Source organism: Acidobacteriota bacterium, from assembly GCA_030949985.1.
Lineage (GTDB): Bacteria > Acidobacteriota > Polarisedimenticolia > J045 > J045 > JALTMS01.
In genome coordinates, this window is the sequence record JAUZRX010000026.1 from 1 (window position 1) to 57,671 (window position 57,671).

The 57,671-nt window shown below is 69.5% G+C and carries 44 protein-coding genes and 1 pseudogene (1 of these 45 running past the window's edge); 16 read left to right on the forward strand and 29 right to left on the reverse strand.

The features are described 5' to 3' along the window. The 3 genes from Q9Q40_07895 to Q9Q40_07905 form a co-directional block, all read right to left on the reverse strand. On the reverse strand, nt 1–3,134 hold a 3,134-nt coding region (locus Q9Q40_07895; protein ID MDQ7007140.1), incomplete at its 3' end, for a hypothetical protein. Beyond that, nucleotides 3,131–7,339: a DUF6531 domain-containing protein gene (locus tag Q9Q40_07900; protein MDQ7007141.1), complete on the reverse strand. Its 4,209-nt coding sequence runs from the start codon at nt 7,337–7,339 to the stop codon at nt 3,131–3,133. The genes Q9Q40_07900 and Q9Q40_07895, both read right to left, overlap by 4 nt. Further along, nucleotides 7,221–7,985, reverse strand: coding sequence for a hypothetical protein (locus Q9Q40_07905; GenBank protein ID MDQ7007142.1), 765 nt, complete (start codon nt 7,983–7,985; stop codon nt 7,221–7,223). The genes Q9Q40_07900 and Q9Q40_07905 overlap by 119 nt, the downstream gene beginning before the upstream one ends. Before the next feature lie 881 nt (nt 7,986–8,866). Here Q9Q40_07905 and ppk1 point away from each other — a divergent pair. The 6 genes from ppk1 (at nt 8,867) to Q9Q40_07935 (ending at nt 18,405) form a co-directional block, all read left to right on the forward strand. Continuing rightward, the gene (gene ppk1, locus Q9Q40_07910) at nt 8,867–11,203 is read left to right on the forward strand and encodes a polyphosphate kinase 1 (protein MDQ7007143.1); all 2,337 of its coding nucleotides are present in this window, start codon (nt 8,867–8,869) and stop codon (nt 11,201–11,203) included. Continuing rightward, nucleotides 11,200–12,450, forward strand: a complete 1,251-nt coding sequence (locus Q9Q40_07915) for a M20/M25/M40 family metallo-hydrolase (GenBank protein MDQ7007144.1) — start codon at nt 11,200–11,202, stop codon at nt 12,448–12,450. Before ppk1 ends, Q9Q40_07915 begins: the two co-directional genes overlap by 4 nt. Before the next feature lie 67 nt (nt 12,451–12,517). Continuing rightward, nucleotides 12,518–13,768: a cyclopropane-fatty-acyl-phospholipid synthase family protein gene (locus Q9Q40_07920; protein ID MDQ7007145.1), complete on the forward strand. Its 1,251-nt coding sequence runs from the start codon at nt 12,518–12,520 to the stop codon at nt 13,766–13,768. A gap of 25 nt (nt 13,769–13,793) precedes the next feature. Next, a complete protein-coding gene (locus Q9Q40_07925; protein MDQ7007146.1) occupies nt 13,794–14,921 on the forward strand; it encodes an NAD(P)/FAD-dependent oxidoreductase in 1,128 nt (375 codons plus the stop codon). A 158-nt stretch (nt 14,922–15,079) separates the two neighbouring features. Continuing rightward, nucleotides 15,080–16,510, forward strand: coding sequence for a S41 family peptidase (locus tag Q9Q40_07930; GenBank protein ID MDQ7007147.1), 1,431 nt, complete (start codon nt 15,080–15,082; stop codon nt 16,508–16,510). Beyond that, nucleotides 16,507–18,405 carry a tetratricopeptide repeat protein gene (locus Q9Q40_07935; GenBank protein MDQ7007148.1) on the forward strand — a complete coding sequence of 633 codons (1,899 nt, stop codon included), beginning with the start codon at nt 16,507–16,509 and terminating at the stop codon, nt 18,403–18,405. The genes Q9Q40_07930 and Q9Q40_07935 overlap by 4 nt, the downstream gene beginning before the upstream one ends. Nucleotides 18,406–18,441: 36 nt before the next feature. On the opposite strand, the gene Q9Q40_07940 is transcribed toward Q9Q40_07935, so the two are convergent. The 6 genes from Q9Q40_07940 to Q9Q40_07965 all read right to left on the reverse strand — a co-directional run bounded on the left by Q9Q40_07940 (nt 18,442) and on the right by Q9Q40_07965 (nt 23,404). Continuing rightward, nucleotides 18,442–19,554: an SAM-dependent methyltransferase gene (locus Q9Q40_07940; protein ID MDQ7007149.1), complete on the reverse strand. Its 1,113-nt coding sequence runs from the start codon at nt 19,552–19,554 to the stop codon at nt 18,442–18,444. Between the two features lie 28 nt (nt 19,555–19,582). Further along, nucleotides 19,583–20,239, reverse strand: a complete 657-nt coding sequence (locus Q9Q40_07945) for an NADH-quinone oxidoreductase subunit B family protein (GenBank protein MDQ7007150.1) — start codon at nt 20,237–20,239, stop codon at nt 19,583–19,585. Nucleotides 20,240–20,309: 70 nt separating this feature from the next. Further along, nucleotides 20,310–21,044 (reverse strand): hypothetical protein, encoded by a 735-nt coding sequence (locus Q9Q40_07950; protein ID MDQ7007151.1) that lies wholly within the window; start codon nt 21,042–21,044, stop codon nt 20,310–20,312. A 26-nt stretch (nt 21,045–21,070) separates the two neighbouring features. Further along, complete coding sequence (locus Q9Q40_07955; protein MDQ7007152.1) at nt 21,071–22,063, reverse strand: sigma-70 family RNA polymerase sigma factor; 993 nt, start codon at nt 22,061–22,063, stop codon at nt 21,071–21,073. Next, nucleotides 22,060–22,995 (reverse strand): PD-(D/E)XK nuclease family protein, encoded by a 936-nt coding sequence (locus Q9Q40_07960; protein ID MDQ7007153.1) that lies wholly within the window; start codon nt 22,993–22,995, stop codon nt 22,060–22,062. Before Q9Q40_07960 ends, Q9Q40_07955 begins: the two co-directional genes overlap by 4 nt. After that, nucleotides 22,988–23,404 carry a (deoxy)nucleoside triphosphate pyrophosphohydrolase gene (locus Q9Q40_07965; protein MDQ7007154.1) on the reverse strand — a complete coding sequence of 139 codons (417 nt, stop codon included), beginning with the start codon at nt 23,402–23,404 and terminating at the stop codon, nt 22,988–22,990. Before Q9Q40_07965 ends, Q9Q40_07960 begins: the two co-directional genes overlap by 8 nt. Nucleotides 23,405–23,610: 206 nt before the next feature. Here Q9Q40_07965 and Q9Q40_07970 point away from each other — a divergent pair, with 206 nt between their 5' ends. Beyond that, nucleotides 23,611–24,108 (forward strand): hypothetical protein, encoded by a 498-nt coding sequence (locus Q9Q40_07970; GenBank protein ID MDQ7007155.1) that lies wholly within the window; start codon nt 23,611–23,613, stop codon nt 24,106–24,108. 9 nt (nt 24,109–24,117) lie between these two features. On the opposite strand, the gene Q9Q40_07975 is transcribed toward Q9Q40_07970, so the two are convergent. The 7 genes from Q9Q40_07975 to Q9Q40_08005 form a co-directional block, all read right to left on the reverse strand. Next, on the reverse strand, nt 24,118–25,992 hold the full coding sequence (locus tag Q9Q40_07975) for a tetratricopeptide repeat protein (protein ID MDQ7007156.1): 1,875 nt from the start codon (nt 25,990–25,992) through the stop codon (nt 24,118–24,120). A gap of 175 nt (nt 25,993–26,167) precedes the next feature. Beyond that, the gene (locus Q9Q40_07980) at nt 26,168–27,283 is read right to left on the reverse strand and encodes a glycosyltransferase family 9 protein (protein ID MDQ7007157.1); all 1,116 of its coding nucleotides are present in this window, start codon (nt 27,281–27,283) and stop codon (nt 26,168–26,170) included. A gap of 10 nt (nt 27,284–27,293) precedes the next feature. Continuing rightward, the gene (locus Q9Q40_07985) at nt 27,294–27,992 is read right to left on the reverse strand and encodes an HAD-IA family hydrolase (protein ID MDQ7007158.1); all 699 of its coding nucleotides are present in this window, start codon (nt 27,990–27,992) and stop codon (nt 27,294–27,296) included. 72 nt (nt 27,993–28,064) lie between these two features. Further along, a complete protein-coding gene (locus tag Q9Q40_07990; GenBank protein ID MDQ7007159.1) occupies nt 28,065–29,540 on the reverse strand; it encodes a hypothetical protein in 1,476 nt (491 codons plus the stop codon). 91 nt (nt 29,541–29,631) lie between these two features. Further along, nucleotides 29,632–30,261 (reverse strand): DUF4126 domain-containing protein, encoded by a 630-nt coding sequence (locus Q9Q40_07995; GenBank protein ID MDQ7007160.1) that lies wholly within the window; start codon nt 30,259–30,261, stop codon nt 29,632–29,634. Continuing rightward, a complete protein-coding gene (locus tag Q9Q40_08000) occupies nt 30,258–31,847 on the reverse strand; it encodes an amidase (GenBank protein MDQ7007161.1) in 1,590 nt (529 codons plus the stop codon). Before Q9Q40_08000 ends, Q9Q40_07995 begins: the two co-directional genes overlap by 4 nt. A gap of 51 nt (nt 31,848–31,898) precedes the next feature. Further along, on the reverse strand, nt 31,899–33,410 hold the full coding sequence (locus tag Q9Q40_08005) for a mercuric reductase (protein MDQ7007162.1): 1,512 nt from the start codon (nt 33,408–33,410) through the stop codon (nt 31,899–31,901). A 216-nt stretch (nt 33,411–33,626) separates the two neighbouring features. Here Q9Q40_08005 and Q9Q40_08010 point away from each other — a divergent pair, with 216 nt between their 5' ends. From Q9Q40_08010 to Q9Q40_08030, 5 genes are all read left to right on the forward strand, one after another. Continuing rightward, entirely contained in the window at nt 33,627–35,021 is a 1,395-nt protein-coding gene (locus Q9Q40_08010) for a TolC family protein (GenBank protein ID MDQ7007163.1), read from the forward strand. After that, nucleotides 35,018–36,091 carry an efflux RND transporter periplasmic adaptor subunit gene (locus Q9Q40_08015; GenBank protein ID MDQ7007164.1) on the forward strand — a complete coding sequence of 358 codons (1,074 nt, stop codon included), beginning with the start codon at nt 35,018–35,020 and terminating at the stop codon, nt 36,089–36,091. The genes Q9Q40_08010 and Q9Q40_08015 overlap by 4 nt, the downstream gene beginning before the upstream one ends. After that, on the forward strand, nt 36,088–39,435 hold the full coding sequence (locus tag Q9Q40_08020) for an efflux RND transporter permease subunit (GenBank protein ID MDQ7007165.1): 3,348 nt from the start codon (nt 36,088–36,090) through the stop codon (nt 39,433–39,435). The genes Q9Q40_08015 and Q9Q40_08020 overlap by 4 nt, the downstream gene beginning before the upstream one ends. 75 nt (nt 39,436–39,510) lie before the next feature. Beyond that, the gene (locus Q9Q40_08025) at nt 39,511–39,927 is read left to right on the forward strand and encodes a CoA-binding protein (GenBank protein ID MDQ7007166.1); all 417 of its coding nucleotides are present in this window, start codon (nt 39,511–39,513) and stop codon (nt 39,925–39,927) included. 26 nt (nt 39,928–39,953) lie between these two features. Then, complete coding sequence (locus Q9Q40_08030; protein MDQ7007167.1) at nt 39,954–40,772, forward strand: ferredoxin--NADP reductase; 819 nt, start codon at nt 39,954–39,956, stop codon at nt 40,770–40,772. 134 nt (nt 40,773–40,906) lie between these two features. Here the strand turns inward: Q9Q40_08030 and Q9Q40_08035 are convergent. From Q9Q40_08035 to queG, 4 genes and pseudogenes are all read right to left on the reverse strand, one after another. After that, nucleotides 40,907–41,233: pseudogene (locus tag Q9Q40_08035) on the reverse strand (putative metalloprotease CJM1_0395 family protein). A gap of 192 nt (nt 41,234–41,425) precedes the next feature. Continuing rightward, nucleotides 41,426–42,304: a hypothetical protein gene (locus Q9Q40_08040; GenBank protein MDQ7007168.1), complete on the reverse strand. Its 879-nt coding sequence runs from the start codon at nt 42,302–42,304 to the stop codon at nt 41,426–41,428. 21 nt (nt 42,305–42,325) lie between these two features. Continuing rightward, nucleotides 42,326–42,901: a YceI family protein gene (locus Q9Q40_08045; GenBank protein MDQ7007169.1), complete on the reverse strand. Its 576-nt coding sequence runs from the start codon at nt 42,899–42,901 to the stop codon at nt 42,326–42,328. 127 nt (nt 42,902–43,028) lie between these two features. Beyond that, a complete protein-coding gene (queG, locus tag Q9Q40_08050) occupies nt 43,029–44,108 on the reverse strand; it encodes a tRNA epoxyqueuosine(34) reductase QueG (protein ID MDQ7007170.1) in 1,080 nt (359 codons plus the stop codon). 27 nt (nt 44,109–44,135) lie between these two features. Here queG and glgA point away from each other — a divergent pair, with 27 nt between their 5' ends. Then, entirely contained in the window at nt 44,136–45,611 is a 1,476-nt protein-coding gene (gene glgA / locus Q9Q40_08055; GenBank protein ID MDQ7007171.1) for a glycogen synthase GlgA, read from the forward strand. A gap of 426 nt (nt 45,612–46,037) precedes the next feature. Here glgA and Q9Q40_08060 read toward each other — a convergent pair whose 3' ends face one another. Both Q9Q40_08060 and Q9Q40_08065 read right to left on the reverse strand, forming a co-directional pair. Beyond that, entirely contained in the window at nt 46,038–46,610 is a 573-nt protein-coding gene (locus tag Q9Q40_08060; protein MDQ7007172.1) for a hypothetical protein, read from the reverse strand. A gap of 1 nt (nt 46,611) precedes the next feature. Then, nucleotides 46,612–48,012: a hypothetical protein gene (locus Q9Q40_08065; GenBank protein MDQ7007173.1), complete on the reverse strand. Its 1,401-nt coding sequence runs from the start codon at nt 48,010–48,012 to the stop codon at nt 46,612–46,614. A gap of 140 nt (nt 48,013–48,152) precedes the next feature. On the opposite strand from Q9Q40_08065, the gene Q9Q40_08070 reads away from it, so the two are divergent. Next, nucleotides 48,153–48,965 (forward strand): class I SAM-dependent methyltransferase, encoded by an 813-nt coding sequence (locus Q9Q40_08070; GenBank protein ID MDQ7007174.1) that lies wholly within the window; start codon nt 48,153–48,155, stop codon nt 48,963–48,965. On the opposite strand, the gene Q9Q40_08075 is transcribed toward Q9Q40_08070, so the two are convergent. From Q9Q40_08075 to Q9Q40_08090, 4 genes are all read right to left on the reverse strand, one after another. Beyond that, nucleotides 48,930–50,654 (reverse strand): ATP-binding protein, encoded by a 1,725-nt coding sequence (locus Q9Q40_08075; protein MDQ7007175.1) that lies wholly within the window; start codon nt 50,652–50,654, stop codon nt 48,930–48,932. The two genes, Q9Q40_08070 and Q9Q40_08075, sit on opposite strands and share 36 nt — an antisense overlap. Before the next feature lie 32 nt (nt 50,655–50,686). Further along, entirely contained in the window at nt 50,687–50,902 is a 216-nt protein-coding gene (gene ccoS / locus Q9Q40_08080; protein ID MDQ7007176.1) for a cbb3-type cytochrome oxidase assembly protein CcoS, read from the reverse strand. A 189-nt stretch (nt 50,903–51,091) separates the two neighbouring features. After that, nucleotides 51,092–52,573, reverse strand: coding sequence for a glycosyltransferase family 9 protein (locus Q9Q40_08085; protein MDQ7007177.1), 1,482 nt, complete (start codon nt 52,571–52,573; stop codon nt 51,092–51,094). 91 nt (nt 52,574–52,664) lie between these two features. Continuing rightward, a complete protein-coding gene (locus Q9Q40_08090; GenBank protein MDQ7007178.1) occupies nt 52,665–53,360 on the reverse strand; it encodes a class I SAM-dependent methyltransferase in 696 nt (231 codons plus the stop codon). A gap of 85 nt (nt 53,361–53,445) precedes the next feature. Here Q9Q40_08090 and Q9Q40_08095 point away from each other — a divergent pair, with 85 nt between their 5' ends. Continuing rightward, nucleotides 53,446–53,781, forward strand: a complete 336-nt coding sequence (locus Q9Q40_08095) for a DUF1820 family protein (protein MDQ7007179.1) — start codon at nt 53,446–53,448, stop codon at nt 53,779–53,781. A 2-nt stretch (nt 53,782–53,783) separates the two neighbouring features. After that, entirely contained in the window at nt 53,784–54,065 is a 282-nt protein-coding gene (locus Q9Q40_08100) for a hypothetical protein (GenBank protein MDQ7007180.1), read from the forward strand. A gap of 18 nt (nt 54,066–54,083) precedes the next feature. Here Q9Q40_08100 and Q9Q40_08105 read toward each other — a convergent pair whose 3' ends face one another. The 3 genes in view from Q9Q40_08105 to Q9Q40_08115 are tightly spaced (each overlapping or abutting the next) and all read right to left on the reverse strand, a layout consistent with a single transcriptional unit that may run on beyond the window. Continuing rightward, complete coding sequence (locus tag Q9Q40_08105; GenBank protein ID MDQ7007181.1) at nt 54,084–56,552, reverse strand: heavy metal translocating P-type ATPase; 2,469 nt, start codon at nt 56,550–56,552, stop codon at nt 54,084–54,086. Further along, nucleotides 56,549–57,322, reverse strand: coding sequence for a sulfite exporter TauE/SafE family protein (locus tag Q9Q40_08110; protein MDQ7007182.1), 774 nt, complete (start codon nt 57,320–57,322; stop codon nt 56,549–56,551). The genes Q9Q40_08105 and Q9Q40_08110 overlap by 4 nt, the downstream gene beginning before the upstream one ends. After that, a protein-coding gene (locus Q9Q40_08115) for a FixH family protein (protein ID MDQ7007183.1) crosses the window boundary here: on the reverse strand, nt 57,319–57,671 show its 3' portion. The gene runs 136 nt beyond the window's last position; 353 of the gene's 489 nt are visible here — the last part of the coding sequence; its start codon lies beyond the right edge, outside the window — the gene reads right to left on this strand; it ends in the stop codon at nt 57,319–57,321. The genes Q9Q40_08110 and Q9Q40_08115 overlap by 4 nt, the downstream gene beginning before the upstream one ends.

The following is a 57,671-nucleotide window of genomic DNA, read 5'->3' on the forward strand; positions in this document are numbered from 1 at the left end:
GCTTCCGATTCACCGGCGGCGATCCGGCCATGGGGCCAGGCCACCCGGGTGACTCGATCGTTGTCATCATAGCTGATCTGCTCTTCGAACCACACATCCCCCACCGCCGGTGCCACCACCTGCGCTCCCGTGCTGCGGCCCGCCGCGTCCCGCAATTCCTGGCTGCCGTCGTGGCTGCGCCAGACGGTGCCGTCGGAGTGTTTCAGCTCCCGCAGACGGGTGGCGCCGGTGTAGGTCGCCTCGATCACCTGCTCGTCGTCTTCCGGGCCGGCGCCGTGGAGGTCGGTGAGGGTCGTCACCCGCTGCAGCGCATCGTAGCCGTAGCGCAGGGTGGGACCCGCGTAGTGGGGAGCGGCCACGCTGGGGTACTGCACGCTCTCCAGCCGGCCCGCGCTGTCGTAGCCGGCCCTGACGGTCCACAGGGCGCCGCCGCCCGCGGCCTCGCCCCAGCCGGAGGTCAACACCCGCGACAGGGTGTCGTAGCTGTAGCTCACCACCGCGTCGGCGCCGGCGGCGTTGTCGTCCCGGGTTTCGAGAATCCGGCCCAGGCCGTCGTAGCGCCAGCGCTGGGTCTGGGTGGCGCCGGCGGTCAAGTTGTAGTGAGCGGGATCGGCGCCATCGAGGCTGGCGGTCAGCGCCGTGCGGCGCCCCGCCTGGTCCCAAGTGCTCGCCAGCTCCACGCACGCTGTGCCGCCGCTGTTGCATGTGCCCGAAGCGCTGGCGTAGATCGTCTTCGCCACCCGGCTCAGGCTGTCGTACCCGGTGCGCTGCTCCCGGCCGTCGGGCATGATCCGCAGGGTCTGGCGGCCCTGGGCGTCGTACTCGTAGCGAGTCTGCTGCTCGGCCGCCGGACCCGAGCCGTCCGGATCGACCCGGATCGCCGTCAGCCGGCCGCCAGCGTCGTAATCGGAGAACACCTCCTGCCAGCCGTCCGTGTGGACGCTCAGCCCGCTGTGCTTGCGCACCTGCACCTTGCGGCCCAGGCCGTCGTAGACCGTCTCCGTCTTGTAGGCCTCGCCGCTGGCGGCGCTGTTGCCGGGAAGCCACTGGGCGATCACCCGGCTCTGCACGTCGTAGCTGCGGGTCACCGGGCGGGTCGGCTCGCCGCTGACGGGGTCGGCCAGCAGCACCCTGACCACCCGCCCCAGGGCGTCGTACTCGAAGTCGGTCTCGAAGCTCGAGCCGCCGCCGGGGTCGCTGCCGTTTTCCTTGACCTTCCGCCGGGTCACCAGGCCCATCACGTTGCGGGTCAGCAGCAGCTCGTTGCCCGCCGCGTCGGTGGCCTTCACCTTGCGGCCCAGGGCGTCGTACTCCACGGTGGAGACGTTCCAGCCACCGGAGCCGTCGGGCGTGGCCGCCGTCACGGCCCGGTCGAGAGCGTCGTAGCCCGTACGCGTCGCCAGCCACTGGGGATCGGCCGGCACCACTGCCTGGGCGGCCTGGGCCACCTGCTTTTCGTAGGCCCGGCCACGGGCGTCGTAGACCGCCCGGCTCCAGCCCAGGAGCTGGTCGATACCGCCGGAGTCGCTCTCCGAGCCGTAGACCTTGCTCTCCACCACCCGGTCTTCCTGGTCGTAGAACAGCTCCGTCTCGCTCAGCCAGGTGGTGCAGGTGGGAGAGTCGTTGCCCTGGGGTACGGTGGCCTCGAGGCAGACCTTCTTGCGGATCGGACGGTCCAGGCGGTCGTATTCCACCTTCTCCGTCCGGCCCGCCTTGCCGTCGCTGCCCTGCACCTGGGTCCACTGCGGTTGCCCGGCGCCGGGCTCGCCACTGGGCACGTACCAGGTACGCACGCTCTGGCTGCCGCTGGAGGTGGGCAGAGAGTCTCCGTCGACCGCCGCCGAGAAGTAGGCCGTGGCCTGGGTCACGCGACTGAGCTTGTCGTACTGCTTGGTATCCACCCGCCACTGGCCGTCGGCCAGGCGCACCGAGACCCGGGTGACGTTGCCGAAGGGATCGTAGGCGTAACGGGTCTCGGTGGACGAGCCGTCACCACTCCAGTCGGCGCCGTCGCCGAGAGCTGTGGCCCAGGCCTGCTCGCTGAGCACCAGCCCTTCCGGGCTGTAGCTGTACTCCACCAGCGACCAGGTGCGGGTCGAGCCGTCATCGTCGCGCAGGATACGCTTTTCCGTGGTGCGGCCGGCGGCGTCGTAGTGGTACTCCACCTCGCCGCTGACCTCGGTGCCCGTCTCGTCGGTGGTCTTCTCGGAGAGCAGGCGACCGCGAAAGTCGAAGCTGCGCTGCTGGACCACCTCCTGCTCCGGACTGGCCGCCAGCAGGGTGCGGGTCTCGATCACGTGGCTCCAGCCGTCGTACTTCATCCGCTCTCGGCCGAGGAGGTTGCCCGCGGCATCCTCGATGCGGCGCTGGGCCAGATTGCCGGTAGCCGTGGCGCTGCCGGCGGACGGGCCCGGCATGCCGGGCTCGAGGTAGGTCAGGATCTCTCTGCGCACCAGGGTTTCTTCCGCAGCGTCGACCGTGCCATCACCGTCCGCATCTTCCACCGCGTAGATCCGCGACTCGGTCAGCGCACCCTGGGTGTCGTAGGTGTAGCGGGTCAACGCGCGCTGACGGCGATCGGCCTGCAGCTCGCCGTCGGCGCCCACCACGGTCATGGCCGCCCGGCCGCGCTCCTCGATGGGAGAAAGCCAGGGCCAGGTGGCCTGATCCTGGCCGGTGCCGCGGAAGGCCAGCGGCGGGTCCAACCCCCGAGGCTCGATCACCCAGCGGTCGAGGTAGGACTCCAGGTCGTCGTCGACGGTCTGCCGGTCGGGATCGCTCGAGGGTGCCGCCGTCATCCAGCCGAAGACCGTCTCGGTAGCCTCGGGTTTGAGCTTGCCGTCGAGGAAGAAGTGGCAAGAGGGCTCGTCGTTCGAACCATCGCCGGTCAGATCCTCCTCGGGAATACCCTCTGCGGTAAGAGAGTACCGTACCTGGCCGGAGATCGGGTCCACGTCGTAGCAGGTGACCTGCCTTTTTTCGCCGTGGTCCGAGCCGAGTCCTGGATCGACCCAGAACTTCACCGGGTGCTCGATCGCCAGATTCCACTTGTGCCCGTACTGCCAGTGCTGGGTCTTGCCCGATGGCCAGATAGCCGAGGCCATGCGGCCCTGGCCGTCGTAGGTGTAGGTCATCTGGGTTCCGTCAGCACGATCGACGCTGAGGAGGTGACCCTGGTCATCGAAGTGGTGGGTGCTCGTGCGGCCTTCCGAGGTGATGGTGGCCTGATCGATGTAGGGCCAGGCTCACCGGAAGCATCCGTCGCCTGAACGAAGTCGAAAGCTACCGAGCGAGATGGCGTCTGGACTCCCGATACCGTGTCGCGCAGAATCGGTGCGAGGTAGATTCCCACCTCGCCGCGGTACTGGATCGATAGCAGCTCATCTCCTGCGCCGTTGAAGACGTGCTCCAGATTGTCCGACATGTAGCCGCCTCGCGGGGTGTCGCCGGCGTCCATTTCCGCCTTCCAGTGGTATTCGTACTTCGCCACGGTCTCGGCCGTGCCTCCTGTTTCCTTCACGGTGACTTCCGTGAGATAGTCACGGCCCCCGGATTGCTCGTGGTTGTAGGCTACGTGACGAACCGACTCCGATTCGGGAGTACCGTCCTGATCCTCGTCGATGGGCTGGATCGCCCTGACCTCGGTGACGACGAACCGGCTGCAAGTGCGCTTGGTGACGAACTCGAACCTGCCCAGTTCCCGGGGATGGCACGCATCCGCCCTGGGGTTGGTTCGGGCACTGTCGTCGCAGCTCCAGAGGATGGCCTTCTGAGGCGCCCAGTCATCGGAACAGCCGTCCCTCTCATCGATTTCGCCCCACTCGATCTCGATCGCCGTTCCTCCGGGTCGGGCAATGCGGATCGGATAGCCGTAGGGCCCATCTCCTCCGGACCTCGTCATGTGCTTGAAGGTCCGCACCTCTCCACCGGGAAGACGCAGCTCCCAGAACGCCTCATAGACAACTCCATCCCCCACCCTGTACTTGAGCAGCTTGCCCAGCGGCCCTTCCACCGCCTGATTCGCATTCGGTGGCCAGGGGTAGGAGACCTCCGAGCCGTCGGCGCGATGCCAGACGACCGGTGCCCCGTCACAAACCTTGCGAATCAACCTCTCATCGAGGAGGTCGAAGGACCAGTTACGGCCGAATCCGCCCTGGATGTTGTCTTGATTCCGGTAGGAACGAGAGAGGGTCAGGTCCAGCCCTCGACCGGGAATCGACAGGTCGGTGACATTCAGCAGGAATTCGCCGTTGGAGAGCGTGACACCCAGCGGATGACGATCGGCATTGCGAACCGGGGGAATCCTGTGGGCGCTCGCCCCCGAACACATGCCGACACCCCCCCCGCCCTCCAGCGGGCACTCTCTCAGACCCATGCATACCGTGGAACAATCCTCGACGTAGCTGCTGCGGCACTTCATGACCTTGCGCGGAGGCTGGATCCAGAAGTTCACGCATTCCAGCTCGTGATGCTCGGCGTAGTCCGACAGGCCGCATCGGATGTCGATGGCATTCGGAAAACGCTCGGTGGCGCTGGACCATCCCGGCCGAGGCACAGAAACCGCCGAACGAGGCAGTCCCAGAGGGTCGTCGATGAAAGCGGGATCGGGATCGTGCACAGATACGCGACCGGCGGCGGTCGTCAAGATCTCTCCAGCCCGAGGCGCCGGATAGAGCCTGCCTGCCGAGGGAAGCTCCAGTCCCGACCCCAGGGTCTGACCACCGAAGATCTCCATCACGCGGCTGCCGTCGATGCCCAGCAGGCCTTCCATCAGCCGCGCCTCGTCACGCAGGCGGTCCCCACGACCGACCAGCGGTCGGCGCCACTCGCCCCGCCCCGAGCGGTCGGCCAGGAAGAGGGAGGGCAGCTTCCAGCTCGAGGCTGCCCCGGTGTCTGCCGGGTGCTCGCTCCAGGGACCCATCATGTCCATGAAGAGCCGCACATCCTCCTCTTCCACGCCTTCGCCATCCCAGCGCTGTTCCGAGACGGCGCGCGCCAGACCGCCCGGCATCCAGCGGAATCGCCGGCGCAGCACGGCACCTGTAGCGGTCTCCGTCTCCACCCGCGTGATTCTGCCGTCCACGTCGAAGGAGAGGGTCGCCGTCTCACCGCCGGAACTCGTCTCCACCCGGCGTACGACGAAACCCAGGTCGCCCTCGGAGGGCGTGAAATCCCAGGTATAGGATGTCGAGCGGTCCTCCTCGAGAAAGGACAGCGGCCGGCCCGAGCGGTCGAGGACATAGTCGTAGTAGTGCCAGATTCCAACCTCGTCGAGCTGGCCCAGGCGAACAATCCTTCCCGCTGCGTCGTAGCCGAACTCCTCTTCCCCACCATCACCGTAGCGCAGAGCAGTGATGCGACCGAGCAAGTCCCGTTCCACGGCAGTCGTCGTCGCCGGATCCTCCAGGTGATCGATGACCTCGATGATGCGGCCGGCGGCGTCTCGCACCACCTCCATGTCCCGCAAGAGCACCGAACTCTCCCACTCCTGCAGGGTCAGCACCCGGCCCGCGGCATCCCGCGTCATCGTCTCGGAGAGATTCTCGCTGTAGTGCTGGCGGTCGGTGATCCAGCCGCTCCACGGATCCCGCAGGATCCGGGCCACGTTGCTCCCCCCGCGCTGGCTCAGGTCCACCTCGCCCCAGGGATCGAGCTGAACCGAATACTCCAGCCCGTCGGCATCGGTCCAACCCACCAGCCGCCCCGAAAGGTCCCAGCTCCAGCTCGCGCTGCGCTGCATGCGGCTGGTGCCATCCAGGTCGCTGTCCTGGCTGACGCTGGTGGGAAGTCCTCGCCCGTCCCAGGAATAGGTCCAGTGGTCGACTTCGTCGCCCGCGGCATCCTCGCTCCACATGGATTCGAGGTTACCCTCCGCATCCCACACGAAGTGCTCGCTGGATCCACCGGGAAGATCCCGGCGGACCATCCGCCCGGCCCCATCTCGCACGATCAGGACTTCCTGTCCGCCGGGCAGAACCTGGCGCCGCAGGCGACCTGCCAGGTCGTACTCCCACTCCCACTGGCGAGTTTCCGGGTCGGTTCGGGACACCAGCCGGCCCGCCGCGTCGTAGCCCAGGCTCCAGATCTCGCCCAGCTCGTCCTCGTACTCCGCGACCCGGCCGGCGGCATCGTAGCGCCACTGCCGCACCTGACCCAGGGCATCGACCCGTCGCTCCAGACGGCTCGAGGGGCCGTAGTAGAACTCCGTCACGCCGCCGTCCGGCGCGGTGATGCGCGTGACCTCCCCCAGCACGCTGGTCTCGAGGCTCCAGGTCGACCCGAAGGGATCGCTCACCGTGGCCAGGTGCCCGGCGGCGTCGTAGCCAAGGCTCCAGCTCGACCACTGGTCTTCACCCACCGGCCAGTCGAGGCCCGTCTGGCGCCCGGCCGCATCGTGGCTCACGCGAATCACCCCGCAGATCGCCGGAGGGCCGGCCGACAGGCAGGGAGGGTGGATCTCGGCGATCTGCCCGGTGGCCGAGTAGACGTACTCGGTGCGCCGGCCCTCGGCGTCGATGCGGGCGGTGATGTCGCCGGTGACGGGATCCCGCTCGTAGGTGATCACCGCCTCGGCAGTGCCGTCCTCGTCCGGATCGGTGGCCTCCGATACCAGCCAGCCGCTCTCGTCGTAGCCGAGTTCCGATACGGCTCCGCAGGGGCTGGTCAGGCGGGTCAGCCGTCCTTCGGCATTGCGCTCGAAAACCCACTCCGGCCGCACGCCGTCCACCAGAGGTCCTGTGTAGCGCAGCAGCCGGTGCTGACCGTCGTGGGTGAAATCGTGCTCGCCGCCCTCCGGGTCGACCAGGCGCACCACGTCGCCCGTGGCCGCGTCGCGCTCGATGGCCCACACACCTCCGGCGGGATCGGTCATCGACGTGCTCATGCCGTCGGCGTCGAAGGCGTAGGTCCATCCGCCGCCTCCCGGCCCGGTGACCACGGTGGCGTCTGCACCGTAGCTGTAGGTCGTCTCCAGATTCCCCTGGCGCACCGAGGTCGCCCGATCGTCGGCGTCGGTCAGCACGTGGAAGATCACCGACTGGTCGGGCGCGATCACGTCCACCACGTGGTTTTGCACGTCCCAGCCGAAAGACCAGGACGCTCCGTCCGCGCCGACGAAGCCGATCAGCTTGCCGGTCGCATCGTAAGACAGGCTCAGCTCGCGACCGGTCGAATCCAGGATTCGCACGATCCGCGGCGCCGGAGTGTCCGCCGGCGCCGGCTCACCCCACATCGGCCTGAAGAACTTCACCCAGGCGCCGTCGGTGGCCTGGATCTTCTCCAGGTAACCATCCCGATAGCTCAAGTCCAGGGCGTTGCCCGAGGGGTCCTCCTCCCGCACCAGCCAGTAGTTGCTCTCCCCCCGGCACCATCGCGTAGAAGCGCACCAGGCCGCTGCTCATGGTCACCTGGAGCCCGCCCTGACCGTCCGGCTCCAGCGGGCCAAAGGCGGAAGGGCGGTCGGGGTTGGGAAGGTACGCTCCCGATCCGCCGGGATCCTCCACGTAGGGCACCACGCCGCCCTCGTCGGTCAACAGCAGGTAGCCCCCCTGCACGGGGATCAGGGTCGAGGTCGGCCGCAGGATCCAGTTGACCCCCAGGTCCCGGAAGACCCGCGGCTCAGAGCCGTAAGGCACACCGGGAATCGTCGCTTCGAGCCCTGCGTCGTAGACCCGCCCCACCACCAGCGGCACGCGCGCCGCCAGTGTCAGGTCGGTGGTCTTGAAACCGAAGCGGCCGCTGGAAGTCTGCACGAAACCGTGACGAAGACCTTCTGTCGCGTCGCGCTCCAGGGGAAGGAACGGGAAGGCCACCTCGCCCCGGGACAGCCCCCGTTGCAGGGGCGCGGGCAGAATCGGCAGCCCCGTTCGCACTTCCTGCCGGGGATCAGCCAGGGATTGGGCAAGGAGGAAGCTTACCCCTCCCCAGAGCAAGTTAGGAATCAAGGCGACAAGAACAAGCAGCACCCCGCGCAGCGACTGGACCATCGCACTCCCCTCCCACCGCATCCGACGGCCGACCGTTCGGACCGTTCGGACCTCCCCCTGCGGTCACCTCATCGCCGCGCTGGAGGGGCCGTGCGGCTCGAGAGAGAGTCCTCAACAACAACCTGACACGCCATGTCAACGGGTACAGGCGGACTTTTGAGCCTGTAATGTAAGATTAATAAATCAGCTACGGACACCCGCCGATGCGCTGCGGCAGGCAGGCACCGGGGTCGGGACTGCGCTCGGTGCCGTCGCCGGCCTGGCCGTAGGAACCTTCTTCTTCACCGGTGAGGGCGACGACCAGGTAGAAGCGGTGGGAAGAAGCGGGGGTGATGGTTGCGGAGGTGCTCCCGCCGGTCTGCAGCCGCCGAGAGACAGATGCCGACCTCCCGGATCTCCTGGGAAGGCAGAGGGAAGGAGTAGGCGGCCTCGGTGGTGGCCACCAGTTGAGGTCGCCCCGCCATCGTCCGAGATATCATCCCGGAGCCCGAAGAAGACCAACGAGCCATAGTCCACGGTGGGGTCCACGCCCCGTCCCTGGTCGACGGCCACGGTGCAAGCGAGATCCACGAAGGTGGCCGCCTCCGCGGGCTGTACCGCGAAGGCGGCCACCGGCAGGCATGACCCCACCAGACCGATTCGAACCATGGTGCCATCCTCTCCGGCGACTCCAGCGGCGCCGGCAAGCCCCTCGCCCTCGGCCCGCGCCCCGGCCGGCTCCCACCCGAAATCCTCCTCCACGCTACGGCGGCGGATCGTCCGGAGCGATCGGGGAATACCCGAATTTGGAAGGGGTCATCCGTGCAAAAAAGGTCGCGTCCGGGTTCGAAACGGCCTAGATTCATTCCCAGGGGCTCCCTTGCCCCTGAGAGGATTCCCCGATGAGCAGGACCAGCCACTCGCCGAGCGGCCCTTCCGCCCCGGCGATCTCCACCGCCCCGGCCACGAGCGGAGCCCCCTCCGCGCCCAAGTCCAGGAAGGCGACGTCGGAAAGGAAAGCCGCGACCTCGAAAAAGGAGCCGGCGCCCAAGAAGGCCCCGATCATACGAACGCCGGCCCCACCGACGCCGGTGCTGGGACCCGACGAGGAGATCGCCGTTCTGGGCCTGGATTCACCGCGGCTGTTTCTCAACCGGGAGCTGACCTGGCTGAACTTCAACTGGCGCGTTCTTCACGAAGCCGAAGACGCCCGCAACCCACTGCTGGAACGGGTGAAGTTCCTTTCCATCGTCGGCTCCAACCTGGACGAGTTCTTCATGAAACGCATCGGCGGCCTCAAGCAGCAGGTCGGTGCCGGCGTGCACAGGCGCACCCCCGACGGTCGCACGCCGGCCGAGCAGATCGCTCACTGCTACCAGGTGATCCGGCCCATGGAGGCTCGCGCCCAGCAGCTCTGGCATAGCCTGATCCAGGCCCTGGCCAAGGAAAGAATCCTGGTCAAACCCTACGCCCGCCTGAGTCGCAAGCAGCAGAAGGCCCTGCGCGAAACCTACATCGCGGAGATCTTCCCCCTGGTCACACCCCAGGCGATGGATCCGGCCCACCCCTTTCCCTTCGTCTCGAACCTGTCGCTCAACCTGCTGGTCACCCTGCACCATCCCGGCGAGCAGCAGCAGCTCCTCGCACGGGTCAAGGTGCCCGTCGGCGCCGGCATCCCGCGCTACCTGCAGGCGGAGGGCGGGATCTTCGTCCTGCTCGAAGAGGTCATGGCCCACAACCTGGACCTGCTCTTCCCCGGCATGGAAGTCGACAGTTGCGAGATGTTCCGGGTGACCCGCAACGCGAACACGGAACTCGACGAGGAAAAGGCCGACGATCTGCTGGCGATGATCGAAACCGAACTGCGGGAGCGCAAGTTCGCTCCCATCGTCCGCCTGGAAGTGGCCCCGGGCATCACGCCCCTGCACCGGGGCATGCTGGCGGCGGAGCTGGGCCTCGACGAGGAGTCGGACGTCTTCGAGGTCGACGGCATGCTCGGCATGCGCGACCTGATGGAGCTGTGGAAGCTCGATCGCCCCGAACTGCACGATCCGGCCCACCACCCCATCGATCATCCCGAACTGACTCCTGGCCGCAACATCTTCCACGTGATTCGTGATGCCGGCTCGATCCTGCTCCAGCATCCCTACGAGTCGTTCCGCACCTCGGTGGAGCGCTTCCTGCTCGAAGCCGCCGAGGACCCCAAGGTGCGGGCGATCAAGATGACCCTCTACCGCACCTCCGCCGAGTCCCGCATCATCAACGCCCTGATCATGGCGGCCAAGAACGGCAAGCAGGTGGCCGTGGCGGTGGAACTCAAGGCCCGCTTCGACGAGGAGGCCAACATCCGCTGGGCGGCGCGGCTGGAGGAAGCCGGCATCCACGTCACCTACGGTGTGGTCGGCCTCAAGACCCACTGCAAGGTGGTACTGGTGGTACGCCAGGATTACAACGGCCTGCGACGTTACGCCCACTTCGGCACGGGCAACTACCACGCCGTGACCGCCCGCATCTACTCCGACCTGGGCCTGCTGACCTGTGACGACGCGATCGGGCAGGACCTGACCGAACTGTTCAACTACCTGACCACGGGCTACAAGCCCAAGCGCCATTACAAGAAGATCCTCCCCGCCCCCAAGGTGCTCAAGGGCGCCTTGCTGGACAAGATCCAGCGCGAGATCGACATCCACCGCAAGGAGCGGCCCGGCCTGATCCAGCTCAAGATGAACGCCCTCGAGGACGTGGACATCACCCGCGCGCTCTACCGCGCCGCCAAGGCCGGCGTCCGCGTGGACCTGATCGTTCGCGACACCTGCAGGCTGATTCCCGGTATCGAGGGCCTGTCCGAAAACGTGCGGGTGATCAGCATCGTCGGCCGCTTTCTCGAGCACACCCGCATCTTCTATTTCCGCAACAACGGGCGAGAGGAGTATTTCATCGGCTCGGCCGATTGCATGAAACGTAACCTGGAGAGCCGGGTGGAGTCGGTCGTTCCGGTGGAGGACCCACGACACCAGCAGACCCTGCGCCGCTTCCTCGACATTCAGCTCGCCGACCGCCGCAGCGCCTGGGAAATGCAGCCCGATGGCAGCTACGTGCAACTCACACCGGAGGACGGCGGCGAGGCGGTCAGCAGCCAGGCGTTCTTCATCGAGTGGGCGGAAAAGCGCCGCAAGGAGAGCACCCGGCTGCGCAAACGACGCGTCAGGGGTGTCGGCCGCCGCAACCTGAAGGCGTGATCCTCCCCGCCCTTCGCGCGGCCTTCGAAAGCCGCGTAGCCCGGCTCGAAGACACCGCCCTGGTCGCCCTGCGGCGACTGGTCGAGTGCTCCTCGGAGACCCACGATCCCGCCGGCGTGGACCGCTGCGGCGCCTTGACCGCCCAGCTCTTTGCGTCCCTCGGTTTTGAACCCCGTTTCCATCCCGACCCCGCTGGCCGCCGCGGGAGCCACCTGCTGCTGACCCGGCCGGCCCCCGGCAGGCCCCGGGTGCTGATGATCTCTCACCTGGACACGGTGTACTCCGCCGAAGAAGTCCGGCGGCGAAACTTCGCCTGGCGGGAGGAAGGCGAGCGGATCTACGGCCCCGGCGTGATCGACATCAAGGGCGGGACAGTGCTGATGCACCTCCTGCTCGCCACCCTCGCTGCCGAAGCGCCCCGGCTCATCGACCAGGCCGAGTGGCTGCTGGCCTTCAACGCCGCGGAGGAAACCGGCTCGGCGGATTTTCCCGACCTCGTGCGCCGGGCCGCCGCCCCCCCGTTCCTGGCCTGCCTCGTCTTCGAACACGGTCACCTGCGGGGGCCCGAGACCTCCAGCATCACCGTCTCCCGCCGGGGCGCGGCCCGCTTCCGGATCGAGGTTCAGGGCCGGGCGGCCCACTCCGGCTCGGGCCACGCCCGGGGCGCCAGCGCGGTCCGGCAGCTCGCCCGCCTGGTGGAAGCCCTCGAGGCCCTGAGCGATCCCGCGCGACACCTGACGGTCAACGTCGGTCGCATCGAGGGGGGCTCGGCCGTCAATACTGTGCCGGAGCGTGCCACGGCCCTGGTGGATCTGAGGGCCGACGATCCCGCGACCTACGAGCAGGCGGTGGAGACCGTGCTGGCCATGGCCGGAGAAGGTTCCGTCCGCGCCCACAGCGACGGCTTTCCCTGCTCGATCCGGGTGGAGCGTCTGCCGGGCTACCCTCCCTGGCCCGACAATCCCGGCTCGCGGCACCTCGCCGACATCTGGCGGCGAGCCGCCCGCGACCGGGGTCACGAACTGGTTGCCGAGCACCGCCTGGGGGCCAGCGACGGCTGCCACCTGTGGGACCTGGCGCCGACCCTGGACGGTCTGGGCCCTCTGGGCGACGACATCCACTGCGCGACCCACGATCCCGCCCGGGGCCGACGCCAGGAATCCCTGTTGCGCCGCTCCCTGGGCGAGCGGGCGCTGATCCACCTGGAGGCCCTGGCGGCGCTGCTGAACCCCGACGAGTCCCCCTGACAGCCGCCCCATTGACCCGCGCCCCCTTCCCTCGTAGTTTCAGGGCACGAAGATAAGGAGCCCTCCAGTGTCCACGACGCCCAGAACCGCCTCTGCCGATTCTCGGCGCAGGCTCGGGCGGGCGGCCGTTCTGACGCCCGTCGAGCGCTGGCTGATCCGCCGCCTGCTGGCGGCCAAACGCTGCCCTCCCATCCGCGTGGTGGCCTGGACCGGCCAGGAGTTCGGCGCTTCCCGAGCCGAGGCCGTGGCGACCCTGGTGATCCGCGACCGGCGCAGCCTCTGGTCGATGGCTCTCAGGCCCGAGTTGGGCTTCGGCGAGGCCTACTCGCGGGGCAGCGTCGAAGTCGAAGGCTCGCTGGTCGACCTGCTCGAAGCCGTCTACCGGGCGGTGGGCCCGCACCGGAGCGTCGAGCACCGCTTCTCCGGCCTGCGCTCACGCCTGCGCCACGGCAACAGCCTCACCGGATCGAAGGCCAACATTCACCACCATTACGACCTGGGCAACGAGTTCTACTCCTGGTGGCTCGACGAGCGGATGCTCTACACCTGCGCCTATTTCCCCACCCGGGAAGCGGACCTCGAGGCGGCCCAGGTGGCCAAGATGGACCTGGTGGCCCGCAAGCTTCGGCTGCAACCCGGCGAGACCGTCGTCGAGGCCGGCTGCGGCTGGGGCGCCCTGGCGATGCACTTCGCCGAACACTACGGAGTGCGGGTCAAGGCCTTCAACATCTCCACCGAGCAAATCCGCTGGGCCCGCGAAAGCGCGCGCCGCAGAGGCCTCGAGGGAAGAGTCGAGTTCATCGAAGACGACTACCGCAACGTGTCGGGTCGTTTCGACGTCTTCGTCTCGGTGGGCATGCTCGAGCACGTGGGCCGCGATCACTACCCGGACCTGGGCGGCGTGGTCGACCGCGTACTGTCTCCGCAGGGACGGGGCCTGGTCCACACCATCGGCCGGGTTCATCCCCGACCGCTCAACCCGTGGATCGAAAAGCACATCTTCCCCGGCGCCTACCCCCCCACGCTCAAAGAGATGATGGACCTCTTCGAGCCCTTCGACTTGCCCGTGCTCGACGTGGAAAACCTGCGGGCCCACTACGCTCTGACCCTCGAACACTGGCTTCAGCGCTACGAACGCTCCATCGACAAGGTGCGCCGACGCTACGACGAAAACTTCGCCCGCACCTGGCGGCTCTACCTCAGCGGTTCGATCGCCTCTTTCCGCTCCGGCCACCTGCAGCTCTTCCAGGTCCTCTTCGGCCGCCACGCCTACCAGGAGGCCTGGACGCGGGAAGAGCTCTACCGCAACCCGGCCTGAGCCCAGCGTGCCCCCTCGTCCCCCGATGACCGATGACCGTTGTGACGTGCTGATCGTCGGTGGCGGCCCTGCGGGCTCTTCCTGCGCCCGGGGCCTGGCCGGACAGGGGCTCGACGTGCGGGTACTCGACCGGGCGGAGTTCCCCCGGTCCAAGATCTGCGCCGGGTGGGTCACACCCCAGGTGATGCAGGCCCTCGACATCGACCCCGAGCACTACGGCCGGGACCACGTCTGCCAGCCGATCACGGGCTTTCGAGTCGGGATGATCGGGCAGCGCATCACCGCCGTGGATTGCGACGAGACGGTCAGCTTCGGCATCCGGCGCTGCGAGTTCGACGACTACCTGCTGCGGCGCTCGGGGGCCCGCCTGCATCTCGGCCGGCGGCTCGAGAGCCTCGAGCCCGTCGAGGACGGCTGGCTGGTCAACAGAGAGATCACGGCCCGCGTCCTGGTGGGCGCGGGAGGGCACTTCTGCCCAGTGGCCCGTCGAATCGTGCCCGCGCCCCGTCCCCCGGAGAGCGCCGTGGCGGCCCAGGAGGTGGAGTTCCACCTCGACCCTGAACAGCTCGCACATGGCCCGGCGGAAGGCGCCCGCCCCGAGCTGTACTTCACCGACGACCTGAAGGGCTACGGCTGGGTCGTGCGCAAGGGGGAATGGCTCAACGTGGGGCTCGGCCGCCAGGATCCCCGGGGCTTCCCGGCGGCACTGCGGGCGTTCCTCGACTACCTGGAGACGGAGGGCAGGCTTCCGCCCCGGGCCAGCCGCCGGTTCAAGGGACACGCCTACCTGCTCTACGAGTGGGCCCCCCGTCCTCTTCAGCGCGACGGAGCGCTGCTGGTGGGCGATGCCGCAGGCCTGGCCTTCCTCCGCAGCGGCGAGGGCATCCGGCCGGCGGTGGAATCGGGTCTGCTCGCCGCCAAAGCCATCCTCGCCGCCCGGGGCGACGGCCGGCAGGCCGGCCGCCTCTACCGCCGCGCCATGGAGGAGCGTTTCGGCCCGCGACGCTCCACGCCGCCCCGGGCGTGGACCCAGCTTCTGCCGCGCCCGTGGCGCGCCCCCCTGGCGGGCCGGCTCCTGGCCCACCCTCTTTTCGCCCGCAAGATGCTGATCGACCGCTGGTTTCTGGCGCGCCACCTGCCACCGCTGCGATAGCTCCGCACAGCCTCGAATGACCCGTCCCTGGGAATCAGAGCTGTAGCATAATGGAAGACGAGTCGTCGCATCGGGGGGGATCCTCTATGCCGTTCGCGCCGCCGGCCATCTTCGATCACGAGCCCCAGGGGCGCCCGAGATTCAGGGGCCGCGGCCGGGTGACTTTGTTTTGCCTCGGGCTGCTCTCAGCTTTCCACGTCTCCTCTCGGGCCGCGACCTGCCCCGAGCTGGCCCCCACCCGGCAGGTCTCCTTTCACGGCCAGGAAAGCCGGCTTTTCGATCGCCTGCTCGAGACCATCCGCCGGGAACGGGGCTCGATTCCAGCTCCGCTGAACGTTCTCGAGACCTTCGGAGCCTGCCTCGAGGTGATCGACGGTGAACCTGAATTGCAATCACTCCACTGGCAGGTCGACTCCCGCCGTCGGCAACTGACCGTCCGCCTCGGAAACGATTTCAGCAGGAGCTACCGGATCACTCCCAGGCTCGCCCGGCTCGCCAGGCAGGTCGTCTCGCACCTGGTCGAAAGCCGACAGGCCAGCGACTCGAAGCTGCGGAACGCGCTGTGGTACCTGTGGTTCGAAAGCACCCTCCGCGCCACCGGCGAACGCTTCGATCGCTACGAGTTCGCCCGGCAGACGATCGCGAGCCGGGCAGCGAGCCGGGGCAGGAGTTTCTCGGTGGGCTTCGCCGCCGCACGCCAGGAGGACCACTTCGTCGTCACCATGGTCCACGATCCGGAGCTGCGTCGGGCCGGTCTGCGCAGCGGCATGAAGATCACTCGCCTCGATGGCCGTCCGCCTCAAACCCTCGATCCCGCTGAGGTGGCAAACTACTGGCTGCGCGACCGTCCCTTCACCTACACCTTTGACGCCCTGAACGGGGGCGCATCCCTCCACTTCGAAGCCGACGCCCTTGCCCGGCAGCATCGAACCCTCGTTCACATCGAGGGCGATGGCGTAACCTACGTCGGCCTCCGCCGCTTTTCGCAGCGCAGCCTGCTCGAACTCCGCCGCGTCCTCCGCGACGCGGAGCGGATCTCCCCCCGGGGGTTGATTGTCGACCTGAGAGGGAATCCCGGCGGCGTGGCCTCTCCCGGCCTGGTGGACCTCTTCCTCAAACCCGGAGAAATCGCCATCACCTACCAGGAATGGGGAGAAGAAGAGATCGTGAACTGGTACGGCACCATCGAGTTCTATGACATCCCCCTGGTCCTGCTCGTCGATCGCCACACCGCCTCGATGGCCGAAGCCCTCGCCGCGGCGATCGCCACCTACCGGCGCGGCACCCTCGTCGGAGAAACCACTTTCGGCAAGGGAGTGGGACAGGCGGTCTTCGAGATCCTCGACGAGGGCATTCTGCTGCTCGTCGATCGTACGCTCTACTATCCCGGAACCCGGCGAAGCTGGAACGGCGAGGGGATCGCGGTAGATGTTCCGGTGGCGATCTCCGACGAGATCGAGGCCTCCCTCGATCGACTCCAGGCCGATCCCCTCCCCGGTCTCGATCGACTCGCGGCGCAGGATCCCGCCCTTCAGCGCGCCATCGACCTCTTGCTCCCTGCCGCATCCCCCCCCGAGGAGGCCCCGTGAAGCTGCGAAAGCGATGCCTGGCTCCCGTCTGGTTGCTGCCGCTTGCGTTTGTCCCCCCGACCCCGGCCCAAAACGCGCTCCCCATCGATGAGCAGGCCATCATCGCCGAAATGGATCAGCTCGTGGACGCTGCGGCCCCCACCGACGCCAGGACGGCCAGGCGCGCCCAGAAGCTGCTGAAAAAAGGCTTCAAGGCCCACCAGCGCCACAAGTACGAAAAAGCCCTCGAGCTTTACCAGCAGGCCCTCGACCTCACCCCTCTCGACGCCCGCATCTACTTCGAGGTGGCCTATTGCTGGAACTCCCTGGGCGAACAGACGCGGGCCCTGGATGCGGCCATCCGCGCCATCGCCCTGGATCCCAAACAAGAGATCTACCACATCATCAAGGGGAGCATCCTCGACGATCTGGGCTTCTTCGACGAGGCGGTGGCCACCTACCGCCGCCTGCTCGAAATCGCTCCCGACAGCTATCTGGCCCGGGTCAACCTCGGCATCACGTTTCTCCGGCGCAATCTCCTCGACACCGCGGAGAAGGAACTGCTGACAGCCGTCGAGGTCGCTCCCGAGGCTCCCCTGGCCTATTTCCACCTGGCCAGCCTGGCCAGAATCCGCGGCGACGACTACGACGAGGAAAAGTACCTCGATGCCTTCATCGAGCGAAGCGGGCGCGACCCGCGAAGGGAGCCGGCCGAAGCCCGGCTCGCGCAGCTCCGCCGCATCGAAGTCGCCCTGAACCCCAATCAGCCCCACATGGAGATCGCCCTGGTGGAGCAGATGCTTCGCGGCCTGTGGAAAGCCAGCAAGTTCAGAGAACTCCATCCGGAGGCCCGGGGTTACCGGGAAACCTACCAGGAAGACCGAGAGATCGCCGACCAGATCCTCTCCATCTGGAGGGAGAAGAAAAACGACGACCCTTCGGTCGCGCACGCTCGCTACGACCTGCTGCTGCGGGTCGATGACGCCGGCTTTCTCGAGGAGTTCATCTGGTACACCGGGCGCCGGAATCTGGGAGAGCCGGCGCGGAAGTGGATCGAGGAGCACCCCCGGCGCATCGAGCGTTTCGAGGCCTGGGCACGGGCCGAGGGCCTGCTGAAAGACGCTCCGCAGGAGGGCCCAGCCAGGCAGCCGTCGAAGATGGCGAGGATGCGCGCCTATCCACGGGAAGTCATGGAAGCGATACTGAATTCCACCAGGTCCTACAAGGTCGATACCCAGGCCGTCTTCGACGAGGACGCTCGGCGGCGCGAGGGAGAGCGCATGGCGCGCATGGCCCTCGGCTCGGGAGATCGAGTTTCGTGCCGTTCGGCCCTGACCTCGGCCCGCAAGAACCTGCTGGCCCTCGCAACGCTCGCTCTCGAGCCGGTGCTCCGCTGCTACCGTCCCGGCGACGAACCCTACGAGGAGGCGATCAAGATGCTCTCGCGCCTGATGGCTCATGCCTCCGAGATCATCTTCGCTCCCCGCGGCGAAGTGGAAATCGACGGAAAGACGACTCACATCGGAATCGAAGACAACGACTACCTGATGTACTTCCTGGGCAAGGCGGCATGGCACGGGGAAAAGGAGATCCGGCTGGCCCATGGCGGAGCCGACGTCGCGCAGGGCCGGCCATCGATGGCGGAAGAACTCTTCGCCCTCGAAACCCTCGCCGGCGGCTACCTGAATGCTCTGAAACAGGGAGAGGAGGACGCGTCGGCACCGCAGCAGCGTAAAACACCGGAGTTCGAGCGACTACTGGCCGCCATCAGGCGGGGCAATCTGAGGGGTTTCGCGCTCTACGAGGTGCTCCACAAGTGGTATGGAGTCCGACTGGACAATCTCTCCAGGGGCGAAGCCCAGGCGTTACGCAAGTACTTGCAAGAACAGGTGCTGATCGTCCGACCCTCTCGCTGATCGTCTCTCGCTGGACGCCGGGATCGGGCAGGTTGTTCAGCCCATCGACCAGCCCCGCCAGGGGCCCGCCAGCCCGCGGGCCAGGCCCAGCACCTCGAAACGCTTGCCCCCCCCACCGGGAAGAATCAGCGCCCGGGCCGCGAGGCGCTCGGCGGTGGCGGCGGGATCCTCGTCGCCCCCCTCGGGGGCGGCCAGATCCTCGAGCAGGCCCAGGGCCATCAGGAAACGATCCTGCCAGGTGCGGCCGACCACGGTGAAACCGGCGGCGCGGGCCGTGTCTTCGAGGTGGTCCCAGTTGACGTGGGCGGTGAGATCCTGCCTTCCGGGCCGAGCCAGCAGGTCCGTCACCACCCGGTGCTCGAAGTACCCCACCGCGGTGCCTTCCCGGTGGGCCCTGTCGCCCAGGATGGCGGCGGGCAGTCCATAGTCCACCACCAGGGCCCCGCCCCGGGGGAGGATCCGCGCCAGCTCGGCCAACACGCCCGGCAGCGCGGAGCAAACCTCGGCCCGGTCCCCTTCCCGGGGCACCAACGCATAGTCTTCGGCGATCGCGGCCACCGTGGCCTCGGCGCGGGGACCGGCTTCGAGTCGCAGTTCCCCGCCGGCGGCCAGAGCGACTCCCACCTCGAGCACGTCGCCCCCCCGGCGCTCGACCAGGTGCACCGGCAGGGCATCGAAAAACTCGTTGGCCAGCACCACGCCCTCGACGGCGGGCAGCCCTTCCAGGCCGGCCGCCCAGGTCACTTCGACCCGCTCGCTCCAGGCCGCCAGATGCCGGCGCTGGACCTCCCGCAGGGAGGAACTGATCTCCACCAGCACGACTTCCTCGAGGGCCGCCAGGCTCGCCGGAGCGTGGCGCTCGAGGCCCTCGAGCAGGTCACCGGCCAACAGCCCGCGGCCCGGCCCCAGTTCCACCATGCGCCAGGAACCGCCGCCGAGCAGGCTGTGGATCTCCGCCGCCTGCACCGCCAGCCGGCGACCGAAGGCCGGGGCCACGTCGGGAGAAGTCGAGAAATCACCCCGGCGACCGGTCATCATGCCGGGCCGGGTGTAGTAGCCGTCCTCGGGGTGGTAGAGGGCCCATTCCATGAAAGCGCGGTACGAGATCCATCCGTCCCGCTCCACGCGGCGGCGAATGGCCCGTTCCACGGAAGCCGGATCCCGCCCGGTCAAGCGTTCAGACGCGGCGGAAGCGCCGGGCCGCCAGTTCCGGGTGGGCCGGCAGGGCCTTGCGGGGGTACTCCGGCGAAGCGTAGGTCAGCGGGTTCTGGGCCGTGCTCCCGGTCGGGGCGAGCTCCACCGGCTCGGCGCCGCCCCGGTCCTGGGCCGCCTTCCAGCGATCGAGAGCCGAGGGCTCTCCAGCCATGATTTTTCGCTGGAGCATGATCAGCGCATCGATCAGGGCCTCCGGGCGCGGCGGGCAGCCGGAGACGTACAGGTCGACGGGGATCAACTCGTCCACGCCCTGGACGGTGGAGTAGGAGTTCATCATCCCGCCCGAGGAGGCGCAGGCCCCCACGGCCACGGCCCACTTGGGCTCGGGCATCTGGGCATAGAGCTTGCGCACGGCGGGGGCCATTTTCTTGCTGACGGTCCCGGAGACCAGCATCAGGTCCGCCTGGCGCGGCGAGAAACGCAGCGCCTCGGCCCCGAAGCGGGCCACGTCGTAGCGCGAGGCCACCATGGCCATCATCTCGATGGCGCAGCAGGCCAGGCCCATGGGAAAGGGCCACAGGGAGTTCTTCCGGCCCCAGTCGACCACGGCGGACAGACGGGTCGTGAAGACCCCGTCATCGGGCTTCTTGATGATGTGGGGATTGACGTAAGCCTTCATAGGCCGCTGATCCTAGGCCCCCTGCTCCGCGGTGTCAAACGCTCTCGTAAGCCGCCGGGAGGGCCAGCTTTCACGGGCGCTTGGAGGAGAAATTCAGCATCACCTGGGTCGGCCCGTCTGCGGCCTCTGTGGCGATCACCTGGAGGCTGCGATTCTCGTCGGAATCCCTGGCCTCGAGGGTCATCACGCGGGTTCCCGCGCCACCCAGAGCCGTCGAGCTGACCCGGAAGGTCGCCTTCTCGAGCTGTTGCCGATAGAAGTCGATCACGGCACCCGCGTCGTCCTGCGTCCGGAATGGCAGGGCTCCGCTCGAGGAACGGTCGTCGCCCCCGGTCATGTAGCCTTCCGGGTCGGATCCCGGGTAGCGGGGAATCCATTCCGGCACCTGCTCCCAGTACGCGGCATCTCCCCAGCTCATCTCTCCGTCGTCGCTGGAGAGGGTCAGCGAGCTGTCGCCGCCCTGCACGGTCACGGCTCCCTCCTCGCCGGAAAAGACGAGCTTGCCCTGGGAGAGATCGGAGAGATCCACGGTCAACTCCTCACCTGTCTTCGTGTTGCGCACAGTGAGGGTGCCGGCCTCCTTGTCGACCTCCATCAGCTCCAGTTCGGGATTCAAACGGATCGCCGCGGCCGCCGCCGTGATTGCCGGATTGTCGGAGAACTCATCGAGACCGGCCTTGACCTTGCTCGCCACGAAGAAGCCCGCACCGAGCATCAGCAATCCGGCCACGACGATCAAGCCGCCGCAACCGATACCGATCCATGCCAGAGGATGCAGCCCCCGTCGCTTCGCCTGCTCGCCCATCGCCTCGCCCTTTCTTCAGTGCGGGTTCAGAGAGACACATCTTCGCCGAGTTGCTCGCGCAGGTAAACCGCCAGTTTTTTCTTCAGCTTGTTCTCGGCCTGGCGCATCGCCTCGCGGGTCACGCCGAAACGGTCGCCCAGCTCCTGCAGGGTGAGAGGTTCATCAGCAGCGAGGCGCAGCTCGATCAGCGCCCTGTCGCGCTGAGTGACGGTCTTCTTGAAGGCCTCCAGGGCCCGGTCGACCTTCTCGCGCAACTCGGCGACGGAAACCTGCTCTTCGACGGAGACCTGCTCGGCCGGCAGCACGTCGCCGAAGGTGCGACCCGCATCTTCGCCCAGGGGCGCGTCGACGGAGACGTCCCGGGAGGACAGGGCCTTGTCCACCTCCACCACGTCTTCTTCCGTCACCCCGAAGCGCTCGGCCAGCAGCTTGGGTGTGGCCTGGATCCCTTCGGCGGCCAGCTTGCGCTGCTCCTTGCGCAGGTTGTAGAGCAGCTTGCGGCGGGCGTTGGTCGTACCGACCCGCACCAGGCGGTGGTTGTCGAGCAGGTACTTGAGCATGTAGGCCTTGATCCACCAGGCGGCGTAGGTCGAAAAGCGCACCTTCTGCTCGGGGTCGTAGCGCTTGAGCGCCTCCATCAGGCCGATGTTGCCCTCCTGGATCAGGTCCCAGACGTTGCGGAAGGCCCGCCGGTACATCAGCGCCAGCTTGACCACGAGTCGCAGGTTGGCGGTGATCAGGCGGCGGGCGGCCTCCGCATCGCCCCGTTCCCGGTACCGGCGGGCCAGGTCCTGCTCTTGAGCCGGGTCGAGTTCTTCCACCCGGCGCACCTCCTGGATGTAGCGGGCGAGAGGATCGACGCTGACGGGCAGGCGCTCCTGGTTGACGGGGACCAGCGCCGTGCTCGTCTCGGGCTCGGCGGCCGGTTCCTCGACCAGGTCCTCCGCGACGGCCTCGAAGGCCTCGCCCTCGACGGAGGCATCCAGGGGGGGGTCGGGAGGCGGGGAGCCGCTGATCATGCTTCGATCGATGCCTCCGGGCAGATGCCACGGAAATTGCAGCGCCGGCAGCGCCACTCCTCGGGTGCGGCATCGAAATTCCGTTCGCCGGCGACGTCCTGCGAAGGGTCGTCGAGCAACGAGAGCATACTGCGGATCGACGCTTCGATTTTCTCGTTGGCCTGCTCGATGACCGCGTCGTCGACACGGCACCACTTCTCGGGATCGGGCAGGCGCAGGTAGACCTCGCGCACCGCCAGCCTGGCGAGGGGCGCGTCCCAGGTCCGGTGCGCATACGATGCGTAGCCCGTCATCTGCAGCGGGTTGTCTTCGTTGATCCGGCGACCGGTCTTCCAGTCGACAATGTTCACCCGGCCCTCCGCGTCCCGGTAGGCCAGGTCGATCTTGACCCACACACCGACACCGTGGAAGTCCCACTTCTGCAGGTCCTCGAGGGCCAGCAGGGCGCCGTTGTCGAGGGCGCGCACCGTCTCGAGATAGTCCAGCCGGACGAAGTCCCGCACCATCGACTCGGCATCTTCCGCCGCCTGCTTCCACTCCCGGGGCGAGGGCTCCGGGCCGTATTCGTGCTCGTGGAAGCGGGTACGCCCCTTGTAGTTGCGCTCCTTGCGGGCCAGGTCGTCACGACTGTCGACATAGTCCCGACGCATGCCGTCGAGCATGGCGGCCACGGCGGCGTCCACGTCGATGACCCCACCGCGGCGCGCGGTCCGCAGCAGGCGCTCGATGGTGTCGTGCACCTGGGAACCGACCCACATCGGCACCGTAGTCATCGCCCGCAGGCGCCGCGCCTCGGCCGAGCGGCCGGGGTCGGCGTCGGAGACCTTGCCCAGCGCCAGGTAGTAGTGGAAGAAATAGGCGCGCCGGCAGTTCTCGAAAGTGCCGTGACGCGAAGCGGACCAGGAGAAATCGTGGGGGACCTGCTCAAACACTTCCGGCTCCTTCCTCCCGGCGGCCGAGCAGGGCCACGACGGGATCGTCGGCGGGCAGCAAAGGAAGCTGCTTCATCTCACGGGGTGTGAACCACCCTACCTCGGCGACCTCCAGCGGCCGCGCTTCACCCTGGACGACGACGGCCTCGAGAAAATGCAGCCGCACCCGGCGCTCGGGGTAGTCGTGTTCGAGCCGGCAGATCTCACGGCCGGCCTGCACCGTCAACCCGACCTCCTCGGCCAGTTCCCGTTCGAGGGCCTGGGCGGGATTCTCGCCGGCCTCCACCTTGCCCCCCGGAAACTCCCAGTAGCCGGCCATGTGCGAACCCGCGCGGCGCCGGGTGAGCAGGTAGACCTCCCCACGGCGAATCACCGCCGCCGCCACGATGATCGTCTCGAGTCCGTCCACACCAACCCCCGATCGGAACGATGGTAGCCACAGCGCCAGGTCGCTGCCAGCCCCTCCCGCAGCGCCCGGGTCCCCGCGGAAGAGGAATCCGGGCGCAGTTTTCGTCCTCTTCGAAAGAATTTATAGCCGAACGGGAGGGTTCCTCGTACCTTTGGGGTCACTCGACGCGGCAGCGGCGCTGCGGCGGTCACGGTCAAGGAGCCTCGATGCCGACCCACGTCATCATCCAGCCCGACCCCTACCTGGTTCCGGCACTCCTCCTCCTGACAGGGCTGGCGGGTCTTCTCCTGGCTTCCATCCGTGGCCGCAGCGCTGCCACCCGGCGGCGCATGGTTCGCGCCACCTGGGGCCTGCTGGCGGTGATCGCCATGGTGGCCTCGGCGACCATGGCTTTCCACCGCTCCCAGCTCTTCTGGGAGATCACCTGGCAGGAGCAGAGCAGCACCCTGGTCCTCGATCGCCCCCTCCCCCTCGGCCAGGTGCAACTCGATCCAGCCGAGGTGGCGAGCGTCACCGAGTTCAGCGCCGTGGAGCGCGGCCTGACCGGCAAGCGGCGCGCGGTGCGCTTCCAGGTCCGCACCAAGGACGGCGAGAGCTACTGGAGCGCGCCCCTCTACGGCGAGAACGCGGTGGACACCACCCGCCTGGCCCTGCTCCACGCCACCCGCGGCCGTCTTCAACGCTTTCTGGTGGGCGTGCCCTGACGGCAAGGGTCAGCGCGTTTCCTGCACGCCTCGCTCCAGCAGCTTGCGCGCCGCCTGGGCCTCACCGGAAGAGGGCGCCAGGGCGATCACCTTGCGCAGGTGCTCGAGCCCCAGGTCGGCCCGTCCCAGGCCCAACAGCAGGGCTCCGTACTGGTAGTGGGCCTTGACGTAGCGCGGATTGATCCGAATCGCGGCCCGGAAACCGCTGAGGGCCGCGTTGGTCAGCCGGGCCCGCTCCCGCAGATCACGGGCCTGCCGGGCCCGGCGGAGCTGGACCAGCGCCAGGTTGTAGGTAGCGGTGGCGTAGCGCGGCACCTCCTCGAGAGCGCCCTCGAGAGCCCGGCTCGCCTCCTCCAGCTTGCCGAGGCGAATGTAGGCCGAGCCCAGGTTGTTGTAAGCCTTGGAGCGACCCTCGGCGTCGCGGTACTGCTGGAGAGCCAGCTTGTACTCCTCGATCGCCTTCTCGGTGTAATCCATCTCGTTGTAGGTCAATCCCAGGTGAAGGTGGGGCAACCCTTCGCCGGGCGCCTTGATCACCGCATCCCGCCAGAAAGCCAGGTTGTTCTGCCAGACCTTCTCCCGCTCCAGGGTGGCCCGGGTCATCGGCACGGCGACCAGCACGCAAGGGAGCAGCACCGCCGCCAGCGCCGGCACCGGCCTGGCGCCCAACGGGGTGAGGGCCACCACCCGGGCGAGCAGCAGCGGGACGAGCAGGCAGAGCCCCACGCTCGGCGCGTAGAGGTAACGCTCGGCGAGAGGCGTCTCGGAAATGCGAAAGGCCACGATGGCCAGCGAAGGGGCCAGAAAGGCGAAAAACACGCCCAGGGCGACGAGCTCTCCCAGGCCGGATCGGCGTTGCCGCGAGAGCACCGCCCAGACCGCCCCGCCGGCTCCGAGCAGGAGCACGACGCCGGCCAGTGTCCACCACCCCCCCGGCACCAGGGTGATGAACGCGGACTGGGGCGCGGGCCAGAAGAACTTCTTGAAGTACCAGCCGAGCGCCCCGAAGAGCGCCCCCACGGAAGCGCCCGAACTCTTGAGATGCCCCGCGTCGATGGCTTGCGAGCGCAACAGGAAGTACACGCCGCCGGCAGCCGCGAGGACCAGCCACCGCGGCAGGAAGAAGCCGACCCAGCCCACGCCCCGGGGCGCGGCCTGTTTCTCCCGGGCCAGGCGGCGTCGCTCGGCGCGGGTCAGGCCTTCCGCGGGGGCGGCGGCCCTCTCCGGCCGGGGCAGGAGCAGGTCGAGAGCAGGGAGCAGCAGCAACGCCCCGACACCGGTCTCCTTGCACAGCATCGCGGCCAGGGCGAACCCCCCGGCCGCCACCAGGTCGGGCCACCGGCCCCTCCGGTGGTGCCGCATCCAGGTCAGCAGGGCCGCGACGAGAAAGATCGTACACAACACGTCGGCCCGGCCGGCCATCCAGGACACGCTTTCGACGTGAATCGGATGCACCGCGAACAGCAGGCTCCCGCCCAGGGCGGCCCCCAGGCCCAGGGCCTGATCGAGGCCCGAAAGCGCGACGAGCCGAAGGCCCAGCAGGAGAACCAGCACACTGGCCAGGGCATGGTAGAAGATGACCGAAGCGTGGTAGACCCGCTGTCGCGCCTGATCGCGTTGTTCGAGGGGCCAGAAGCGCGTAGCGATCGCCTCATCGATCTGATAGCTCACCACACCCAGGGGGCGATAGTAATGGGTACCGAACTGGGGGATGCTCTTGGGCGGGTCGAAGACGTTGGCCAGGGAGTCGAAATACGGAAGCTGCCGCTGGAAGACGATGGGATCGTCCCAGATGAACTCGTTGTCGAACGACGGCCGGAAAGCCGCGACGGCAACGAGGGCCACCAGCAGGGCGGCCAGGACGACGAGCAGGCTGCGATTCACGGGTTGCATCTCCTCGCGGCGGGCCGGCGACCTCCGCGCCGATGGCGGGACCGCCCGACGCCACTGCTGGCGGCCGCGCGGTCCGGAGCGGCCATAGGTTACGTCCTCCGGGACGCCCGAGAAAGGGCGCCGGCCGGAGACAGACCCGGACCCCGCGGCCGAAACCCCGGCCCGGCTAGACCGGGGCCTCTTCCGAACCCCGTAGTTGCTCGAGCACCGCTTCGTAGACTTGCCGCGGCGTGATGCCCATCATGCAGGCGAGTTGCTGGTTGCAGGGCGGCGTGTAGCCGTAGCGGGTGCAGGGCGAACAGGGAACGGGGGTGCGAATCGTCCTGAACCGGCTCCCGGGCGGGCCCCACTTGGCATGCACGCCGGGGCCGAAGAGATGCACGGTGCGGGTGCCGACGGCGTAGGCCAGGTGCAAGACGCCGGAATCGGCGGAGATGTAGACCTGGGCCCGCGCTACCACCGCCGCCGCCTGGGCCAGGCTGCATCGCCCGGCCAGGTCGATCGCTCCCGCGCCGGCCACCGCAGCGTGAATCTCCCGGGCCGCGGCGCCATCGGAGGGCCCGCCGAGGATCACCACGCCCAGGCCGTCGTCGACCAGCATACGGGCCAACTGCCCGTAACGCCGCGGCGGCCAGCGCCGCTGCGGGATCGAGGCCCCGGGATGAATCACCGCGATGCGCCGGGCCTTCAGCGGCTCGAGAGCCTGCTCGGCGAAGGCCGCGGCCTCCGGGGCGACGGGATAGAACGGCTGCTCGGGATCCCACTCGGGCAGGCGGCCCGTCGCCTGGCGTGCCAGGTCGAGAAAAGACCTGACCTCGTAGACCTCGTGGGAGTAGTCCACCACTTCGGTCAGGTGTCGACGGCGACGATTCGTGCCGAAGCCGATGCGACGCGGCGCCCCGGTCCAGCGGGCCACCACGGCCGAGAGGTGATGAAACTGCTCGGTGTCGATCACCACGTCGTAGCGCCGCCGGAGCAGGGCCAGAAGGTCCCGGGGAAAGCGATCGTAGAGAAAGATCCTGTCGGCCAGGCCCGTGGGCTGAATCACACCGAGGTTGCGCCGCTCGAGGAGCAATTCCAACTCCGCCCCGGGCCAGCTCTGCCGGAGAGCTTCGAGCATGGGGATGAACAGCACCGCGTCACCGATGCCGCCGGGACGGATGACGAGCACGCGCCGCGGTTCGTCTCCCCCCCCCGGGGAAGGGGCGGAGCGGGGCCACAGGCACAGCAGCCGGCCGAGGACCGCATCGGCGGCCTTGAGCATGTCAGCCTTGATCGACACGGCAGGCAGTCTACTCCCCGCCGAGGAGGGCCGGGAGAGCCGCCAGGGACGCGATGCGCACGGCATCGCAGTCCTCGTGAACGCCCCAGGGGTCGATCAGCACCGCGGGCAGACCCGCCCGACGCGCGCCTTCCACGTCGAAGGCGGGGACATCGCCGACGTAGAAAGCCTGCTCGGCGCCGACACCGAGGCGCCGGAGAGCGATGGCGAAGATCTCCGGATCCGGCTTGGCCACACCCACCAGGTGGGAATCGACCACGGTCTCCAGCCACCGGGACAGCCCGGCCGCCCGCAGATCGGCCTCCACCTGCCCCTCGGCGTTGCTGACCACCGCCAGGCGGCGGCCCGAGCGATGCAGTGCCTCGAGGGCCCACCCCACACCGGGCAGGGGGCGGCGCCAGAGCCCCTGCCGACGATTGGCCGACCACAGGGCCTCCAGGGCGGCGGGAATCGCCCCGGGCTCCAAGCCGGCCCCCGAGAGCACCCGGGAAAAATAGCCGTCCCACAGCTCGCGGGGCGTGAGCCGCCGCCGGATCGCCTCGTCCGCCCAGCGACGGGCCCTGGCCTCGGCAAGTTCCAAGGCCTCGTCGGCAAGCCTTGCTCCCGCCGGACCGACCGCGCCACGAACGGCGTCGTAGTCCAGACCGATGAGGGTCCCCCCCGCATCGAGAAGGATGACGTCTTTGGCCGCCAGGACGTCGAGACTCACGACCGCTTCCCTGCTCCACCGATCGGACGGAACGGTCTCGAGGGGGCCGCCACGCGCCGACCACGCACGACTTCAGCGGCTCCAGACTTCCAGGCGGGAGTCATCGCCGACATCGACCAGCAAGGTGATCGGCGGCCGCTGGCCCCGCAGGGCCGGCACCGGGCGCCGGCCGCTCTTACGGTCTTCCAGGTCGCATCCGGTGACCTGCACCCGGTCGCCGGCGGCTTCCGCCTCGCCGGACACGCGTACGCGACAAGGAGCGGCCAGCGTCACGCGCCCGCTGGAAGCACCGGACAGGCGCAGTTCGGGACGGGCGCGCGGCGCTTCGAGGTCGAGGTCCACTTCGCTCTCGCCGGCCTCGACGCGGAGTTTGCCGCTGATCTCGCTGATCTCGATGACGGCGTCGCCCGCCTTGAGTTCCACCTCGAGCGCCGCCCGCAAACGCAGTTCGCTGCCGGTGACCCGGGCGCGGACCTTGCGCACCACGTCGCGCACCCTCGCGGAAGAGCCGGAGTCCAGGTTGATGTCCAGGACATCGTCCAGGTTGGCCGCTTCGATCGTGGTGCTCTCCTTGCCGTTCAGGTCGACCCTGCCCGCCACACCATCGATCTCGACTCGGCCCGCTTCGAGATCCAACTTCAGGGCGCCTCCATGCTCGACGACCTTCACGTCGTGGTCGGAGCCACGAATCGCCAGCGTGTCGTCCCCGGTGGCGGACTCGCGCACATCGAAACGCCCATCGGCCCCGTCGAAGCGCAACGAGCCCGCCCACCCCTCCACGCTGACCAGGGCGTCGCGCACCGTCGCCTGGACGCTTCCTCCACCACCGGCGAGCAGCAACTCCCCTCCCGTCAGGGTGGCGGCGATCCGCTGCTCGCCGCCTTCGACCGCATAGCTCGCGTTTTCACCCTTCAGGTGCAGGCTGCCCCAGTGGCGCCGCACGCCGACGGTCGTGGATTGCTGATCGAAAATGAAAGGGCCGCGGCAGTCATCGAGCGAGATGCGGTTGTTGGCCCCGACCAGGCTCGCGCCGGAGATTCTCTCGAGAGTCAGGTCGGAATCGCTCACGGAAAGGAGCAGCCGGGACGCCACGCCCCCCGGCCTGCGGGCCCGGGCGGTTTCGAGAACCGACTCTTCGGCCAGCGCCTTCCGTTGCTGCTCTTCGAGTTCCATCCGGGCATCCGACAGAGCGATCGAAAGGTCGGATCCGTCGATACGCAAGGACTCGCCGGCTCCGAGCACCAGCGTCACGTTGAGCGGCGGCGCGAGGGCCTCGTCACCGTGGGGTCGGCCGATGCGCAGCCCGCTCTTGCCGCCCTCGAGCAGCACGAAGCCCTCGGTGTCCTCTCCGTTGAGCGCGTCCTCGATGGTCATGTGCGATGCGGCGCCGGGGTCGATCCGCACGTCCACGCGGCAGGACTCCAGGTCGAGAACCAGGCGGCTGTCGGTCAGGGGACGGTCCACAGGCAGGGGGACGGCCTCCCCGTACGCCGCGAAGCCGCCGAGGCCCAACAGGCCCAGCAGGAGAAAAAAGCGCGAAATTCCCATGCACCTCAATGTACCGCCAATCCTGCCCCGCCTCCACCGAGCCCGGGGCGGAGCACCGTGGATTCTTCCCTGGCGGCCCCGGCGACGGCCGTCAGTCCCGCCCCAGGTCCCGCTGCAGGCGACCGACGCGGCGATAGAAACGCCGCAGCAGGTAGATCGTCAGCCCCACGCCGAAGACGATCAGCGCCACCGCAACGACGCTGGCCAGCACGGCGAGAAGCGATCCGACCAGGGCCGCCACGTCTTCGAAGAAGGAGATCAGCGGGGAAGCCAGGCCCCCGGTACCGAGGGTCGAGAGCACGCGAATCTTGGATTTCCCCAGGTGGATCCCACCGGCCACCGTCCCGCCCAGCAGCAGACCCACCACGGCCGCCGGCAGGGGGTCGAGTTCCCGCAGGGAAGCGGCGACCACCAGCAGCCCCGCCAGGGGACGCACCGCGGTCTCGACCGCGTCGAGCAGGTGGTCGATCACCGGCACCTTGTCGGCCAGGGTCTCGAAGACGACCGCCGCGCCGAAGACCACGAGGGCCGGCGTGCTCGACAACCACCCGAAAGACGGATGCAGCGTGAACGCGCCGCCGAAGATCAGGTCCGTCGCCCCCAGGCGTACGGCCAGACCGAGCACGAAGGGGGGCAGAAAGGCTCTCAGCCCGCAGCAGGCCGCGAGACTGACTCCCGCCAGCACCTGCCCCAGCACTCCGAGCGTGCCGATCTCGGTCATGGCGACGCCTCACCGGCGGCTTCGGCGACCGGACGCAAACTGCCATAGGCGCGGGCGATGTCCACCAGGACGGGCTCGCTGAGCGCCCCGCCGATGATCGACAGGCCCACCGGAAGTCCGTGGACACGTCCCATGGGCACGGTGAGATGGGGATACCCGGCGATCGCCGGGTAGCTGGACAGGCCGCCGAGGTAGTGGTCACCATCGACCAGGTCGATCTTCCAGGCGGGAGCCGTGGTGGGAGCGACCAGGGCGTCGAGTCGATGCCGGGCGATCAGCCCGTCGATGCCCTCCCGCCGGGTGGCCCGCCGCACCAGATTCGACGCCTCGATGTAGGTCGGCTCGGTCAGCTCTCCCCTGGCCAGCGCTTTCTCGAAAATCTCCTGACCGAACCAGGGCATCTCCTCGGCGGCGTGCTTCCGGTTGAAGGCCACCAGGTCCTCGAGCGTGAGGGCCGCCAGGCGCGGGTCGGGAAGCGTCGCGAGGTAGGCGTCGAGGTCGTGATGGAACTCGTAGAGCAGGACCTCGTAGGAGGCCTCGGCGAAACCCTCGGGAGGCTCGAAGCCGAGCCCATCCACGATCTCGGCGCCCGCGGCGCGCAGATCTTCCAGGGCCTGCTCGAAAAGCCGGTCCACCCGGTCGTGGTAGCCGGTCGCCGAACGCAACACCCCGATTCGCCGGCCGACCAGCGAACCCGGGGCGGCTCCCCGGACCAGCCGCCAGCCGCGAGCCTGCTCCGCGAGGGCTGTGACCGGATCGTGGGGATCGGCGCCGATCATCGCCTCGAGCAGCAGGGCCGCGTCCTCAACGGTGCGTGCCATGGGCCCGGCCGTATCCTGGCTGTGCGAGATGGGGACGATGCCCCGCCGACTGACCAGCCCCACGGTGGGCTTGATCCCCACCACGCCATTGACCGACGCGGGGCAGACCACCGACCCATCGGTCTCGGTCCCCACCGCCAGCGGAACCATGCCGGCGGCGACGGCCGCCGCGGAGCCCGAACTCGACCCGCAAGGCGAGCGGGTCGGATCGTGGGGATTGCGGGTCTGCCCGCCCACGGCGCTCCAGCCACTCGACGATCGCTCCGAACGGAAGTTGGCCCACTCGCTGAGATTGGTCTTGCCCAGGATCACCAACCCGGCCTCCCGCAGGCGGGCCACCAGGGGCGCGTCGCGGCCCGTGACGTTCTCGCGCAAGGCCAGGGATCCCGCCGTGGTCGGCAGGGGACCCGCGCTTTCGATGTTGTCCTTGAGCAGTACGGGAATACCGTGGAGCGGACCCCGCACACGGCCGTCGCGCCGCTCCGCGTCGAGGACGCGAGCCTGCTCGAGGGCACCGGGATCGGTGGCGATGACCGCGTGCACTTCGCCGTCGAGCGCCTCGATGCGGGCCAGGCACGCGGCGACGATTTGCTCGGAGGTGACCTCGCCCCGCTCCAGCATGGCGGCCCACTGCGTGGCACTGCGGGCCGCCGGCGGAAGGGCGTCACGCCCCGCGGACTCGACGTGGTCCGTCCCGGCGCAGCCGAGGGTCAGAAGAAGGCCGAAAGCGACTTCTAGGAGCAACAGCGGGGGCGACAGGCGCATGGCGTATCCTCCGGGCCGAGCATAGCAGCCCGCCCCGGCAGGCAGTGGCCCTCACCGGCGGCGCCAGGCCAGCCACGCCGCGAAAACCCGCCGCAGGCGCGGCGTCAGGCGGGTGCGGTTCCAGGCGTCCCCCACCCGGCGCAGCACCTCGCCCTGGGTGGGGTAGGGGTGAATCGAGCGGGAGAGGGTCGCCAGACCGGCACCGGCATGCAGCGCGACACTGATCCCCGAGATCAGCTCTCCGGCCCGCGCCGCCACGATCGTCGCACCGAGGATGCGATCGCTTCCTCCGCGGTGATGGACCTTGACGAAGCCTTCCGTCTCCCCGTCGAGCACCGCGCGGTCCACGTCGGCCATCGGCACCCGGACGGTCCTCACCGGCTCCCCACGCTCCCGCGCCTGCTCGGCGGTGAGTCCCACGTGAGCCAACTCCGGGGAAGTGTAGGTGCACCAGGGCATGACCAGCGCGCTGGCTTTCTCCCGACCGGCGAACAGGGCATTGCGTACCACGATGCGGGCCATGGCATCCGCCGCATGGGTGAACCTGTAGCGCGAGCAGATGTCGCCGGCGGCGAAAATCGCCCGGTTGCTGGTGCGCAGCCGGTCGTCGACGACCACTCCTTGCGGTCCGGATTCGACTCCCGCCGCCTCGAGGCCCAGGCCCTCCACACGGGGCACACGGCCCACCGCGACGAAAATCCGATCCACTTCCACCTCACAGGAGCGGCCATGGCTCCGCACTGTCAAACGGGGTCCACCGGAGCCGGAGACGACCGCCAGGTCCTTCCCGCAGCAAAGCAGGCGAACGCCATCCCTCTCCATGGCCGCCTGCACCCACGCGGCCGCCTCGCGATCTTCCCGGGGCAAGATCCCGTGGCCGGTCTCCACCAGCACCACCTCGCTGCCCAGCCGCGCGAAGGCCTGGGCCATCTCGCAGCCGACGGGACCCGCTCCGATGACGCCCAACCGGCGGGGCCGCTCGGTCAGCGAGAAGAGGGTCTCGTAGGTCAGGTAGCCCGCCGACTCGAGACCCGGTATCGACGGAACGGCGGCGCGGGCACCGGTGGCGATGACCGCCCGCGCAAAATCCAGCCGCGTGCCGTCCACCTCGACTCGCCGCGGCCCGACGAAGCGCCCCTCGCCGAAGAAGACATCGATGCCCAGTTCACGGAATCGCTCGGCGCCGTCGTGAGGCGCGAGCCGGGCTCGCAAGCGCCGCATGCGCTCCATCACCGCGCCGAAGTCCACCTCTCCGGCCACCGCGTCCGGCAAGCCGAAACGGGACGCCCGCCGCGCCGCCGCGACCGCGCGAGCGCTGCGGATCATCGCCTTGGAAGGCACGCAACCCACGTTCAGGCAGTCGCCACCGAGCCACTTGCGCTCGACCAGGGCGACCCGCGCGCCCAGGCCGGCGGCGGCCGCCGCAGTGACCAGGCCCGCGGTACCCCCACCAAGCACCACCAGGTTGTACCGGCCACGGGGCTCGGGATGGACCCATCCCGGCGGGCGAACGCTGTGGGCCAGGGCCAGGTTGTGCTGATCGAGGGGCTCGAACGCGGCCATGCCGGCGGGGGTCGCCGGGTCATCGGAGGACAGGGACATGGGGGTACCACCTTTCGGGTCGACTCCGCTCGCGGCGGAAAGACCTACGATTCCGCGCGCCGCCCGCAGGTTTCCCGCCCGGCGACCGCTGGTCCCGGCTTACCGCCCTCTCGTGCGCGGCTCGTCGCCCACCCGCGGACCGCGTGCTATGTTGCGGGCCTCCCGGGGATGGCCAAGATGCAAATCCGCTCCTGCTTGCTGCTCGTCGCCTCGCTGGCGGTTGCGGCACCGGCCGACGGCACCGACGGCAGCCGGCCCCCTTCCACTCTCGACGGTCGCCAGGCCGTGGCCCTGGCCCTGGCGAACCATCCGCGGCTGCGGGGCCAGCGAGAGCGCCTGGCCGAGTTTCGGGCCCTGCGGGGCCAGGCTCTCTCCCGCGCCCTGCCCCAGGTCGACGCGGGCCTGTCCACCGTGCGCAGCCGGGATCCGGGCCTGCTCAACTCGCCGAACTTTTCTTCCCTCGCCGACGGCGGCGACGGCCTGCCCGGCTTCGACGCCTCGTTCCTCCGGCCGATCCCCGTCACGCTCTACGACTACCGCCTCAACGTGGAGCAGACGATCTACGCCTTCGGACGCATCAGCGCCGCCGTGCGGGCCGCCGCAACCCGCGAGGAGCAGATTCGGCTGGAGATCCGCGCCGCCGAAATCGAGACCGCCCGGCAGGTGGTCACCGCCCTCTACGACCTGGCGCTGGCCGAAGCCCGCCTCGAGGTGCTGGCCGCCGAGCGCGCGGCGCGGGAAAAGCAAGTCGAACAGGCCGAGGACTTCCTCGACATCGGCACGGGCACGCGCCTGTCCCTGCTTCAGGCCCGCTCGGCCCTGGCCGCCCTGCGTCCCCGGGAAATCGCGGCCCGCGGCGAAGTGGACACGGCCCGGGTGCGACTCAACGAGGCCCTCGGACGCGGCGCCCTGGAACCTGTCGAGACCACCGGGAGAGAACTCAGCGACGCGCGACTCCCGGAACTGCCGCCCCTGGACGCACTGCTGGCGGCGGCGGCCCGGCGACCGGATCTCGCCGCCCTGCAGACCGAGCGGAAAGCCCTGGACCACGAACACCAGGTCTGGCGCGCCGGCCTGCTGCCCGACCTGAAGTTCAGCGGCTCGTGGGGCATCAGCACCATCTTCACCGAAGAACTGCTCAACGCGGACTTCTCCAGTTGGAACGCGGGCGTCTTCTTCGAGTGGACCCTCTTCGACGGCCGCCAGACCCGCTACAAGCTGGCGGAGCTGCGGTCCCGGAAGCGACAAAACGAGTGGAGCGAAAAGACACGTCTCGGCGAGATCGAGCGCGACCTGGCCCGGGCGGCGGCGGAGTACCGGCGGGCCCGCATGGCGGCCGACGCGGCCCTGGACTCGGTGGCACTCGCCGAGGAGACCCTCCGGGTGGCCCAGGCCAACCACGCGTGGGGAGCCGCCACCACCCTCGACCTGCTGCTCGGGCACCAGGGCCTGCGCGCCGCCCGTTTCGAGCAGTTGACGGCGGTGCACGACGCCCTGGTCGCCCTGGCCGATGTTCACGCCATGGTGGGCCGACTGCCCTTCCAGCCCCTGCTCGAGGAGGCGTCCCGATGAAAACCGCCCTCGCTGCCGGCGCCCTGCTCGCGTTGTCCGTGCTGGCCGCCTGTCCCTCCTCACCCGAATCCGCCACGGCGGCCGCGCCCCTGCCGGCGCCGAAGACCGCCGATCACCGGGACACGCGCATCCGTGTCCGCACCCTCACCCTGGCCCCCGCGCCTTTCGAAGAGTTCCTCGACGTCAGCGGCACCCTCGAGCCGGTCAAGGACGCCCTGGTGGCTTCGGAGATGGGTGGCCTGGTGCGGGAAGTGCTCTTCGAAAAGGGCCAGGCGGTACGCGAGGGCCAGGTCCTGGCCAGGGTGGGCGACGACCTGGCCGAGGCGCGCCTGGACCAGGCCCGGGCCGACCTGATGGCCGCCGAGGCCAACTACCAGAAGACCAGCCGGCTCTTCGAGCGCCAGGCGGTCCCCCAGCAGGACCTGGTGGCGGCGACTTCCCGGCGCGACCGGGCGCAGGCCGTGGTGCGGGAGATGGAAATACGTCTCGAGCGGGCGGTGATCCGCTCACCCCTGGACGGTATCGCGGCCGACCGCCGGGTGGATCCCGGCGAGGTCATCGCCCCGTCCACGCCGATCGCCCTCGTCCAGCGCCTCGACCCGCTGAAGGTCGCCTGCCGGGTTCCGGACACGGAGATCGGCTGGCTGCGCCGCGGAACCCCCGCCCGGGTGACCATGGACGCCTGGCCCGACCAGGTGCTCGAGGCGCGAGTCGGCTACGTGGCAGAGTCGGCCGGCGCCGAGCCGCGCTCCTTTCTCGTCGAGGTGGAACTGCCCAACCCGGGGCGACGCATGATCCCCGGCCTGGTGGCACGGGTGCAGTTGCTGCGGCGTCGGCTGGAACAGGCCCTGGTGATCCCCATCGACGCGCTGGTGACCACCGACACGGGCCACGTCGCCTACGTGGTCGAACAGTGTCGGGCACGGCGGATTCCGGTGGCGATGCGAGCCGTGGCGGGCGACCGGGTGCTGGTCGACGGCGGCGGACTGGACTTCGGCATGCGCCTGGTGGTCGACGGCCAGCGGGATCTCGGACCCGGCCGGGAAGTCATCGCGGAGGGCTGCGAGTGAGCGGCCTGACCGCACTGGCTCTCAAGCGCCCCCTGACGATCTACGTGCTGATGGCCATCGTGGTTCTGGCCGGGCTGTCGACCTACATCGCCCTGCCCCGCGAGTCCTTCCCCGAAATCAAGATCCCGCTGATCCTGGTCAGCACCTCCTATCCCGGCACGGCCCCTTCCGACATGGAAAGCCAGGTCACCCGCAAGATCGAGCTGGAACTCAAGGGGCTGTCGGGACTCAAGGAGCTGCGCTCCACCTCCTACGACGGCAACTCGGTGATCGAGGTCGAATTCAACCCGGAGGTCGATCTGGACACCGCCCTGCAGAAGGTGCGTGAAGGCGTCGACCGGGCCCGGCCCGAGCTGCCCGAAGAGGTGGACGACCCGACCCTCACCGATATCGACTTCTCCCGGACACCGATCATGATCGTCACCCTGGCGGGCGATTTCGGCATCGATCGCCTCAAGCAGATCGCCGACGATCTGAAGGACGAACTCGAGGCGATCGCCGGGGTCAACCTGGTGCGGATCGTGGGCGGCCGGGACCGGGAAGTGCACGTCTTCGCCGATCCCCAGCGCCTGGCGGCCTACGGCCTGGGCCTGACCGACCTGGTGGAGACCATCGCCCGGGAGCACCTGACCGTGCCCGGCGGCGACGTGGACCTGGGGCGGCTGAACTTCCTGGTGCGCATTCCCGCCGAGGTGCAGCGCCCGGAAGACATCGGCGCCTTCGTCATCAGTGTCCAGGGCGGGCAGACGATCCGCGTGCGGGACGTGGCCCAGGTGCTCTACGGCTTCGAAGAGGAGACGACCCGGGCCCGGCTCAACGGTCGGGCGGCCATCTCGATGACCGTGGAGAAGCGTACCGGGGCGAACATCATCGAAGTCGCCCGCAGGGTGCGCGAGCGGGTCGACGCCCTGCGCCGAACCCTGCCCGCCAGCGCCGAAGTCGAAGTGGTGGCCGACCAGTCGGAAGACATCGAGGCGATGGTGCGGGAACTCGAGAACAACGTGCTCTCGGGCCTGGCGCTGGTACTGGCCGTGCTCTTCGTGGCCATGGGCTGGCGCCCGGCGGTGATCGTCGCGGCGGCCATTCCCTTCTCGATGCTGATCTCCTTCCTGGTCATCGCCGGACTGGGCTACACCCTCAACATGGTCGTGCTCTTCTCGATGGTGCTGGTGCTGGGCATGCTGGTGGACAACGCGGTGGTCACCGTGGAGAACATCTACCGCCACCGGGAGTTGGGCGACTCGGCCCTCGACGCCGCGCGGGCGGGCACCTCCGAGGTGACGATGCCGATCATCGCCTCGACAGCCACCACTCTCTGCGCCTTCGCACCGATGCTGGTCTGGCCGGGCATCATCGGCGAGTTCATGAAGTACCTGCCGGTGACCCTGATCATCGGCCTGTCGTCGAGCCTCTTCGTCGCCCTGGTCTTCAACCCGACCATCGCCCGGGGACTGCTGACCGCCCCGCGATCGTCGGGCAAGAGCGCGCCGTCGCCGGGTCGGGGCCTGGCGCTCTATCGCCGGGCGCTCGTCACCGCTCTCGACCCCGGGCCGGAAGTCCGCTTCTTCTTCCTCCGCAACTGGCTGTTGCTGGGGGTCTTCTTCGCGGGTCTCGCCGCATCCACAGCGCTGCTGCTGGCGGCCATGCTGCTGGGCTTCGAGCCTCCGGCCGCCCTGATCGTCGTCCCCGCCGCCGTGGCGGCTGGCGCGTTCGCGCTCCAGGGTCTCGCCTGGCTGTTCTCGCTCCCCGCCCCGTTCTTCGGCCGCCGCACCTGGATCACCGACAACCGGGCCCGGGTGCTCTATTCCATGGGCCTGCTGCTGGTGGGGACGATCCTCGCCTACGGCGAACTGGGATCGGGAACCGAACTGTTCCCGGACCCCGAACCCCGCGCGATCTGGATCGACTTCGAGTTCCCCCCCGGCACCAACCTCGAGGCCCAGGACGCCCTGGTACGCCGCGTGGAAGCCCTGACCGCCGATACGGCCGACCTGGACGACATGGTGACCAACGTGGGCTCGACCGGGATCGCCCTCGAGCCGGGTACGGGAGGCGGCGCCTCGAACCTCAGCCGCATTTCCCTGAACCTGCTCAAGTACCACGAGCGCCGCCAGAGTTCCCTGCTCACCCTCGAGCAGGTCCGCAGGACAGTCGCCGGATGGACCGGCGCCCGCATCACCATCGACCGGCCCCAGGAAGGCCCACCGACGGGCAAACCCGTCGAACTGCGACTGATCGGCGAGGACTACGAAGCCCTGGCCGACCTGGCCGACCGGCTGAGGGATCGACTCGAAACCCTGCCGGGCCTGTACAACGTGGACCACGACTTCGACCCGGGCTATCCCGAGTTGCAGATTCACGTGGACCGGGAAGAGGCCGTTCGGGCGGGAACCCATACCCAGGAGGTGGCACTGGCGATCCGCACGGCCCTGGCCGGCACCGAGGTGGCCAAGTTCCGCACCGGCGAGGACGAGTACAAGATCACCGTGCGCTTTCCGCCTTCCCGGCGGCGCAGCGCCGACCCCATCGCGGATCTCGCGGTGATCGATGAGCAGGGCAAAGTGATCCCCCTGCGCAGCCTGGTGCGGGTGGAGGCCACCGCGGGTCCCGCCGCGATTCGCCGCGTCGATCTCAAGCGGGTCATCACCCTCGAGGCGGACGTGGATCACGCTGCGGGCTACCGCGATCCGGATCTCCGCCGGCAGGTCGCCGAGGTGATCGAAACGATGGAAGTTCCCCAGGGGGTGCGCTGGGAATTCGCCGGCTCGAACCAGGAAGAAGAAGAATCGAAGACATTCCTCTCCCGGGCCTTCGTCGTCGCCCTGCTGCTGATCGGCCTGATTCTCGTCACCGAGTTCGATTCCCTGGTCACCCCCCTGACGATCCTGGTCTCGGTGATGCTCAGCCTGATCGGCGTCCTCTGGGGCCTGATCGTGACGGGCATGCCCTTCGGCATCATCATGACCGGCATCGGAGTGATCTCCCTGGCGGGGATCGTGGTCAACAACGCCATCGTTCTCTGCGACTTCATCTTCCAGCAACGCCGGCAGGGCGCCGGCCGCCGCGAGGCGATCGTGGCGGCGGGGCTGACCCGCCTGCGGCCGGTTCTGCTGACGGCGGTCACCACCATCCTGGGCCTGATTCCCCTGACCACGGGGATCAATTTCGACTTCTTCAGCGGCGAACTGCTGCTGGGCGGCGAATCCTCCGACTGGTGGGGACCGATGGGGGTCGCGGTGATCTTCGGCCTGGCGGCGGCGACCGTCCTGACCCTGATCGTCGTCCCGGTGACCTACGACGTGCTGGCCGGGGCGGTGGAGTCCCGCCGACCCCGCCGCCCCTGAGTTGGCAACAACGCCGGAGCGGGAGACAATGCGCTCCGGCAGGGGCCACGCGCCCCGTTTCCAAGGAGGCGCCCGATGCAGAGTCCAGACCCCCACCCCCCCGAGGTGATGAAGCTGCTCGAGCAAAAGGGTCCCCAGACCCGTATCGCCGTGGTCGGCGCCAGCAACAACCCCGAGAAATACGGCAACATCATCGTGCGCAACCTGGCGGGCAAGGGCTACACCGTGCTTCCGGTCAACCCGCGGGAGCAGACCATCGCCGGCCTGACCGCGTACGCGAACCTGGCCCAGGTGCCCGGGCCGATCCACATCGTCACCATGGTCACGCCTCCGCCGGTGACGCTCAAGGTGCTCGAGCAGGTGGCCGAACTGGGCCTCGAGAACGTCTGGCTGCAGGAGGGCAGCTTCGACGACCAGGTGCTGGCCTACGCGGCCGGGGCCCCCTTCCGCACGGTTTACGACGCCTGCATCATGGTGGTCAGCAACTACTAGACCGTAGCCGGAACCGGAGACCGCCCGTGACCGCCGACCCGACCAATGCCGTCGTCCTCCAGCGCATCGAGGTGGCCCCCGGCCTGATCATCCTGCGGGTGGCACCGGACGAGTGGGAGTTCTCCGATTTCGTACCCGGACAGTTCGCCGTACTGGGGCTGCCCGGCTCGGCTCCCCGCTGCAAGACCTGCGACCCCTGCGAGCCCGACGAGGAACCCCGGCCCGGCAAACTGATCAAACGCGCCTACTCCATCGCCTCGGCTTCCCACTGGAAGCAGTACATGGAGTTCTACATCACTCTCGTGCGCTCGGGGGCCTTGACCCCCCGCCTCTTCGCCCTGGACGTGGGGGACAGGCTCTGGCTGGGGCCGAAATTCACCGGTTCATTCACCCTCGATCCCGTACCGCAAGGCAAGCGGGTGATCCTGATGGCCACGGGCACGGGGCTCGCGCCCTACATGAGCATGATGCGCACCCTGCTCCAGGACCAGAGCCACGAATACGTTGTGATCCACGGCGCGCGCCATTCGTGGGATCTCGGCTACCGCTCCGAGCTGTCCACCATGGATCGCCTCTCTCCCCGCTTCACCTACATTCCCTCGATCACCCGCCCCGCCGAAGAGACCGTGCCCTGGACGGGCCTGACGGGCTACCTCCAGAATCTCTGGAAGGACGGCTCCTTCGCCGACATCATCGGCGCCCGACCGACTCCCGAAGACACTCACATCTTCCTCTGCGGCAACCCGGCGATGATCGAGGCGATCATGGGCATCCTCGAAAGCGAGGGCTTCACCGAGCACAAGCGACGCACACCGGGAACGATCCACGTGGAAAAGTACTGGTAGGCCGGAAGCCGGGCCGCGCGCCGGGTTCAGGCGATCGCGTCGAGCAACGCTCCGGGCGGGGGCCCCGCCTCGTCGTAGGCCCCGGGGGCGGAATGGCCGGAAGGCCCGTCGTCCTCGTCACCCCGAGCGCGCGATTCGGCCCGGGCCTCGGCCTCCTTGGCCGCCGCCTCCGCGGCCACCCGTCGATCCTGGCTCGAGGGATTCCTCGGCGCGAGTGCCGCCCGACGCACCTGCTGCATCTTGCGAATCGTCGCCTCGGGGTCGCCGGGCACGGGGGCGGTGTCGATCTTGACCTCTCCCCCCACCGCGTAGGACCGCCCGTCGGGGCCTTTCTGCTGGTCGAAAGAGGCTCCCGACCGGGCATAGGGCCCGGCCGCCGCATGATGCGCCCGCTCGTGCTGGCGCACCTCCCGGTCCCGGGCCTGCAACTCCCGCACCTGGCGCCGCTCTTCGGGACTCAGCTCACGGCCCGGCGCCGCGGGCCTGGAGCCCGCCTCCCCCGCCCCGTCGTCCTTCCGGACGGCGGATACGCGGGGCAGCGACGCCGCGAACGGGATCGAGCCGATCTCCACAGGTGCTTTCCTCCCAGTTCGCCTCATCGGCCGCGGGAGGCATGACTGTAGGCCTCCGGAAAAATCTCTCCGGAGGTCCGTTCAGCCCATTGCGTAAGGGTCCGCCACCGCACGCCAACTGGCCAGCAGGGGGCCGACGGCCGCCAGGCCCACCAGCAGGGAAGCCAGAGCCCATTCACCCGCAAGGGCGACGAGGCGGGATCGGCCGCGGCGGCGCAGGGCCTCGCCCACGACGGCGGTGGCCGGAACGAGGGCCAGCAGCACCAGGCTCGAGAGAGGCAGATCGGCGTAGAAATAGCCCTGCATCCACAGCCCGGCGAGGACCAGGGTCAGCACCGCGCCGCTGCCGCGGGCGGGGAAGCGCCGCGGCCGGAGCACCGCCATCAGCAACCAGGCGCCGAGCACCGCCGCCAGCACGCCGGCGAGTTGCCCGAGCACCGCGCTGTTCGAGAGCAACAGAATCCCGCTGCTGCCGACGCTGAGCAGCAGGAAGGAGAGAGGTGCGGCCAGGGGCTCATCCCGGCGCACGTGGCTCTCCACCGCTCCCCAGAACAGCAGCACGGCGATTTCCAGAGCGGCCATCCAGCCGGCGGCCGCCAGGGCGCTCCAGGCATAGCGCACCAGCGGGGAGAGGGTGGTCCAGAGCAGGCCCGCCACGACCACCAGGCGCAGCAGCCAACGACCCCGACCCAGCCGCGGCAGGCCCGCTTCGAGCAGCCCCACGACACCGGCCAGCAGGGCGAAGAACGGCAACCAGTCCACCGATTCGACGGGCGGAAAAGGCAGCCCGCCCCGGACCAGGCCATGGGCCAGCGGGTAGGCCAGCGCCCCGGCGAGCACGAACCCCCGACAGCCCCCTTCGCGGGCGCGATTCCGGTCGAACCCATCCACCGCGCCCAGCACCACGGCCGTGACGAGGAAGGGCAGGACGGCGCCCACGAACAGGGTGGCGAAGATCATCCCGGGGTCGGCGCCCGCGACTCAGCCGCGGATCCCCTCGATGTTGACGATGATCTCCACCTCGTCACCGAGGGGCCCCTGCATGTACTTCATGCCGAAGTCGCTGCGCTTGATGGTGAAGCGCACGGTGCCGCCGGCGCGATAGTTGCCCCACGGATCCTTGCCCTCGCCGATGAGGTGGAAATCGACGGTGATGTTCCTGGTCACGCCGTGAAAACTCAGGTCACCGCTGATGGTCCAGGTCTTGCCCTTGGCGCTGACCTTGGTGCTTTTGAACGTGATCACGGGGAACTGCCGGACGTTGAAGAAATCGGGGCTCTTGATGTGGTTGTCCCGTTTCTCGCTGTGGGTGTCGACGCTGGCGGCCTTGATCTCCAGGTGGATCGAAGAGGCGGCGGGATCGGCCTTGTCGATGGTGAAAGTCCCGGAAACGTCGTTGAAACGACCGTGAAACTTGCTCACACCGAGATGCTCGATGGCGAAGATCACGTTGGTGTGCACCGGGTCGATCTTGTAGGTGTCGGCAGCGAAAGCGGGTCCGGCAACCGCGAAGAACGCGGCGGCCAGAAGGGACGTACGCAGCGTCCGATACGACATGGTCAGTCTCCTCGATGTGTTGGGTCTGGGCGCGGGGCCATCATTCCAGTCCAGGGGCGGGCCTCGACGCAGGAAACACTATCGCACACCGGGACGGGACGGAAGGTAAAACACCTGTAACCCCGGCTCATTTCCGGCGCTCGAGCACCCGGCGGGCGGTGGCCGCCACCTGGGGGTCTTCATCGTCGACCAGTTCCCGGGCGGCGGCCAGTACGTCGGGATCACCGAGGTTCGCCCCCACGACCAGGGCGTTGCGCACCAGCCCCCCGCGCCTGGGGCGACCGAGGGGCGTCTTGCGGAACTCGCGACGCCAGGTCTCGGGGTCCAGGCGCGCCAACGCCCCCAGGCTCCACTGCGACCAGCGGGGATCGAGGGCCAGCGCCTCCTCGCCGGAGGGAACGACCCGCCGGTTCCAGGGACAGACTTCCTGGCAGATGTCGCAGCCGAACAGCCAGTCCCCCACGGCCGGCTCCATTTCCGCCTCGATCTCGCCCCGATGCTCGATGGTGAGATAGGAAATGCAGCGCCGGGCATCGAGAAAGTAGGGTTCGGGCAGCGCCCCCGTGGGGCAGGCGTCGAGACAGGCGCGACAGGTCCCGCAGCGATCGGCGGCGGGCGGGACCGGGGGCAACGGGGGCAAGTCGGTGAGCACCACGCCGATCAGCCGCCAGGAGTCTCCCCGGGGCCCGATCAGGCAGGTGTTCTTGCCGATCCAGCCGAGCCCCGCCCGCAGGGCCAGCTCTCGCTCGAGAATCGCGCTGGTATCCACCAGCAGGGCGCGGCGGAAGCTCCGGCCGGCGGCTTTTTCGATCGCCTCGCACCAGTCGGCCAGCCGCTCCCGCAGCAGGTCGTGGTAGTCCCGTCCCCGGGCGTAGCGCGCGATGAACGGACCGATGCCCGGAAGACGCCGCCGATCGACGGGCTCGGTGAGATAGGACACGGTGCCCACCAGGGCGCTGCGGGCCCAGTCCCACTTGGAAGTCAGCTCCTTGCGGATCGCCGCCGTGCGCTCCATCCAGGCCATCGAGCCGTGGGCGCCGGCGCTCAACCAGCGGTCGAGCCACGAACCGTGGTCCGAAGGCCCGCAATCCGCCACGCCGCAGGTCGTCAGCCCCGCCGCCTTCCCGCAACGGGTGATCACCTCCGCACTGATGCCGGGACCGAGACCCTGCCGATCGTCCATGGAACGATTATGCCTCTCGCGCAACGGCCCCTCCTCCCCGATAATCCCGCCATGCATATCGCCCATGTCGCCAGCGAAATGGCGCCTCTGGCCAAGGTCGGAGGCCTGGGAGACGTGGTGGGCTCGCTGCCCGCCGCCCAACAGGCCCTGGGCGACAGGGTGACCTGCGTCCTGCCGGCCTACCGCCGGGTTCTCGACCGGCTGGATCTGCGCTCGGCCCCGCTGGTGGAGACCCGCTACCGTATCGCCGGGGAAGAAATCGCCGGCGGCGTGATCGAAACCACCCACGGCGGCGTCCGCCTGCTGCTGATCCGCCACGACGACTACTTCGACCGGGATGGGATCTACGACGACGGCCGGCACGCCTGGCCCGACAATCCCCGGCGCTTCGCCTGGCTGGCCGGCGCGGCCCTCACCGCCCTGCGGCGGCTGGAGCCGGCCCCGGAAGCGATCTTCGCCCATGACTGGCCGCTGGCCCTGCTGCCCGTGCTGTTGCGGGCGCACAGTTATCCCGGCGATCCCTTGCGGCACTGCGCCACGATCCAGGTGATCCACAACATGGCCCACCAGGGCGTCTTTCCCCTCGACCTGGGCCGCGCCCTCGATCTTCCGGAACACTGGCTCGACGCCGACCTGCTCGAGGCGCTGGGCTCACTGAACATGCTCAAGGGCGGCATTCTCTGCGCCACCAAGGTCCTGACGGTCTCCCCCACCTACGCCGAAGAGATCGTCTGGCCGGCCCATGGCGAGGGACTGGACGGCGCCCTGCTCTCCCGGGGCGACGACCTGTGGGGCATCCTCAACGGCATCGACACCAGCGTGTGGAACCCCCGGACCGATCCCCACCTCCCGGCCTCCTACGATGCCGGCAACCCGGCCGGCAAGACGCGTTGCAAGCGGGCGCTCCAGGAAGAGCTGGGCCTGGGGCCGCGGGACGAAGCTCCCCTCTTCGGCGTCGTCAGCCGCATCGATCCCCAAAAGGGCATCGACCTGATCGAGCAGGCCGCTCCGTGGCTGGTCGACCAGGGGGCCCAGCTCGTGCTGCTGGGGTCCGGCCGGCCGGGCCTGCTCGACCCCCTGCACGGACTGGCGCGGATCTGGCGCGAGTCGGTGTCGATCCACGAACGCTTCGACGAAGCCCTGGCCCACCGCATCTACGCCGGGGCCGATTTCTTCCTGATGCCCAGCCGCTTCGAGCCCTGCGGGCTGGGACAGATGGTGGCCCTGCGCTATGGCACACCCCCCATCGCCCGTCGCACCGGGGGGCTGGCCGATACGGTACGCGACACCTCCGAACATCCCGACGGCGGAAACGGCTTTCTCTTCGACACGCCCGATGCGGAGGGCCTGATCTGGGCCTGCCGGCGAGCGATCGATCTCTACCGGCAGCAGCCGGCTGAACTCATGGCCCTGCGCCGGCGGGGCATGATCGAGGATCTGTCCTGGGAGCACTCGGCGCAGACCTACCGGCGCCTGCTGCGCCGGGCGGTGCGCCGGGAACGCCGCCGGGTGATGGAGAACGCCTGAGGGTAGGATCCGCCCCCTGCCCACTCCAGGAAGAGAGCAGACGCACCGTCCCCGGCGCACCGCCGGCCACCAGCAGCACGGCCGTGGGCGAGATGTGGGCCACCGACCACTCCCCCACCGTCGCCCCTTCCCCCACCAGTCGGCCGTTGACCTGGGCCAGGGGCTGAACGGGGTCCCAGAAGATCGCCCCGGTCCAGGGCTCCGGTCGCGGATCGTCGGACGGCGGCGGGGCGGAAGCCGGCCACGCCATCAGGCCCCGCGGCATCGGCCCCCGGCGCACGGGACCGAGGGGCGGGACCGGGGTGGCGGCCACCGCCCGACGAGGCGCGGGCCGCGGGGCGGCAACCTCCAGGGTGCGCGTCGGCGCCATGCGCGCCAGCAGGGCCAGGGCCAACGCCGCCGCTCCCAGGTAGGCCAGCACCCCCTTCATGAACCGGGCTCCCGGTCGGCGGCCTCGGCCAGGCGCAGCAGCGCCGGAGCCTGCACGTGCAGCGCCGTGACCATGTAGACCTGGGCCACGAAACGCGGATAGCGGGGCGCCGCCTCGATGCGCAGGCGCAACAGCTCCAGCGGTGGATCGCTGCGGGCCAGGGCGCCGACGAAGGCGACGATTTCCTCGTAGTCGCCGCTCCCCCGCACGGTGGCGGTCATGGCTCGAAACCGGGCGTCCCCGGAGGCCGGCGTCCCCGGAGGCCCGCCCTCGGCGCTCACCGGCAGCACCTCCCCGGTGCGGTACGTGATCCGGACCAGCGGCACCTCCGCGGCCACCTGGTGCAAGGCGGCGACCAGGTGGGACCAGGTGGCGAAGGGCGCCGCTCCGGGCGCCGGCCGCGGGGCTACGGCCCGTCGATGGGCCTCGAGCTGAATCTGCCGGCGGCCGAGGGCTCGGCATTCCACCGCCGAGCGGGCCGTCTGCCATACGCCCACGGCGGTCAGGGCACCGGCGAGCACCAACAGGGTGCGCGCCATGCCGGAACGGAGCTCGGGCAGGGGCCGCATGTCAGTCCTCCCGCGGCCACGGCGTCACCTCGTCCTCGAGGGCGAAGCGAGCCTTGTCGCCGTCTTCCAGCGCGGCAGCCAGGCGGGGCAGCCCCTGGACGAAAGGACTGGCGAAGAGATCTTCATGCAGCCCGGTCAGGATCTCGCCCAGCCGGGCCGGGCCGGCGCCACGCACCGTTCCCTCGAGAGCCAGGCGGGGCCGGACGGCGGACAGGTCCACCACCAGGGTCTCGTAATCCACGCCGGGCCGAACCAGCAGACCCGCCTCCCGCAGCAGGGCCGACCAGTCCGCGGCGGAGACCCGGCGGGGCGGGGCGGGCTCGACCGGCCGGGCCGCGGCCGGGGAAACCCTCGCGGCCTCCCGGGCCAGGGCCTCGACCCGGGCGGCCATCCGGGCCCGGTAGACCCCCGTCCCCAAGGCCGCCACCAGGCTCAGGGCGGCGATCAGACCGGCGGCGGCCAGTGTCCGGCCCTCGGCGCGTCGCTCCCGCCGCCGCCGGGCCGCCGGCCCCGGAACGAGCAACGGCTCCACCCTCTTTCCGAGGGCGGCGAGCAGCGCGCCGGCGAAGGCGGGCGGAGGGCCGTCGTGGCCGGCGGCACGAGGCTCCAGGGCCTCCCAGGGATCCTCCCGCTCCACGGCGATCGCCTCGCCGGCCAGGGCCATGCGTAGCTGCTCGACGGTAGGCTCCACTTCGGCCGCGCCCCCACAGACGATCACCCGCCGCGGCGGCACACTCTGCTTGGCGACGAAGGCCTGGAGCTGGGCGATGTCGTCCAGGCGCCTTTCGATCACGCTGACCGGATCGTCGTCGCCCGGGTGCAGCCGGGGGCTTTCCTGGACCACCACCTCGCCCCGCCCTCCGGCCAGAACCAGGCACAGCCGCCCCCCGGTGGGCAGGACCAGCAGGCGAGGCCCGTCATCTTCATCCCTCGAGCAGGCCGCCAGCGCCGCGGGAACGATCACGCCCTCCACCGGACAGCCCAAGGTCTCGAGCAGGCCCGCCCAGCTTTCCAACGGCTCGCGCGGCAGGCGGACCACCCGCAGGTCGACCACGCCCTCCCGTGGACGGCGGAGGATCTCCTCGGCCTGGAGCATGTCACCACCGCCGTGGCCGGCGTGGCCCAGGCGCCAGGACGCCGCCCGCAACAGGTCGCGCCGGGGCATGGGGGGAAAGCGCAGATGATGACTGACGGCCTGGCTGCCCAGCAGCAGGATCCGGCAGGGAGCGGGCGTGCCCAGCTCGGCGATGGTCTCGGCCAGGGCTTCGGCCGGACCGCCCCGGTCACCGACGTCCCGGCCGGCGTGAGCGAGCAGGCTCCAGCCCCCCCGACGGCCCTCGACGAGGACCGCCCGCACTCCCTGGGGGGAGACCTCGATGCCGATTCTCCTGTTCCGGGGCATGCTTCCTCCGGGATCTCGCAGGGCTTATCGGACGCCGGCGAACAAACTCAAGGGCCGGCGGCCCGCTTCGAGAGGCCCCTTGGCGGGCCGGGAAGGATCCGGGGTTACGATGGGCGGGCTGACCAGGAGGGGATCGCGAAATGGCGGATCTTTCACCGAAGCGCTACGGGAAGGACTACTACCAGCAGGAGTTCGGGCTCGACGAACTCCAGCGCTTCAACATGCACTGGTGGTCGGTCCGCTTCTACGCCCGCCTGGCCGACCGCCTGCTGCGGCGCCACGGTGGCAGGCGCGTGCTCGAGATCGGCTGCGCCCATGGTTACACGCTGGCTCGACTCGAAGCGCGCCACGAGACCTGGGGGATCGATCTCTCCGACTACGCCATCGGCAGGGCGCGGACAATCGCTCCGCGCTCGAGGGTCTTCTGCGCCGACTTCACGGCGGATCTGCCCCCGCAGATCGAGGCGGGCGGCTTCGACCTGATCATCGCCAAGTACGTGCTCGAGCATCTCGCCGACCCGGAAAAGGCCTTGCACCGCGCCTTCTCCCTGCTCGCGCCGGGGGGCCGCCTGCTCTACTCCGTGCCGAACATGGACTCCCCCGGCCGACGCTTCAAGGGCCGGAAGTGGTACGCCTTCGGTGACGAAACCCACGTCTCGCTGCTCGAAAGACACGAGTGGATCGAGCTCACCCGGCGTACCGGCTTCGAGATCGAACGCACCTTCTCCGACGGTCTGTGGGACATGCCCTACCTCGAGTGGATGCCCACTGCTCTGCAATACCCGATCTTCTGCCTGCCGACGGTGGTCACCGTCTTCTTCGCCCGGCCGATGCTCCCCTCCCGCTGGGGTGAGAACCTGATCGTCGTGGCCCGGCGACCTGCCGAAAAGGCTTCTTCCGCCCAGGGCCCCGACGATTCAGCCGTGGCAGCCCTGCGCTCCAGGGACTCGTGACCCGGCTCCAAGCCACCGCGCGAGAACCTGTGCGAGGGCCTGATCCTCGAGCGGTTTGACCAGAAAGTCGTCCATGCCGCACGCCTCGCAGCGCCTGCGGTCTTCTTCCATGGCGCTGGCCGTCAGCGCGACGACGGGGATCCGTGTGCCCCCCGCCTCGCGCGCCCGCAGCCGGCGGGTCGCCTCGAACCCGTCGAGCACGGGCATGTGGCAGTCCATCAACACCAGGTCGTAACCGCCTCGTTCCAGGGCTTCGAGGGCCTGTGCGCCGTCCCCGACCGTATCCACTTCGAGACCGAAACGGGAAAGAAATCCCCGCGCCACGAGTTGGTTGACGGTGTCGTCTTCAACGAGCAGAACCCGTCTGCCTTCAAAGCGCGTCCCCACGCCGGCGGAACGGGCCGTCACGCCGTCCATCGGCGCGTCCCCCTCGTGCGGCGGGAGCGGCAGGGAAAAGCCGAAGACGCTGCCCTCCCCGGGGACGGATCGCACGTCGATCCGGCCGCCCATGCCCCGGACCAGATCCCGGCTCAGGGCCAGGCCGAGCCCGCTGCCCCCATGGGTCCGGGTGATCGAGTTGTCCGCCTGCTGGAAGAACTCGAAGATCCGCCGCAGGGCGCCCTCGTCGATGCCGGGGCCGGTGTCCGCGACCTCGAAGCGTACGCATGCGCCGTCCCGGGGGTCGGGGAAGACCGATAGCGTCACCCGGCCCATCTGGGTGAACTTGACGGCGTTGCCGACCAGGTTGCTCAGCACCTGCCGCAGACGGGTCGGGTCGCCCACGTAGAAACGGCCCAGCCGCTCGTCGAAGTCGACCTGCATCGCGAGACCCTTGCCCCGGGCCCGGGAGCCGAAGAGGTCAACGATTTGAGAGACCAGGGCCTCGAGGTCGAAGGGGATCCGCTCGTATTCCAGCCGCCCGGCCTCGACCTTCGACAGGTCGAGGATCGAGTTGAGCAGTCCGAGCAGGGCGCGCCCCGAATCGTAGGCCACCTCGACCTTCCGCCTCTGGCTCTCGGCCAGCGCATCGTCCAGCAGCAGGGAGAGCATCCCCAGCACACCGTTCATCGGCGTCCGGATCTCGTGGCTCATGTTGGCCAGAAAGGCGCTCTTCGCCCGGCTCGCTTCCTCCGCGGCGGCAACCGCCCGTTGCAGGCGCACCAGGAGGATGGCGACGTAGGCCGGCAGGGCGAGCAGCGCGATGAAGGCGCCGGCGGTGTAGACCCACTCCTGCCGCCAGTAGGGGGAAAAACCGACGACGAGCGTGAAACAGGCCACGCTCAGGGCCATGGCCTTCCACAGGTAGCTCACACCGTAGCGGAAACCGTTGCCGAAGGTCACCCAGAGATAGAGCGGCAGGAAGAGCGCGCCGTAAGCCTCCAGTTCGAAGAGCAGGTAGCCGATGGTGCCGATGTCGAGGAGCAGGCCGAGGTGCCGCCGCGCCGGGCTGATCCGGGGCCGGAGGATCACCGCCGCCATGATGCAGGCGGAGAGGGTCAGGAAGACCCCCAGGAAGGTCAGCAGGCGCCAATCCGTCGCCTCGCCCAAGTTCCTGGAGAGCACCAGCCCGACGAGATAGGCCCCACCGAGTAACCCCATGACCAGGCGAATGGCGGCCTGCTCGAACTCGCCGCCCGTACCGGAGCGCAGCGGTGCGCTCCATCGCCCCAGCCACGAAAAACCCATCATCTATGAAGATTTATAGACGTCCCTCCGGGCGGTCAAGCGCCGCGCGCGGGCGGGTCCCCGGAGGTGGAGCCCGGGTCGGCGGAACCGTCGCCGCGGGCCCGGATCGGGGAGTCGTCGTCGTCGAGCATGCGCAGGGCCGGAGTCTCCAGGTCGTCGAACTGCCCCCGGCGCACCGCCCAGGCGAAGAGCAGCACGCCCACCAAGGCGAGGAGCAGGGCCAGGGGCAGCACGAGATAGACGACCGACACGGTTGGATCCGTTCAGGGCGGCCGGACGAGACGGGTCCGGACCGGCGGCCCGTTCCAAAAGCCTCCGCCGCGCGAGGGGCCGGCACACACGACGGCACTCACAGTATGGCCCATGGGACTGCGTTCCGTCAGGTGCACCGAACGCGAAATCCAGGCCTCTCGCATCGAAAAGACCTTGCCGGCGGACTGCTAGATCCGATCGTGGGCCAGTGCGGGCGAAGCGGCGCCGAGGGCGCTGAGCGCGCGTCGCAGGATGCGGCCACAGACCCGGGCGGTCTGGTCCGGCGCCGAGGGCGGGAGGTGCTCGAGCAGGGCGGCGACCCAGGCGCCGATGAGGCGTGTTTCCGCTTCCCCGCGGGTTTTCTCGAGCAGATCCTCGATGCTCGCCGCAAGGGCCTGGAGGTGCCCGGCGGCCTGCCGCGGATCCCCCGAGCCGAGAGCCTCGAGAGCCTGCGCGGCCTGCCGGCACCCCTGCCGGGCCGCCTGACCGGCCGCACACTCCGCCCCCTCCGGGTGATCCGCCGGGGGGGCGCCGAAGGCCGCCAGCAGCCGACGCTGGGCCAGGGCTGCGGCGACGCGGCCCCGGTGCCCGTAGACGATGCCTCCCAACCGGTCCGAAGGCGGGGCGGGCTCGACCCGGAGCACCCGGTATCCCGCCCCGGAGTCCGGACAGCCCAGCCCTTCGAGCCGGGCGCGGCAGGCCGCGACCACCACCGAGGGAGGCACCCCGTCGACCTCGGCGCGCCCGACTTCGAGAGCCTGGAGCGCCAGGTCACCCTCCCCCCAGGGCCCGGTTTCCCAGTAGTGGGCCCCGCCTCCGAGAACCATCACCACCGGCGTTCCGCAAGCGCTCGCCAGGTGCACGGGTCCGGTGTCGAAACCCACCACCAGGTCCAGGCGGCGGACTTCCCCGACCACTTCCTCGAGAGTGGTCGTCCCCACCCGGTTGCGCGGAGGCGTCGTCAGCCCGCGCGCCAGGGTATCGGCCCGGGAACGATCCTCCTCGCCGCCGAGCAGGACCAGCCGGTACCCGGCATCCACCAGCATCTGGGCCAGGGTCTGCAACCAGCGGGCCGAGCTGCGGCGGGCGGGGTCGCCGGCCCCCGTCACCAGGCCGACCCGCAAGCCGCCGGTGCCGGGGCGGGACGCGGTCATCGGCTTCCAGACGGGCAGTTCGCGCCCCAGGGCCTCCGCGCAGACCAGTCGGCGCAGGTCGGTCATGTGCACCCGCCCGGCGGGACGGGCGTCGACGGCGGCCAGCAGATAGGTCGCCCACACCCCGCGGATCAGGCGCTCTCCGGCGGCACTGACCCAGGGGCCCCAGGCCGCCTCTCCCGCCGCCGCGGTGGCCAGCAGGGCGCCGGCCTGGTGGTAACTGAGATTGACCACCAGGTCACCGGGGCGAGCCAGGGGGGCGGCGAGTTCGGCGGCCATCGTGCGTGCCGCCGGATCCCCCCGGCGACAGGCCTTTTCCACTTCCAGCAAGGAGACGTCCGCCACGGCGACGCACTCCACCGCCTCCGGGGCCAGGAGCCGGGCGAGGCCCAGCAGGTGCCGACGAACCACCAGGCGCGTTTCGACCCCTCCGCGCACCAGGCCCTCGAGGGCGGGCAGCGTCTGGGCCAGGTCACCCATGCGCTCGAGCTGAAACAGGACCATCCGCGCCGACACGGTCAGCCTCCCGGGATCGAAATCGAACCCTCCCGGCAAACCTAGGTCGCGCCGCGGGCCGGGTCGAATCGCCCCGGCCCGGCCGGCGGCTTCAGGGCGGCGTGCGGGGCCCGCTCTTCGCGCCGCCGGCGGATCCCCGCCGGTAGACCTGCCGCAGTCGCCGGACGGGACGGTCGTCCGGGTCGCCGACCTCGACGGACTCCAGCAGGCTCAGCCCGGCCTTCTCGAGGCGGGTGAGTTCTTCGCGGGTCAGGGGCCAGGGTGGCCCCTCCGCCTCTTCGCCGGCTTCCCGCAGGCGGCAGACCAGCACCAGCCGCCCCCCCTCCGCCACCAGGTCGGCGGCCTTGTCCATCGCCTCGGGGCGGATCTCGGCGGGCAGCGCCTGGAAGGTATAGACCTCCACCACCAGGTCGAAGGCCCGGCTCCAGCACGAGGGCAACGCGTAGAGATCCGCAACCCGGTAGTCCACGTCGCTGGATGCAAAGCGCCGGCGGCACCACTCGATGGCCGTCGGCGCCAGGTCGAAGGCCGTCACCTTCCAGCCCCGCCGGGCCAGTTCTTCGGCATCGTCACCCAGCCCGCAGCCGATGACCACGGCCCGCCCCCCACCGGCGGGCTCGCCCTGCTCTTCGAGCCACTCGACCAGCGGCCCCTTGGGAGCCAGATCCGCCCAGGGAACGAGGGCGGCGTCCCCCCCGGCCTCCTGGTAGAGGGGCTCGAACCACTCCGTTCCCACCCGCCGGGAAGACCCGGCGTTCCGCTCGCGGCCGTCAGGCCTCCGGCCCATGAAAGACTCCTCTCATCGCCCCCCGGAATGTGGCATGGTATAGCAGTGGACGCTGCCGCACCGGGCAGCCCCGAGGAGGACAGGCGTGGCGGGCCGTAAGCGCTATCGAGTGGTGTTCCACAACCAGGGGAAGGTCTACGAAATCTTCGTCAAGGCGGTCTCCTCCGCCGAAATCTTCGGTTTCGTCGCTCTCGAGGGCATCGTCTTCGGCGAGAAGAGCCAGGTGGTGGTCGACCCCTCCGAGGAGAGCCTGAAGAACGAGTTCCGCGACGTGGAGCGTTGCCTGGTGCCGCTGCACGCGGTGATCCGCATCGACGAGGTGAGCTGCGAAGGTGTCAGCCGCATCGTTCCCGGTGGCAAGGAGGGCGCCGTCGCCCCCTTCCCCGCACCGATCTACACGCCACCGCCCAAAGGCAAGTAGAAGTGGGGTGCGGTTGCCTGCTGGCGCTGATCGCCACCGCCTCCCCCCGGCTGGTCATCGTACTCCTCGTGCTCTTCAGCAACTGGTTCGGCCGCGCCTTCGACGGGCTGCTGATCCCGCTCCTCGGCTTTTTCTTCCTGCCCTACACCCTGCTGTGGAGCAGCGTGGTCTACAACGTCTACGGCCACTGGGGGCTGTGGCAGGTCCTGCTGCTGGTCGTCGCCCTGCTGCTGGACTTCGGCCACCTGGGGGGAGTCCACGCCAGCCGGCGCCGGTCCCGCTGACCCGGCGACCCGAGCGTCTCACGGCAGGCCCGGGACTTTTCCCGCCGGCCCGGGCGCCGGGAAGGTGCGCGCGCGGTAGGCCAGGGTGATCACGGTCAGGGAACTGGCCGGCATCAGGATCGCGGCGACCAGCGGGTTGATCTGCCCGGCCATGGCCAGGGCCGCGGCGACCAGGTTGTAGAGCAGCGAGAACACCAGGCCGGTGCGGATCACCCCCAGGGTACGCCGCGCCCCGTCGACGACTTCGACGAGGGGAGCGACGCCTTCCCGGCTGAGATAGACATCGGCGGCGGCCATCGCCGCCTCGGCGCCGGAGTGCACGGCGATGCCCACACCGGCCGCCGCCAGGGCCGCCGCGTCGTTGACGCCGTCGCCCACCATGACCACCCTCTCCGGCCGGGGATCCGACTCGATCACCGCCAGCTTCTGCTCGGGGAGCATCCCGCCCCGGCAGACATCCTCGGGCAATCCCAGTTGCCGCCCCACCTGGCGCACCAGCACCGGGTGGTCGCCGGAGAGCAGACCCACCCGCCACCCTCGCTGCTCGAGGGCCTCGAGGGCGGCGCGGGCATCGCGCCGGATCGGGTCGCCCAGGCCGGCGCCGGCCACCACCACGCCGTCCCAGGCCACCAGCACGGGAGTCAGTCCTTCACCGATCGCCGCCTCGACCTGCCGCCGCTCGGCGGCTTCCAGCGGTCGGCCGATCTCCCCGGCGATGAAACTCGGCGAGCCGATGGCCACCGGGCGACCTGCCAGCCGGGCCCGCATGCCGCTGCCCAACACCTGTTCGACCGCCTCGATGGACGCCTCGCCGGAGGCCTCGAAGGCCTCGGCCAGGGCCAGGGCCACCGGGTGGCTCGAGCCGCGCTCGATGGCGGCGACGGCGGGACCGATGCTCCGGTCGCCCCACCAACGCAGCACCTGCATCCGGCCCTCGGTGAGTGTGCCGGTCTTGTCCAGCCAGATGCGGCCCGGGCGGGCCAACCGCTCGATGATGTCGGCCCCCCGCAGGAGGATGCCCCGTCGGGCCGCGCTGCCGATGGCGGCGCTGACGGCCAGGGGCGTGGCCAGGCCCAGGGCGCAGGGACAACTGACGATCAGCAGCGCCACCGCGTGTTCGATGGCCGCCGAGGGATTCTCCGGGTGCCACCACCACCAGAGGACCACGGTGACGCCCGCGAGGAAAAGCACGGTGGCGGTGAACACCCCCGACAGCCGGTCCGCCATTTGTACGATGGGAGCCTTGCGCCGCGAGAACTCCTCCACCATCGCCATCAGTTGCCCCACCCGGGTCTGCTCGCCCGTGCGCTCGACGCGCACCACGAGGCGTGAGCCCAGGTTGAGGGTTCCGGCGAAGACCTCGTCGCCGACCGCGATGGGAGCCGGCTGGGACTCCCCTGTCAGCAAGGCGAGATCCAGGGCGGAGGCGCCTTCCACGACCACGCCGTCTGCGGGCACCGTCTCGCCCGCCCGTACTTCCACCAGGCTGCCGGGAGTCAGCGCCTCGACGGGGACCTCCCGCCCGACGGCGCCCTCGTCCAACGTGTCGAGCACCCGCGCCGTACGCGGGGCGAGGGAGAAGAGCAGCCCCGCCGCGTCGGCCGCCGCCCGCTGCCGCCGCCGCTGGATGAAACGGCCGGCCAGCAGCAGGAAGATCAGCGCGGTCACCGACTCGAAGTAGACTTCTCCCGTGCCGCGTATGGTGTTGAGGGCCCCCCAGCCGAAACCCGCGGCGATGCCGATGGAGATCGGCAGGTCCATGTGCAGGGTCCGGGTACGCCAGGCACCCCAGGCGCCCCGGAAGAAAACCCCTCCGCCCCAGATCACCGCGGGCAGGGTGAGCAGCAGGCTGACCCAGCGAAAGAAGGTCTCGTACTCTCGGGCCATACCGTGGAACATCCCGCCGTAGAGGGCGAAGGCGATCAGCATCACGTTGCCCGCCACCGCGCCGGTGATGCCCAGGCGCAGCAGGAAACGGCGATCTTCCCGGCGGGCCCGTTCCTCGGCGGCGCTGGCCCGGTAGGGATGGACCGGGTAACCCAGCGAATCGAGCAGGCCGGCCACCCGCGAAAGGGACAGGCGCCGGGGATCCCAGCGCACCCGGGCCCGGCTGCGGCCGAGGTCGAGCCGAACTTCCAGCACGCCTTCCATCACCTGCGGCACTTTCTCCACCAGCCAGACGCAGGCCGCACAGTGCACGCCTTCGAGGTAGAGTTCCGTCTCGGCCAGGGAATCGTCGAGCCGGCGACAGTAGAGCGCGAAGAAGGCCGGGTCGTCGAACTCCTCGTAGGCCCGTCCCGTCACCCGCGGCTGCTGGGCCTCCGCCTCCCGGGCCAGGTTGTAGTAACCGTCGAGACCATGCTCGTGGATCACGGCAAAAACCGTGCGGCACCCCTCGCAGCAGAACTGCCGCTCGGCCCCTTCTTCCACCAGCGCGGCCGGGACCGGCAGACCGCAGTGGGTACAGGAAACCTCCCGGGCGTTCATGGGCCGGCGCAGCAGGGAGGCTCCTCTTCGGCGGCGGCCTGCACCTGCTCGACGGCCTGTTCCACCGTGGTCGGCGCCCGGCGCCCGGAAGTCGCCACGGCCACCTTCTCGATGCGGGTGACCACCGCCAGCAGGCCGACGACGATCAGCGCCACCGCGGAGATCGTCGGGAGATGACGGCGCAGGGGACCGGCCATGGCCTGCAGCCCGAAGCCCAGGGACACCATCACCGGCAGGGTCCCGGCCCAGAACACGGCCATCACCAGCGCGCCCCGGAGGGCGCTCGATGTTCCGGCCGCGGCGACGACGAAGGCATAGAGCCAGCCGCAGGGGAGCAGAGCCGAGGCCAGGCCTATCACAAGGGCCCGTACCATCGGGGGCTTTTCACGCAACTGGGCCATCAGGCGTCCGAGCAGACGTTGCACGGACGCGGGCAGGGCCAGGCGTCCGACGTCCACGCCGCGCAACTGGAGCAGGGAGACCACACCCCACAGGGCGATCAGCACACCGGCCAGAATCGCCGTGACCCGCTGAACGCCCGCCAGGCTGCCGGCCAGGTCCAGCGCCGCCCCCAGGCTGCCGGCGGCCGCGCCGAGGATCCCGTAGGCCACGAGCCTCCCGCCGCTGTAGCAGGCGTGCCCGATGCCCCGGCGCCACCCCCGGGAGGGGTCCGCACCGGCATAGACCGCCACCAGCGGACCGCACATGGCCGCGCAGTGCAACGAGCCCAACAGGCTCGCCAGAAAGACCGTCACCACCAGGGCTGTCATCGTGGTTCGAGCTCCCGTGTCCGGGTCAGGGTGTAGCGCTGTTCACCATGCTCCACGACCCAGCGAAACTCCCACCTCCCCGGACGCTCCACGTTCAGCTCCGCCCGGTACCGGCCCGGTCCCGCCGGCTCGAGCCGCAGCTTTTGCCGGTGAGAGGAGCGGGCGATGGGAAAGGCCTCCACCTCGAGACTGGCGCCGTCGAGGTCGGCGCCCCGCCTGTCGCGCACCTGGGCCACCAGGGCCAGGGTTCCGGGAATCGGAGCGGCCGTGTCCAATTCGAAATGCAGCCTCCAGCCCAGTTCCCGGTTGATCGCCTGCTGGGCCTGGTGCTCGTCCCAGGCCAGGGCCT

Bases quoted from the DNA above. Each gene is read 5' to 3' on its own strand.
- Q9Q40_07905 (MDQ7007142.1), bottom strand. From the start codon at position 7,985: ATGGTCCAGTCGCTGCGCGGGGTGCTGCTTGTTCTTGTCGCCTTGATT.
- ppk1 (MDQ7007143.1), top strand. From the start codon at position 8,867: ATGAGCAGGACCAGCCACTCGCCGAGCGGCCCTTCCGCCCCGGCGATC.
- Q9Q40_07925 (MDQ7007146.1), top strand. From the start codon at position 13,794: ATGACCGATGACCGTTGTGACGTGCTGATCGTCGGTGGCGGCCCTGCG.
- Q9Q40_07945 (MDQ7007150.1), bottom strand. From the start codon at position 20,239: ATGAAGGCTTACGTCAATCCCCACATCATCAAGAAGCCCGATGACGGG.
- Q9Q40_07950 (MDQ7007151.1), bottom strand. From the start codon at position 21,044: ATGGGCGAGCAGGCGAAGCGACGGGGGCTGCATCCTCTGGCATGGATC.
- Q9Q40_07955 (MDQ7007152.1), bottom strand. From the start codon at position 22,063: ATGATCAGCGGCTCCCCGCCTCCCGACCCCCCCCTGGATGCCTCCGTC.
- Q9Q40_07970 (MDQ7007155.1), top strand. From the start codon at position 23,611: ATGCCGACCCACGTCATCATCCAGCCCGACCCCTACCTGGTTCCGGCA.
- Q9Q40_07990 (MDQ7007159.1), bottom strand. From the start codon at position 29,540: ATGGGAATTTCGCGCTTTTTTCTCCTGCTGGGCCTGTTGGGCCTCGGC.
- Q9Q40_07995 (MDQ7007160.1), bottom strand. From the start codon at position 30,261: ATGACCGAGATCGGCACGCTCGGAGTGCTGGGGCAGGTGCTGGCGGGA.
- Q9Q40_08000 (MDQ7007161.1), bottom strand. From the start codon at position 31,847: ATGCGCCTGTCGCCCCCGCTGTTGCTCCTAGAAGTCGCTTTCGGCCTT.
- Q9Q40_08005 (MDQ7007162.1), bottom strand. From the start codon at position 33,410: ATGGCCGCGTTCGAGCCCCTCGATCAGCACAACCTGGCCCTGGCCCAC.
- Q9Q40_08010 (MDQ7007163.1), top strand. From the start codon at position 33,627: ATGCAAATCCGCTCCTGCTTGCTGCTCGTCGCCTCGCTGGCGGTTGCG.
- Q9Q40_08015 (MDQ7007164.1), top strand. From the start codon at position 35,018: ATGAAAACCGCCCTCGCTGCCGGCGCCCTGCTCGCGTTGTCCGTGCTG.
- Q9Q40_08025 (MDQ7007166.1), top strand. From the start codon at position 39,511: ATGCAGAGTCCAGACCCCCACCCCCCCGAGGTGATGAAGCTGCTCGAG.
- Q9Q40_08040 (MDQ7007168.1), bottom strand. From the start codon at position 42,304: ATGATCTTCGCCACCCTGTTCGTGGGCGCCGTCCTGCCCTTCCTCGTC.
- Q9Q40_08045 (MDQ7007169.1), bottom strand. From the start codon at position 42,901: ATGTCGTATCGGACGCTGCGTACGTCCCTTCTGGCCGCCGCGTTCTTC.
- glgA (MDQ7007171.1), top strand. From the start codon at position 44,136: ATGCATATCGCCCATGTCGCCAGCGAAATGGCGCCTCTGGCCAAGGTC.
- Q9Q40_08060 (MDQ7007172.1), bottom strand. From the start codon at position 46,610: ATGCGGCCCCTGCCCGAGCTCCGTTCCGGCATGGCGCGCACCCTGTTG.
- Q9Q40_08065 (MDQ7007173.1), bottom strand. From the start codon at position 48,012: ATGCCCCGGAACAGGAGAATCGGCATCGAGGTCTCCCCCCAGGGAGTG.
- Q9Q40_08070 (MDQ7007174.1), top strand. From the start codon at position 48,153: ATGGCGGATCTTTCACCGAAGCGCTACGGGAAGGACTACTACCAGCAG.
- Q9Q40_08075 (MDQ7007175.1), bottom strand. From the start codon at position 50,654: ATGATGGGTTTTTCGTGGCTGGGGCGATGGAGCGCACCGCTGCGCTCC.
- Q9Q40_08090 (MDQ7007178.1), bottom strand. From the start codon at position 53,360: ATGGGCCGGAGGCCTGACGGCCGCGAGCGGAACGCCGGGTCTTCCCGG.
- Q9Q40_08105 (MDQ7007181.1), bottom strand. From the start codon at position 56,552: ATGAACGCCCGGGAGGTTTCCTGTACCCACTGCGGTCTGCCGGTCCCG.
- Q9Q40_08110 (MDQ7007182.1), bottom strand. From the start codon at position 57,322: ATGACAGCCCTGGTGGTGACGGTCTTTCTGGCGAGCCTGTTGGGCTCG.